The 57671-nt window shown below is 37.7% G+C and carries 51 protein-coding genes and 2 pseudogenes (1 of these 53 running past the window's edge); 26 read left to right on the top strand and 27 right to left on the bottom strand.

Features of this window, described 5'->3' with window-relative positions; all coding sequences use genetic code 11:
* From rarD to proB, 6 genes are all read left to right on the top strand, one after another.
* Nucleotides 1–427: the final stretch of an EamA family transporter RarD gene (gene rarD, locus WA249_RS07095; RefSeq protein ID WP_336167408.1), read on the top strand. It extends 521 nt beyond the left edge of the window; 427 of the gene's 948 nt are visible here — the last part of the coding sequence; the start codon falls outside the window, past its left edge; its stop codon occupies nt 425–427.
* A gap of 216 nt (nt 428–643) precedes the next feature.
* A complete protein-coding gene (locus WA249_RS07090) occupies nt 644–2101 on the top strand; it encodes a glyceraldehyde-3-phosphate dehydrogenase (RefSeq protein ID WP_336167406.1) in 1458 nt (485 codons plus the stop codon).
* A 149-nt stretch (nt 2102–2250) separates the two neighbouring features.
* A complete protein-coding gene (locus WA249_RS07085) occupies nt 2251–2976 on the top strand; it encodes an MFS transporter (RefSeq protein ID WP_336167404.1) in 726 nt (241 codons plus the stop codon).
* 11 nt (nt 2977–2987) lie between these two features.
* On the top strand, nt 2988–3662 hold the full coding sequence (locus tag WA249_RS07080; RefSeq protein WP_336167402.1) for a hypothetical protein: 675 nt from the start codon (nt 2988–2990) through the stop codon (nt 3660–3662).
* Between the two features lie 182 nt (nt 3663–3844).
* Nucleotides 3845–5065 (top strand): Obg family GTPase CgtA, encoded by a 1221-nt coding sequence (cgtA, locus tag WA249_RS07075; protein WP_336167400.1) that lies wholly within the window; start codon nt 3845–3847, stop codon nt 5063–5065.
* 15 nt (nt 5066–5080) lie between these two features.
* Complete coding sequence (gene proB / locus WA249_RS07070) at nt 5081–6214, top strand: glutamate 5-kinase (protein WP_016137396.1); 1134 nt, start codon at nt 5081–5083, stop codon at nt 6212–6214.
* 27 nt (nt 6215–6241) lie between these two features.
* On the opposite strand, the gene WA249_RS07065 is transcribed toward proB, so the two are convergent.
* Together WA249_RS07065 and WA249_RS07060 are read right to left on the bottom strand one after the other, a co-directional pair.
* Nucleotides 6242–6898 carry an HAD-IB family hydrolase gene (locus tag WA249_RS07065; RefSeq protein ID WP_336167397.1) on the bottom strand — a complete coding sequence of 219 codons (657 nt, stop codon included), beginning with the start codon at nt 6896–6898 and terminating at the stop codon, nt 6242–6244.
* Nucleotides 6865–8073 carry a DUF1615 domain-containing protein gene (locus WA249_RS07060; protein WP_336167396.1) on the bottom strand — a complete coding sequence of 403 codons (1209 nt, stop codon included), beginning with the start codon at nt 8071–8073 and terminating at the stop codon, nt 6865–6867. The genes WA249_RS07065 and WA249_RS07060 overlap by 34 nt, the downstream gene beginning before the upstream one ends.
* An 83-nt stretch (nt 8074–8156) precedes the next feature.
* Between WA249_RS07060 and dusB the strand changes: the two genes are divergently transcribed.
* Entirely contained in the window at nt 8157–9182 is a 1026-nt protein-coding gene (gene dusB / locus WA249_RS07055; protein WP_336167395.1) for a tRNA dihydrouridine synthase DusB, read from the top strand.
* Nucleotides 9183–9219: 37 nt separating this feature from the next.
* Here the strand turns inward: dusB and WA249_RS07050 are convergent, their stop codons facing one another.
* Both WA249_RS07050 and WA249_RS07045 read right to left on the bottom strand, forming a co-directional pair.
* On the bottom strand, nt 9220–10266 hold the full coding sequence (locus WA249_RS07050) for an NAD(P)H-dependent flavin oxidoreductase (RefSeq protein ID WP_336167393.1): 1047 nt from the start codon (nt 10264–10266) through the stop codon (nt 9220–9222).
* Nucleotides 10267–10383: 117 nt separating this feature from the next.
* The gene (locus WA249_RS07045) at nt 10384–11085 is read right to left on the bottom strand and encodes a VIT1/CCC1 transporter family protein (protein ID WP_336167391.1); all 702 of its coding nucleotides are present in this window, start codon (nt 11083–11085) and stop codon (nt 10384–10386) included.
* 271 nt (nt 11086–11356) lie between these two features.
* Here WA249_RS07045 and WA249_RS07040 point away from each other — a divergent pair, with 271 nt between their 5' ends.
* Both WA249_RS07040 and wecB read left to right on the top strand, forming a co-directional pair.
* The gene (locus tag WA249_RS07040; RefSeq protein ID WP_336167389.1) at nt 11357–12574 is read left to right on the top strand and encodes a tetratricopeptide repeat protein; all 1218 of its coding nucleotides are present in this window, start codon (nt 11357–11359) and stop codon (nt 12572–12574) included.
* A gap of 1 nt (nt 12575) precedes the next feature.
* A pseudogene (wecB, locus tag WA249_RS07035) lies at nt 12576–13723 on the top strand (non-hydrolyzing UDP-N-acetylglucosamine 2-epimerase).
* On the opposite strand, the gene WA249_RS07030 reads toward wecB, so the two are convergent.
* The 9 genes from WA249_RS07030 to WA249_RS06990 all read right to left on the bottom strand — a co-directional run bounded on the left by WA249_RS07030 (nt 13708) and on the right by WA249_RS06990 (nt 24401).
* Nucleotides 13708–14628, bottom strand: a complete 921-nt coding sequence (locus WA249_RS07030) for a hypothetical protein (protein ID WP_336167387.1) — start codon at nt 14626–14628, stop codon at nt 13708–13710. The pseudogene wecB and the gene WA249_RS07030 overlap by 16 nt on opposite strands.
* Entirely contained in the window at nt 14606–16450 is a 1845-nt protein-coding gene (locus WA249_RS07025; RefSeq protein WP_336167382.1) for a hypothetical protein, read from the bottom strand. The genes WA249_RS07030 and WA249_RS07025 overlap by 23 nt, the downstream gene beginning before the upstream one ends.
* Nucleotides 16451–17701, bottom strand: coding sequence for a glycosyltransferase family 2 protein (locus WA249_RS07020; protein WP_336167380.1), 1251 nt, complete (start codon nt 17699–17701; stop codon nt 16451–16453).
* Entirely contained in the window at nt 17688–18584 is an 897-nt protein-coding gene (locus WA249_RS07015; protein WP_336167378.1) for a hypothetical protein, read from the bottom strand. Before WA249_RS07015 ends, WA249_RS07020 begins: the two co-directional genes overlap by 14 nt.
* Entirely contained in the window at nt 18584–19327 is a 744-nt protein-coding gene (locus WA249_RS07010) for a hypothetical protein (protein WP_336167376.1), read from the bottom strand. Before WA249_RS07010 ends, WA249_RS07015 begins: the two co-directional genes overlap by 1 nt.
* A gap of 191 nt (nt 19328–19518) precedes the next feature.
* Nucleotides 19519–20961 carry a cryptochrome/photolyase family protein gene (locus tag WA249_RS07005; protein ID WP_336167375.1) on the bottom strand — a complete coding sequence of 481 codons (1443 nt, stop codon included), beginning with the start codon at nt 20959–20961 and terminating at the stop codon, nt 19519–19521.
* Between the two features lie 117 nt (nt 20962–21078).
* Nucleotides 21079–21561, bottom strand: coding sequence for an FKBP-type peptidyl-prolyl cis-trans isomerase (locus WA249_RS07000; protein WP_016137410.1), 483 nt, complete (start codon nt 21559–21561; stop codon nt 21079–21081).
* 135 nt (nt 21562–21696) lie between these two features.
* Nucleotides 21697–22983: an NAD(P)/FAD-dependent oxidoreductase gene (locus WA249_RS06995; RefSeq protein WP_336167372.1), complete on the bottom strand. Its 1287-nt coding sequence runs from the start codon at nt 22981–22983 to the stop codon at nt 21697–21699.
* Nucleotides 22984–23081: 98 nt separating this feature from the next.
* Nucleotides 23082–24401, bottom strand: coding sequence for a D-alanyl-D-alanine carboxypeptidase PBP6B (locus WA249_RS06990; protein WP_336167370.1), 1320 nt, complete (start codon nt 24399–24401; stop codon nt 23082–23084).
* 170 nt (nt 24402–24571) lie between these two features.
* Here WA249_RS06990 and WA249_RS06985 point away from each other — a divergent pair, with 170 nt between their 5' ends.
* Complete coding sequence (locus WA249_RS06985; RefSeq protein WP_336167368.1) at nt 24572–26275, top strand: M61 family metallopeptidase; 1704 nt, start codon at nt 24572–24574, stop codon at nt 26273–26275.
* 398 nt (nt 26276–26673) lie between these two features.
* Nucleotides 26674–28911: an NADP-dependent isocitrate dehydrogenase gene (locus tag WA249_RS06980; RefSeq protein WP_336167366.1), complete on the top strand. Its 2238-nt coding sequence runs from the start codon at nt 26674–26676 to the stop codon at nt 28909–28911.
* 117 nt (nt 28912–29028) lie between these two features.
* Here WA249_RS06980 and WA249_RS06975 read toward each other — a convergent pair whose 3' ends face one another.
* The gene (locus WA249_RS06975) at nt 29029–29817 is read right to left on the bottom strand and encodes an rRNA large subunit pseudouridine synthase E (protein WP_003650388.1); all 789 of its coding nucleotides are present in this window, start codon (nt 29815–29817) and stop codon (nt 29029–29031) included.
* Nucleotides 29818–30013: 196 nt separating this feature from the next.
* Here WA249_RS06975 and icd point away from each other — a divergent pair, with 196 nt between their 5' ends.
* Both icd and WA249_RS06965 read left to right on the top strand, forming a co-directional pair.
* Nucleotides 30014–31270, top strand: coding sequence for an NADP-dependent isocitrate dehydrogenase (icd, locus tag WA249_RS06970; RefSeq protein WP_336167362.1), 1257 nt, complete (start codon nt 30014–30016; stop codon nt 31268–31270).
* A 452-nt stretch (nt 31271–31722) separates the two neighbouring features.
* Nucleotides 31723–32304, top strand: a complete 582-nt coding sequence (locus tag WA249_RS06965) for a hypothetical protein (protein ID WP_336167360.1) — start codon at nt 31723–31725, stop codon at nt 32302–32304.
* Nucleotides 32305–32362: 58 nt separating this feature from the next.
* On the opposite strand, the gene WA249_RS06960 is transcribed toward WA249_RS06965, so the two are convergent.
* The 7 genes from WA249_RS06960 to WA249_RS06930 all read right to left on the bottom strand — a co-directional run bounded on the left by WA249_RS06960 (nt 32363) and on the right by WA249_RS06930 (nt 36384).
* Nucleotides 32363–33049: a hypothetical protein gene (locus tag WA249_RS06960; protein WP_336167358.1), complete on the bottom strand. Its 687-nt coding sequence runs from the start codon at nt 33047–33049 to the stop codon at nt 32363–32365.
* Nucleotides 33050–33179: 130 nt separating this feature from the next.
* On the bottom strand, nt 33180–33869 hold the full coding sequence (locus tag WA249_RS06955) for a hypothetical protein (protein ID WP_336167356.1): 690 nt from the start codon (nt 33867–33869) through the stop codon (nt 33180–33182).
* A gap of 141 nt (nt 33870–34010) precedes the next feature.
* On the bottom strand, nt 34011–34697 hold the full coding sequence (locus WA249_RS06950) for a hypothetical protein (RefSeq protein WP_336167354.1): 687 nt from the start codon (nt 34695–34697) through the stop codon (nt 34011–34013).
* A 15-nt stretch (nt 34698–34712) separates the two neighbouring features.
* Nucleotides 34713–35348 carry a Tox-REase-5 domain-containing protein gene (locus tag WA249_RS06945; protein WP_336167353.1) on the bottom strand — a complete coding sequence of 212 codons (636 nt, stop codon included), beginning with the start codon at nt 35346–35348 and terminating at the stop codon, nt 34713–34715.
* Nucleotide 35349: 1 nt separating this feature from the next.
* Nucleotides 35350–35697, bottom strand: a complete 348-nt coding sequence (locus WA249_RS06940; RefSeq protein WP_336167351.1) for a hypothetical protein — start codon at nt 35695–35697, stop codon at nt 35350–35352.
* The gene (locus WA249_RS06935) at nt 35690–36187 is read right to left on the bottom strand and encodes a DUF4123 domain-containing protein (RefSeq protein WP_336167349.1); all 498 of its coding nucleotides are present in this window, start codon (nt 36185–36187) and stop codon (nt 35690–35692) included. Before WA249_RS06935 ends, WA249_RS06940 begins: the two co-directional genes overlap by 8 nt.
* The gene (locus tag WA249_RS06930; RefSeq protein ID WP_336167680.1) at nt 36184–36384 is read right to left on the bottom strand and encodes a hypothetical protein; all 201 of its coding nucleotides are present in this window, start codon (nt 36382–36384) and stop codon (nt 36184–36186) included. Before WA249_RS06930 ends, WA249_RS06935 begins: the two co-directional genes overlap by 4 nt.
* Before the next feature lie 101 nt (nt 36385–36485).
* Here WA249_RS06930 and WA249_RS06925 point away from each other — a divergent pair, with 101 nt between their 5' ends.
* Both WA249_RS06925 and WA249_RS06920 read left to right on the top strand, forming a co-directional pair.
* Nucleotides 36486–37121, top strand: coding sequence for a hypothetical protein (locus WA249_RS06925; protein WP_336167346.1), 636 nt, complete (start codon nt 36486–36488; stop codon nt 37119–37121).
* 593 nt (nt 37122–37714) lie between these two features.
* Nucleotides 37715–38287, top strand: coding sequence for a TetR/AcrR family transcriptional regulator (locus WA249_RS06920; protein ID WP_336167344.1), 573 nt, complete (start codon nt 37715–37717; stop codon nt 38285–38287).
* A 45-nt stretch (nt 38288–38332) separates the two neighbouring features.
* Here WA249_RS06920 and WA249_RS06915 read toward each other — a convergent pair whose 3' ends face one another.
* Both WA249_RS06915 and WA249_RS06910 read right to left on the bottom strand, forming a co-directional pair.
* The gene (locus WA249_RS06915) at nt 38333–38458 is read right to left on the bottom strand and encodes a hypothetical protein (protein ID WP_017399280.1); all 126 of its coding nucleotides are present in this window, start codon (nt 38456–38458) and stop codon (nt 38333–38335) included.
* On the bottom strand, nt 38455–39681 hold the full coding sequence (locus WA249_RS06910; RefSeq protein WP_336167342.1) for a YbfB/YjiJ family MFS transporter: 1227 nt from the start codon (nt 39679–39681) through the stop codon (nt 38455–38457). Before WA249_RS06910 ends, WA249_RS06915 begins: the two co-directional genes overlap by 4 nt.
* Before the next feature lie 48 nt (nt 39682–39729).
* Between WA249_RS06910 and WA249_RS06905 the strand changes: the two genes are divergently transcribed.
* The 4 genes from WA249_RS06905 (at nt 39730) to WA249_RS06890 (ending at nt 46062) form a co-directional block, all read left to right on the top strand.
* Complete coding sequence (locus WA249_RS06905; RefSeq protein ID WP_336167340.1) at nt 39730–40611, top strand: LysR family transcriptional regulator; 882 nt, start codon at nt 39730–39732, stop codon at nt 40609–40611.
* Between the two features lie 208 nt (nt 40612–40819).
* A complete protein-coding gene (locus WA249_RS06900; RefSeq protein WP_336167338.1) occupies nt 40820–42211 on the top strand; it encodes an L-cystine transporter in 1392 nt (463 codons plus the stop codon).
* 147 nt (nt 42212–42358) lie between these two features.
* Nucleotides 42359–43177, top strand: a complete 819-nt coding sequence (locus WA249_RS06895) for a PhzF family phenazine biosynthesis protein (protein WP_336167337.1) — start codon at nt 42359–42361, stop codon at nt 43175–43177.
* A 122-nt stretch (nt 43178–43299) separates the two neighbouring features.
* Nucleotides 43300–46062 (top strand): M16 family metallopeptidase, encoded by a 2763-nt coding sequence (locus tag WA249_RS06890; RefSeq protein WP_336167335.1) that lies wholly within the window; start codon nt 43300–43302, stop codon nt 46060–46062.
* 61 nt (nt 46063–46123) lie between these two features.
* Here the strand turns inward: WA249_RS06890 and WA249_RS06885 are convergent, their stop codons facing one another.
* On the bottom strand, nt 46124–46507 hold the full coding sequence (locus WA249_RS06885) for a DUF3144 domain-containing protein (RefSeq protein ID WP_336167333.1): 384 nt from the start codon (nt 46505–46507) through the stop codon (nt 46124–46126).
* Between the two features lie 103 nt (nt 46508–46610).
* On the opposite strand from WA249_RS06885, the gene WA249_RS06880 reads away from it, so the two are divergent.
* Entirely contained in the window at nt 46611–47243 is a 633-nt protein-coding gene (locus WA249_RS06880) for a hypothetical protein (protein ID WP_336167331.1), read from the top strand.
* Between the two features lie 34 nt (nt 47244–47277).
* Here the strand turns inward: WA249_RS06880 and WA249_RS06875 are convergent, their stop codons facing one another.
* A complete protein-coding gene (locus WA249_RS06875; RefSeq protein WP_336167329.1) occupies nt 47278–48741 on the bottom strand; it encodes a CYTH and CHAD domain-containing protein in 1464 nt (487 codons plus the stop codon).
* A 165-nt stretch (nt 48742–48906) separates the two neighbouring features.
* Between WA249_RS06875 and WA249_RS06870 the strand changes: the two genes are divergently transcribed.
* From WA249_RS06870 to rapA, 6 genes are all read left to right on the top strand, one after another.
* Entirely contained in the window at nt 48907–49290 is a 384-nt protein-coding gene (locus WA249_RS06870) for a DUF962 domain-containing protein (protein WP_127492674.1), read from the top strand.
* Between the two features lie 116 nt (nt 49291–49406).
* Nucleotides 49407–50018, top strand: a complete 612-nt coding sequence (gene thiE, locus WA249_RS06865; RefSeq protein WP_336167326.1) for a thiamine phosphate synthase — start codon at nt 49407–49409, stop codon at nt 50016–50018.
* Between the two features lie 42 nt (nt 50019–50060).
* Nucleotides 50061–51359: a glutamate-1-semialdehyde 2,1-aminomutase gene (gene hemL, locus WA249_RS06860; protein ID WP_336167324.1), complete on the top strand. Its 1299-nt coding sequence runs from the start codon at nt 50061–50063 to the stop codon at nt 51357–51359.
* 61 nt (nt 51360–51420) lie between these two features.
* A complete protein-coding gene (locus tag WA249_RS06855; RefSeq protein WP_336167322.1) occupies nt 51421–52125 on the top strand; it encodes an acyl carrier protein in 705 nt (234 codons plus the stop codon).
* 132 nt (nt 52126–52257) lie between these two features.
* On the top strand, nt 52258–52896 hold the full coding sequence (locus WA249_RS06850) for an RluA family pseudouridine synthase (protein ID WP_336167320.1): 639 nt from the start codon (nt 52258–52260) through the stop codon (nt 52894–52896).
* Nucleotides 52897–53040: 144 nt separating this feature from the next.
* Nucleotides 53041–55878: an RNA polymerase-associated protein RapA gene (rapA, locus tag WA249_RS06845; protein ID WP_336167318.1), complete on the top strand. Its 2838-nt coding sequence runs from the start codon at nt 53041–53043 to the stop codon at nt 55876–55878.
* A 52-nt stretch (nt 55879–55930) separates the two neighbouring features.
* Here the strand turns inward: rapA and WA249_RS06840 are convergent, their stop codons facing one another.
* Nucleotides 55931–56947 carry an AI-2E family transporter gene (locus tag WA249_RS06840; RefSeq protein WP_336167316.1) on the bottom strand — a complete coding sequence of 339 codons (1017 nt, stop codon included), beginning with the start codon at nt 56945–56947 and terminating at the stop codon, nt 55931–55933.
* A gap of 168 nt (nt 56948–57115) precedes the next feature.
* Nucleotides 57116–57613: pseudogene (locus WA249_RS06835) on the bottom strand (TetR family transcriptional regulator); the annotation flags it as partial.
* Between the last annotated feature and the right edge of the window lie 58 nt (nt 57614–57671).

Raw genomic sequence — 57671 nt, 5'->3', positions numbered from 1 at the left:
CAATTTAGGGGGCTTCTGGTGGGATTTAGTCATTATTCTGCCAGTTGCGATTTATTTGACCCATACGGGTTTACTTCCGTATAGCAAATTTATAGACCAACCGAGTCTTTCTTTAGTCATTGTTGGGCTTGGAATTTTAAGCGCTATTGGTTTAGGAAGTTATATTCTGGCAAGTCGCTTTTTACCCTTAGTGGTGTTTGGGCTTTTAGGGTATTTGGAGCCTGTGCTGCTTGCTCTAGCTTCTTTAGTTTTAGGGGAGAGTATTGGCCAAGAAGAATGGTTCACCTATATTCCGATTTGGTGTGCAGTATTTGTGTTAGTTTTAGAGGGGGCAGTTCACCTTTATCAGCAACATCAAAAAGCCAAAAATTTGCAGCTAAACATCGCGAAATATCAAAAAAGATTAAAAAATGGTGAGTTGGATTAGAGGTTCAGAATCTAAAAAGTAAGAAAAAGCAAAAATTTAGCTGTTTTAAACAATAAGATAATAAAAAATAATTATAGGTATTTTATGAATTTATGATGAATTTTAGGAAAATCTAATCACTAACGTCAGCTTTTGATTCATTCTTGCCAATAATTCCATTACAATTACGGGGTTTAAAAAATCACGCCTAGATATAATTAATTAGAGGACGTATCTGTGAGCAAAGACACTATCATCGCCCTGCATGCTGAACACCAAGGCCGTTGGAAAAACCGTGAAGAAATCGCGGAACGTATGATTGCATTAATCGGACAATTATACCGTGAAAAAAATATTGTCGTATCTGTTTACGGTCGCTCTTTAATTAACCGTTCTGTTATCCAAATTTTGAAAACTCACCGCCGTACACGTGTTGTAGACGTTGAACTTTCTGTTGTAAATACATTCCCAATTTTAGAAGCTTTAGCTCAGCTTGAAAATATTGGTTCTGCAGAAGTTGATATCGGTAAACTTGCTGTTGAATATAAAGAAAAAGGCGGTGATATTAACGCTTTTGTTGCTCAAGCAGTTGAGTCAATTAAAGGTAGCGCAACTTCTGAACAACCTAAAGATGTCGTTCTTTATGGTTTCGGTCGTATTGGCCGTATCTTGGCTCGTTTAATCATTAGCCAATCAGGTTTAGGTCGTGGTTTAAGCCTTAAAGCAATTGTTGTGCGTAAATCTTCTGATGGTGATTTAGCAAAACGTGCTTCTTTACTTCGTCGTGACTCTATTCACGGTACTTTCGCTGGTACAATCTCTGTTGATGAAGAAAACGAAGCAATCATTGCGAATGGTAACTTCATTAAAGTGATTTATGCATCTAGCCCAAGTGAAGTTGACTATACTGAATACGGTATTTCAAATGCACTTGTAATCGACAATACTGGTAAATGGCGTGATGCTGAAGGTCTGAGCCAACACTTGAAATGCCCAGGCGTTGCACGTGTTGTATTGACTGCACCAAGTAAAGGCGAAATGAAAAACGTTGTATTTGGCGTAAACAACACCGACATCTTAGATGAAGACAAAATCATCTCTGCTGCAAGTTGTACAACAAATGCAATTACTCCAATTCTTAAAGTATTGGATGACAAATATAAAGTTCTTAACGGTCACGTTGAAACTGTTCACTCATTTACAAATGACCAGAACTTAATCGACAACTACCATAAAGCAGATCGCCGTGGTCGTGCTGCTACTTTGAACATGGTAATTACAGAAACTGGTGCAGCTAAAGCCGTTGCTAAAGCATTACCTGCATTGAAAGGTAAGTTAACTGGTAACTCTGTACGTGTTCCTACACCAAACGTATCTCTTGCTATCTTGAACTTAACGCTTGATAAAGAAGTTGATCGTGAAGAAGTGAACGAATACATTCGTCAAATTTCGATTAACTCTAGCCTTCAAGGTCAAATTGGTTATACCAACTCGACAGAAGTTGTATCAAGTGACTTTATCGGTTCTCGTACTGCTGGTGTATATGACGCTCAAGCAACGATTACTTCTGGTAACCGTTTAACTGCTTATGTTTGGTACGATAACGAAGTTGGTTATAGCTGTCAGGTATTACGTATCGCTGAACAAATGTGCGGCGTAAGCTACAAAAAAATTCCAGCAGAATTGAATGCTTAAGATCATTTAATGATCTATAAAAGATTTTCACAAAAAGACCCAGTTTAGACTGGGTTTTTTTACAACCGTACAAAATATATGCTGACTATTTTTTGTAAATAAATGAGAATACGAATTAAGGAAAAAAAGAAAATAGTAAGGGATAGGAATTGTCGCAGTTTAAACGTTTGTTGGTCGTTTTTATATTTATCATTATTGCCAATTTATGTGGTGTACTCATTGCAATATGGGTGTTTAAGCATTTTAATATTTATATTCCATTGAAGAATCAGGCAGTTGCGATTGACTTGCAAGAACCTCTACAAGTTAAGGTTAAAGTACAAGATGCTTTAAACGTTGATGTGAAAGGGCGGGTAAATGCCAGTATTCCAATTGATGAGAAACTGAATATTCCACTAACGCAAACGCTAACGCCGCGCGTTTATTTCGATAATATGGTACCCATTAGCACAACAATTCCAGTTAAAGAAACATTAAAAGTTGAGCAAAATCTACCAATCGATACTAAGGTTCAAGTCAGAATTTTGGGGCGTGATATTACGCTGCCGTTAAAGGGATCAATTCCATTAAAACTCGATGTTCCGATCGATATTAATGTTCCGCTTGAGCAAAAGGTTCATTTAAAATTTGATGCACCAGTGCGGACAGTATTAAAAGAAAATTTACATATTCCTTTAAAAGCAAGATTGGATACTAATATTCCAATTGAGGGTAATTTGAATGTCCCTGTTAAAACAGCACTAAATGCTTCGGTCGATGTGAAAAACACATTGCCTGTGAAGATTGCAAATGGTGAGTTAAAAATTCCTCTGTCCAGTATGCGATTAAATCGGGTAGTCGGTTCAGAAACATCGCAGACTACAGCTAACCAATAGGGTGGATGCTAATGTTTCGTTCACTCAAGAGTATGCTCATCAGTTTCATTTTAATGACGATCCTCGCCGCGGTTATGTTTTGGGTATACCTCAATATTCAAGCTAATTTAGTCGTTTCGGCTCATAATGCAGATATTACTTTACCTGACTCTTTAGAAACAAAGATTCAGGTTGGCAATACTTTGCAAGTTCAGTCTATTGGTAAGCTTGATACAACGTTAGATATAGATCGACAACTGACTCTACCGCTAAAAGGGAAATATCTGGCAGACTTAAATTTTGCCGTAGAGACACCAATTACAGTAAGTGTTGATTACTCAACAACGCTAAAAATTGATCAGGTTATGCCGCTCGAAACAACGACAGATTTGATCTATCAAAATAAATTTTTGCCAAAATTCCCGCTTAAACTGGATATTCCCATCAAGTTGGATGTTCCTTTTAATTTAAAACGTAGTTATACCATTCCAGTTAAAATTGTTTTTGATGGTCCTGTTTATTTTGAATTTGATGAGCCAGTAAAATTATCGGTTAAACACCAGTTTAAACCAAGTCTACAAGTGAATGACCCTATGGAAATGGGGAATGTCTCTTCATTTAATGCCATTATGTATAATTCAGTTCCAAAAACAAAAGCAAATCTTGATATGCAAATGACCTTGCCTCTACGTAATGTTCATCCTTAAAAATTAAATAGTCATCCTGCATTTTATTTTGATTAAAGCTCGTATTTGTCAATCTAAAATGCTTTTGATGACTTAAAGATGAAAACAGATCGTTATAAATAGGAATTGTCCCATTTTCTATTCGAGAATTTTATGAAAATATGGCAGAATAGGCGGTTTTAAAGTTTTTAGAGGATTGGCAGATGCGCTTTGTTGATGAAGCAGTCATTACCGTAGAGGCTGGCGACGGTGGCAATGGCGTAGCCAGTTTTCGCCGTGAAAAATTTGTACCATTTGGTGGCCCAGATGGTGGTGATGGCGGACGTGGTGGAAGTATCTACATTCAAGCTGATGATGATACGAGTACGCTAGTCGATTACCGTTACACACGTAAGTTCCGTGCTGAGCGCGGGAAGAATGGTGCAGGCGCTAACTGTACCGGACGTGGTGGTGAAGATGTGGTTTTAAAAGTACCCGTTGGTACAACAATTGTTGATACAGATTCAGGCGATATTATTGGCGATTTGGTTGAAGACGGCCAAAGAATTCTGGTTGCAGGTGGTGGTGATGGTGGTTTGGGGAATACTCACTTTAAATCATCAACTAACCGTGCTCCGCGTAAATGTACGACAGGCATCAAAGGTGAATTCCGTGAAATTCGCCTTGAATTAAAAGTGTTGGCAGATGTTGGTCTACTGGGCATGCCAAATGCTGGTAAATCAACCTTTATTCGTGCTGTAAGTGCTGCAAAACCAAAAGTAGCAGACTATCCATTTACAACTATGGTTCCAAACCTTGGTGTTGTAGATGCTGACCGTCATCGTTCATTTGTAATGGCCGATATTCCTGGGTTGATTGAAGGTGCAGCAGAAGGCGCTGGTTTAGGAATTCGTTTCCTTAAACATTTGGCACGTTCGCGTATTCTTTTACACATTATTGATGTGCAACCAATTGATGGTTCAGATCCGGCGCATAATGCAAAAGCAATTATGAACGAGTTAGCTAAGTTTTCTCCTACTTTAGCTAAACTACCGATTGTTTTAGTACTGAACAAACTTGATCAGATTGCTGAAGAAAGTCGTGAAGAGTGGTGTCAGCATATTCTAGGTGAACTAGAGTGGACTGGACCTGTCTTTAAGACCTCAGGCTTATTAAGCGAAGGAACGAAAGAAGTTGTTTATTACTTAATGGATCAGCTTGAACAACAACGTGAACGCGAAGTTGAAGATCCTGAATATGCAGCAGAAGTAAGAGCCTTCCGTGAACAACTAGAAATTGAAACACGTGAACAAACCATTGCGGCAAAAGAAGCATATCGTGCTATGCGTCGAGCACAACGTCTTGAAGGCATGTTGGGCGATGATGATGATTTTGACGATGATGAAGACGACACTGATGTAGAAAGCATCTACGTTCGTGACTAGAAAACCGAGGAAAACATGATAGAAGTGGTCGATGGGCAACGTCAGCTCAGTGAGTGTAAACGAATCGTTGTTAAAATCGGATCATCTTTACTCACAGCCAATGGGCAAGGTTTAGATTTGAATGCTATTTCGCATTGGGCGAAACAGATTGCAGATCTACACAATGCCGGACACGAAATTATTTTAGTGTCGTCTGGAGCTGTGGCTGAAGGTATGGTTCGTATGAAGCTTGCGAGTCGACCCACCGATCTACCCAGTCTGCAAGCCTGTGCTGCGATTGGGCAGATGGGTTTAATTCATACTTGGTCTAGTGTGCTTGAAGAACATGGCATTCGTACTGCTCAGGTTTTATTGACACATGATGATCTAGCGGACCGCCGTCGTTATTTAAACTCATGTGATGCGTTGCAAAACTTGATTGATTGGCGTGTGATTCCGGTTATTAATGAAAATGACACGGTATCTACCGACGAGATTCGCTTTGGTGATAACGACACTTTAGCTGCGATGGTTGCAGGTCAGGTGCATGCAGAATTGCTGATCATTTTAACTGATCAGCAGGGCATGTTTGACTCAGATCCGCGTCATAATCCTGATGCTAAACTACTCTCTACTGTTCGTGCCATGGACGATGTTTTATTCGAAATGGCTGGCGGTGGTGGTGTACTTGGCAGAGGTGGTATGGTGACTAAGGTTCGTGCCGCACGTTTAGCTGCTAAGTCGGGTTGTCCAACGCTCATTGCGAGTGGCGAAAGTGATAATGTCTTGTCACGTGCTATGGCTGGTGAAATGCTAGGTACGCTGTTTACTACAGATAAAGACCGTATGACTGCTCATCAACAGTGGCTCGCTGCTCATTTACAGACGGCAGGTCGTCTTGTAATTGATGATGGCGCCATTGAGGCGATTAAATTGAAACATCGCAGTTTACTCCCAGTTGGGGTTAAAACTGTTGAAGGACATTTTGATCGTGGTGATGTAGTTGAATGTGTAGATAAACAAGGTAAACGTATTGCAGTGGGTCGAGTGAATTTTAGCTCACGATCTGCTGAAATTATTAAAGGCTTGGCCTCTGATAAGGTTTATCAAGTACTTGGTGAAGCCCGTTCACTTGAAATGATTCATCGTGATCATATGGCGATTTACTAGATTATTGTAAAATTAAAAAAGCTCGCTTTATGCGAGCTTTTTTTCTGGCGTTAACCGAGGTAGAACACGGTCTTCACCCACCATATATGGATGCGTCGCGAGACTCAACATATCTAGGTCTTCTGAGCTATTACCATACGCATAAATTTGATGATAATGCTGTAGCCTATATTGCTGATGTACTCTTAATTTCTTTTGTTCACTACTACAATCTGGCGTGGAGTAGTAACCCGTCATTATGCCGTCTTTAATTTGAGTTTCGGTACAAATTAATTCGATATCTAGTAACTTGCAAAGTGGGGCAAGGTAGACATCAATTGAAGCCGAAACCAGTACCACCCGATCACCACGTAACTGATGATGCTGTAACTGTGCGAAAAGTTCAGGTGAAAGTGCAGAGACCAACTGTTGTGCGTATTCTTCACCTAATCTTTGCAGTTCAATTGCGGGGGTATCTTTGAACATGCTGCGAAATAACTTGGCGCGCATAGCATGGGCTGGGTAAAAGTTAAGATAGTAGGCTTGAATCCATGGCAGGATTTTTAAGCTTTGTTTAACAATGTGGCGTTTAGACAAAGCATAAAAGATAAACCCTGTAAAACTGTCTTTGCTACACAAGGTTCCATCAAAATCGAACAGGGCGAGACTCTTTATAGTCTTATTCGTTTCGCTCTTTGCATACATGATTCATATCGTCCGTTTACGCGGGTTGCATACCAGTTGGTATTATAGTCACGACTTAATTTAGGCCCAGAAATTATCACTTGCGGCATAATGGCATAGATAGGTTCTTTACCTGTCTTAGCTTTATAGAGTTTAGTTAATGCAATATAAGTTTGTGTACTCTCAAACTTTTTCTCTTTTTCTAATTTTAGATCATCACGAAGTTGTCTTGGTGTAATTAAAACATTATTTTTAGTGAATACATTTATTAATTCTTTTTCTGATTCACTCAGAACTGCGCGTGGATCACCAGATTTATCATAAAGTAATAAATCACCATCTAAAGTAAGCTTAGCCTCAGTAAGATCATCTAGCATACTTTGAAAAGCAGCATTACGGCTAGAATACATGCCTGAGTTATAGTCAGCAAAACGGTAAATGGCTTTATCATAGTCTGCTGGATATACCATCAAACGGTGAATACCATAATATAGACCACCATATTGCGTATAAAGATCATTTCTAAGATCTGCAATATTCATACTAGAACGTTTATGCGCTTTAGCATAATTAATATGGACTTGCATTGAGCCGAGCGTAGTGATTGGATTCATTTTTTCGCCAATATCTTGTCCAACCAGTTTAGCTGCTCCAGTTAAAGCACTGACATGATAATGTTGAGTCATAAAATCAAAAATTTGACGATAAAGTAAGTCAAGATCTTTTTCAGTTTTAACTTTACCCATCTGACTCATATAGTTGTTGTCAGGAGAAGGCTGGTTTTTTAATACTTCTTCAAAATAACCTGCAACGGTTCCACCAATTTTCTGACCAAGTTTATCTTCAAATTTTTCATTTAAACGAGTACTAACTTCTGCAACTGCTTTTTTACCTAGGCCAGGTACTACAGGATTAGCAACAAAGTTAGATTCCTGATCCACAATAGCGACAATACTGCATACATTTTGTTTGGTTTTAGGAATTTTTAATTCCTGCATAATATCATCAATATCTTTTGCCCATGACTCACGATCATGCACACGCGATGGAATTAACTTTTTAATGTGTTGGCTTTCTAAAGCAGGCTCGTCATTTTTTGACCACCAGCCTTTATCTCCACAAGCGGCTAAACTCATGCATACGGCAACCATACCGAATGATTTTAATAAAAAACGGGAAGATAATGGTTTGTTCATGGCGAGGAGAGCACCTGCATAAAAAGATGAGCCGATCAAGCGGATGAAGTATACTATGTTGATCATCAATTGTATGAATATATATGTATATTGGTCCCTATCAACTGTCAAATAATTTAATCGTTGCTCCTATGGCGGGGGTCACTGACCGTCCATTTAGAACACTCTGTAAGTATTTTGGTGCAGGCCATGCAGTCAGTGAAATGATGACTGCCGATAAGACTTTGCAGATGAGCAAGAAAAGTCTCTACCGTGCAAATTTTGATGGGGAACTTGCTCCAATCTCTGCACAAATCGCTGGTTCTGATCCTGAACAGTTAGCTGATGCTGCACGTCATCAAGTGGCAAATGGTGCACAAATTGTTGATATTAATATGGGATGTCCTGCTAAAAAAGTATGTAATAAACTCGCAGGTTCAGCCCTATTACAAGATGAAGACTTGGTTGCCCGCATATTAGATACCGTTGTTGCAGCAGTTGATGTTCCTGTTACATTGAAAACCCGATTGGGATTTTTAAATGGTCAAGAAAATATTTTAAGAGTAGCAAAAAGGGCAGAAGATGCGGGAATTGCCGCGCTAGCCTTACATGGTCGTACACGTGAAGACATGTATTTAAATACAGCTCGCTATGAATTAATCAAACATGTCAAAGAATTAATCAATATTCCGGTGATTGCAAATGGCGATATTGATAGTCCTGAAAAAGCAAAATATGTGCTCGATTATACAGGGGCAGATGCGATTATGATTGGTCGCGCCGCACAAGGCCGACCATGGATTTTTCGTGAAATTGCTCATTATTTAAAAACTGGTGAACACTTAGCTGCTCCTAATATTGAAGAAGTTAAAGATGTACTTTTAGGACATTTGTCTGAGTTGTATCAGTTTTATGGTGAATACTCTGGATGCCGTATTGCCCGTAAGCACATTGCTTGGTACACCAAAGGTTTACGCTCAAGTAATGAATTCCGCCAAAATATGTATAAAGTTGAAAGTACTGCTGAACAAGCATTAGTGGTTGAAAACTATTTTAATCAGCTATTGGCTGAAGGAAGTTTGATGAGTGATGTACAAGTTGAGCAGATTAATTTATTGCAAACTCATTAAAGAAAAAGCCAGTATATGTTTACTGGCTTTTTAAAATTTACTCATCTTCTAGCATTTCTACGACTAACTGATTAACTAAATCGGCAGCAGCTAATTCACGTATTTGTGAGACATTACTACCTGCCCAAAAAGCACCGAAGCCATAGTCTTTATTCTTACTTGCAATTGCATTGAGTTGCTTGGCTAAATCATAGGTATATGGATATTCTGGTTGAGGCGGTCGATTCGGTAAATCAACTTGTGTGTGCCAATGGTTGAGCAGGCCGCGGGCTGGACGTCCAGAAAGACTGGCACTGATTTGTGTCACAGGCTCATTAAATAAAGCTTTACGGTATTCGACAGATGCATTTGAAGATGGACATTGAACGAAAGCAGTTCCGAGTTGAACAGCTGTAGCTCCTAAGCTCAACATATGTCGTGCTTGTGCACCGTTCATAATGCCACCAGCGGCTACTACAGGTCGTTTGCAATGTTTGACAATAAGATGTACTAAATCACTCGTTTTAATCGCTGCATCAAAGGTCTTGTTAAAAATCCCTCGATGCCCGCCTGCTTCAATACCTTGAGCAATAATAATATCGATACCAGCCACTTCAATGGCTTGTGCTTCAACTAAATTGGTAGCAGAAACCATAGTGATAATTCCGGCATCTTTTAATGCCTGAACTTGATGCGGATGGGGAATGCCAAAATGAAAACTGACAGCTTTGGGTTTGGTTTCTAATACGACATTTAGAAAATCATCGTTATCAAGAAAACTTGGATAAATACAGTTTAGGTTTTGAGGAGGCTGTTCTCCGAACTTTTCAAACTGTGGACGTAAATATTCAATCCATTGTGCTGAGGTTTGAGGATTAAGTTGTTCGGGCTGATGGCAGAAAAAATTAACCTGAAACGATTTCTCTGTAAGTGTTTGGGTTTTTAAAATCTGTTCGCGCGCACTTTGCGCCGTATTTGCTCCCAGCCCTAATGACCCAAGACCACCCTGATTAGAAACTGCTGCGGCAAGTTCAGGTGTAGACACACCCGCCATAGGAGCAAGAAAAATTGGATGTTTAATTTCAAGTTGTTGTAACAGGGTCATTTTATTCACCTCATTTCTTTCTCTTCACCATAACGTGAAATTAGAACCAAGAGCAAATAATATTGGGTATTTAGTTTTTAAATATTTATTTCTTAAATAGTTAAAAGTTCTGGTTTTTTAAAGTGGAGTAACATGAAATAAAGATCCGATCCAGCTTGAAAAAGCCATCGCTAAAATTCCCCACAAGGTAATGCGTAAACTTCCTTTCAGCTTAGAAGTACCTGCGAAATGACTTGATAGTGCCCCTAAAAAAGCTAATGAAATAATGCCAAATATTAAAACTGTTTTTTCGATCCATATATCAGGACTGAGTAAAATAGCGAGCATAGGAAATAATGCCCCAAATGAAAATGAGCCAGCTGAAGCTAATGCGGCTTGAACAGGATTTGCAGCAGTATTTTCATGAATACCAATTTCATCACGCGCGTGAGCACCTAAGGCATCATGATTTGTAAGTTCAGTCGCAACTTGTCGAGCTAAATCTGGTGCTAAGCCTCTAGCTATATAAATTTCGGTGAGCTCATCCAATTCACGTTGCGGATGTTTTTTGAGTTCTTGTGCCTCAAACTTTAAGTCCGCTTTTTCAATATCTTCTTGTGATTTTACAGAAATATACTCTCCGGCAGCCATAGAAGTTGCACCAGAAATTAAACCAGCAATACAGGTAATAAGAAGCGTATGAGCAGTGGCTCCACTTGCAGCCATTCCCATGATTAGACTAGTAACAGAAATAATTCCGTCATTAGCGCCTAAAACGGCTGCCCTTAACCAACCTGAGCGGTGAATAAAATGATGTTCTGGATGTTGGGAGAAGGACATGACTTTACCTTTTTTAGTTATAAATTTTTATCTTATCCTATAAGATTATTTACAATAATACGATTAAAAAATGTGTCATTATAGGAAAAACAATCAGATAACTACTTTTTAAAACATAATATAAAAGGAGATAAATAAAATGAACGACTTAGAGAACCTAGCCTACTTAACCAAACAGTGTAATTTATGAGTTTAATTATAATATTTATTGATTAAATTTTTAATCTTACTTCTGCACAAACATTCTATCCACTTTCCTTTAGAGGTCTCAATGAATAACAAAACAATAAAATCTCTAACCCGTTCCTTCATCGTTATTGGTTCGATCTGTCCAGCTTTAGGCCTCTTAAACATGGAGACTACATTTGCCCAAGAGATTGTTAATCAAGAATATAAACCAGGTAATCCAATTTATGATAAATGGGACCAATTTTATAAAATTGAGAAGACTCAACCTGAAAATGCCGAGAAGTTATTATTAGAACTTGGCGAAATGACACCTCAAGATATTAAAGTCTGGAAAAGTTTAACCTATTTACAGATTAGGATAGGGAAACAAGAAGCAGCTTTGCGAAGTTTAAGAAAAGCAGAGGCATTAGATCCTGCCGACGATAATTTAAAACTCCAAGAAGCCTATCTGCTTAACTCTCAAAAAAATAATAAAGAAGCTTTGGTGGTTTTCAAGGGGCTTACGCAATCTAAAGATGCTGATATTGCCAATAAAGCGACACAGGCTGTAAAAAATCTGAGTGGTGGCGAGGTCAAAACTTATTTCCGTGATGTTTATTTTGCACCTTCATATGAGTCACGTTACGACGACGTTATTTTTCCTTTAAAAGTTCGGTATGGTAAAAATATCGATAATGGACGAGCTCAAGTCTACGGCTTTCTTAATTTAAACCGCGATACTAAATCTCAGGGCGGGGTACGACCTGAAATTATTGACGAGAATGCAGTAACACTAGGTGTGGGTGCTAATTATCAACCTTGGACTACAATACCTGTGCGCATGTATCTGGAAGTTGGTGGAAGCTACGATTTGATTGATCGAAACAGAGATAAATTTCGTGAAAGTGTTGTAGGTGGTGTAACGGGTTACCAAGAATGGTATTCGCAATCTAACTGCAATCATACACTTTGTTTAGATAATTACTTTACTGACCTATATGGCAATGTCGCGACCTATTCGAGAGAGGACTATAATGTTATTGGGGATTTACGTTTACGCACAGGTTTAAACCTATATAAAGGTGAGAATGGGACTGTGCAGGCTTATGTGAAATTGCATGGTTTAGCTGACAGTAAAAATGAATATTACAATAATTTATTTGAATATGGCCCAGGTCTTTCATGGCAGCCCTTTAATTATCAACCAATAAAACTACGTGTTGAACGACTATATGGCAATTACTTTAAAGATGTGCCAGTAAATACGAATGATCATTACAACAATACCCGAGTAGAACTCGTTTTTTATAAGGATTTTTAAAATGAAGAAAATTTTTATATCTATTGTATTTGGAACCCGCCCTGAATTAATTAAACTTGCCCCTGTTATTTTATTGGCAAAACAAGATTCACGTTTTCAAGTTGAAGTCATTTTTACTGGGCAACATGATGAATTGGTGAGAGATGCAATAGATTTCTTTGGGGTTGAAATTGACCACCGTCTTAAAATTATGAATGCCGGACAAAGTTTAAATCAGTTATTAATACATGGTTTAAGTCAAATCGAACAGGTATATACAGATGGTCAAAAAAGAGATGCAATTGTTATTCAGGGTGATACAACGACTGTTTTAGCAGCAGGTTTAGTCGCGTTCTCAATGAAAGTTCCTGTTGCGCATGTCGAAGCGGGTTTACGTTCCTATGATTTAGATCATCCTTTTCCAGAAGAAGGGAACCGTCAGTTAGTTTCTCGTATTACCAAATGGCATTTTGCTCCGACTGAACAATCAAAAAGAAATCTACTTAATGAGCAAATTGCGCCAGAACTCATTACAGTTACAGGTAATACCGTTGTTGATGCCGTATATTTAGGGCGTAAATTAATTTCTGAAAAATCGGGTTTGAAAAATCAGCTTGAACCTTATGGAATTCAATTAAAGCAAGATGACAAAGTTGTGCTTATTACGGCTCATCGCCGTGAAAACTTTGGAGATGGAATTCAAAATATTTGTAATGCGGTTGAGCATTTAGCCAACAACCATCCTGATTTACATTTTATTTGGCCAGTCCATTTAAATCCAGCAGTACATGATGTAGTGCATAATAAGTTTAAAGACCATCCGCAAATCCATCTTGTTAAACCGTTAGATTACCCAAGTTTATTAGCTGTTATAGATCGTTCTACTTTTATTTTGACAGACTCGGGTCGGGTGGTCTACAAGAAGAGAGCCCCTCATTTAATAAGCCCGTTTTAATTTTGCGAGACACCACAGAGCGACCAGAAGTTGTTGAAGTGGGAGCAGGCGTTTTAGTGGGTACAAACCAACAAAAAATTATTGAAGAAGCTGAGAAACTTTTAACGGATCCGCAGCACTATGAAAAAATGGCACATGTCGAAAATCCATTTGGTGACGGGCAAGCTGCTCGGCGTATTCTTGATCAAATTGCGCATTCTTATGAATTAGCATAGTGATAAGTTAAAGATCTATTCTCACTTATGGCGGTATTGTTGCTGCCATAAGTGAAGCGATACCACAAGCTCACAATATTGACGCACCACCGACTCATATAGTGAGGCCCATCAAAAATATAGACGGTTTTTCCTTCATATGCTTTCAGTTGAGAAATAATTTCCCAAGGATATGCTGCTCTAAACTGGCCATTCTTTTTAACTCTGAAGGCTTCTAGTACTATAATTACTTTATCTTTTCCAAGCTGTTGTTCAAGTTGATCTAAAATATGTTTGGCTTGCTGGGGAGACCGTACACCTACACCAACTCCGTCTTGGAAGAAAACGCCATTATGTTCTGGTAACCAGCTTTTCACCCATAAATCATAATGTTCGGGTTCGCGTTCGCCACTATAAATACTCACCCAAACTGGTACTGGAAATTTACTTAAAACCTGACCTAAGGCACTTACTCTTAACCAGGTCGGATCTGCTTCCACTGGGAAATAATAACCTTTAGGTACAGTTTTTTGCTCTTTTATAATTTCGGCAGATTTTTCCCCTAACTCAATTACATTTGCTCGAGCTTTAGGTTCATTATATTCACCTGCTAAGCCCAAGATTAAATTTTTAGCCCATGGCTTTTTTTTAATTTTTTCTAAATTAATTGCTTTTTCCCATTGTGGAAAATTTGATTCTTTCCACCACGATTTAGACTCAACAACCGACCACTGAGGAACAAATGTGTTGACACCTAAGTGGTGCCAGTTTCCCTCTGGTGGGGTAGTGTTATTGTCAGGTTGCCAGAAAATGCCTTCAATAATGGGCGGTTGTCCATTATTTTTGAACAACCCCGCATAAGCTATAACACTACATATTATTAAAATAATAAAAGCAGCTATTTTAATTGGTATCTGTTTTTTCATTATTTCGTCTTAACCAGTACCACAAAAAGATAATTATTATCATAATTGCAGAGATAATCACAACTAATAAGAAGAAAGAAGATTGTTGGACTAAAGGTGCTTTTTGATTTCCGACAATGAGCTTTTGTAAAACATAAATATCGCCATTTTCTGAAACTAGCATTTTAGTCACATTGTTTGGAATTTTATGCTGAATAGTTCCCCATAAATGCATAAATGTTTGTGCACCATTTTCAGAGTCGGTAATGATATCAAAGCGGTTATTGTTATAACTGACAATAAAACCATTTGCTGCCGCAGGTGCATAAATAATATCTTGATGCATTAAGATTTGTTGCTGATAAATCTCTTTATTGACTCTCACATTAATCGCTTGAGGAGAGTTTGGTGAAAAACGTACTAGGTTTAGCGGCATTGGTGCCTGAGTAAGCAGCATATTTTTAGCGACTTGCCCTAAAATAATGGCAATATTTAGTGCCCCAGATTGATCATCAATTGCAATGGTTGGTTTAGTAGCTAGCGTCATTGAAATTGCAGCTACACCATTTTTAAGTTTATGAGGCAGTTTTACCGTTGATTTAGCGGTATCTACCCACAGTGAGCCATGAGCATTCGGTAAGCATTGAGAATTGGCAATAATTGAGTTTTCTAGTTTTAAGCTAAAGTTTGTTGTATTTGAAATTTCCTTGGCAAAGATGTTGAACTGCCGGTTTACGGGATCAGAAGCAAGATCCGCCGTTTTCATACTACCGGCAAGGCCGCCATCAAGCCAAGCAGTGATACTAGATCCTTGTAATAAACCACTTTGAATACGAAGTGCGATTTGTCCCTGTAGGATATCAGTAGGTTGCCATACTGCCGGAAAATCAAGGAATAGGTTCTTTTCAGCGTGATTGAGTCTAAAGTCATCAATACCCAAATCTGCAAGCGTATCAATTTTTCTAAATTGAGCCCATGCTGGTGCAGAAATTGTAGTTGGGAAAATAGCACTGCCTGTGTCAAGCTGCTGTACATATGCTGGATTAATTAGTCCATTAATTGCGGCTGTGAGCTCTTGAGGTGTGTGGTAAGTAATAGATAGCGTCGGTACACCTTGTGCTGGTTTTGCAATTTGTACCAATGCTCCACCTTTGAGTGGCGTAGCTGAGTGAATCACTTCAATAATAAAGTTTGTTTCAGGGTTTAGGTTTGTTTGGCCTGAGTCTACCCATTCAATTGGTGTTACGGAACTCCAAGAACTCGCTAGTCGAGCTAGCAGGGATGCTTCGGTAATTTCTTTACGGTTATATTTTAAAATTCCAACAAATGGAGTAGGACGTCTAGCTTGCGGATTAAATAAGGCATCAGGCAAGTCTTTTAAACGGTATATATCTCGAATAGGGGTAAAGTCGAGTTGGGAGTTACTCAAATAGGTTAAATGATCAATATCTTCAGTACAGAATGTTTCTTTTGTCTGGTTGAGAGTCGTCGGCTTAGAATATTGCTGAATAACAAAGTCTAAACGGTGAAAACCACTAGGGCTGGCAGGAATATTAAATTTAAATTGGCCATCACCATTAAGCGTCGTGTTATAGATGAGCTTATCGTCATATTTTACGAGTAATGTTGTGTTATTTTCAGTTGAGTAGTCACTAGAAAACTGGATATTTTGCCATTGGGCACCTTTTCCAATATAGAAAAAATGAGGCTCGACGGTATATTTAGTCGAGGTACTAATATCATCTAGTTTCCATGTATATGCATGAGCAGACATGGCTAGTAAAAAACTGGTGCTGGCAAGGAGCACTTGAGCTGTTTGGTAAAGATCGAAAGTCTTTTTCATTTATTTTTTCTCCTTGCTACGTTCCGTTTTGTACCATTGAAGCGAATTGCCCTGTATTTTATTTTTCAGCATGTCATATGCGGCTTTAAATACAATAAATAGAAATATTTGTGAGTAACTTACATAAGATAAAACAGAGTAAAAATAGAGTTCTGGTTTGACCTTTTCTAAAGAAAGAGTAAACCACATTTGTGCAACGTACAGGCAAAATGAGAGGCCCCACAGTAATGTGAAGGGACCGGGAACTGAAATGCCAGCTATACCCAGTAACCCGAGCGTCAAAGTAATATGACTCCAGATTAAAGCAGGTACGAAAAGTATGTAGCACATAATGTTGTTTAGAATTTCAATTCCAATTGGAAAAGGCGTTCTTAAAGCTACAGGTAAATATTTACGAGTCACATAAAAATTACCTTGAGTCCATCGTGAGCGCTGTTTAACAAATACACTCAAAGAGGGGGGATCTTGCTGCCAACCAATTGCATAGGGTACCCATTTAATTCGTTTTTGGCCGATAAAAATCCGGAAGCTCATTTCAGTGTCATCGACCAATGACTTTTCATCAAAACCACCCAAGGTTTCTAATGCATCACGCCAAATGACATAGTTGGTACCCATCAACGTTGATAGTTCAAACTGTTGCCAACGACCACCTTGGAAAATCCATTGGAAAAAGATGAACTCAATGGCAATAAAGCGAGTCAAAATACTATCTTGCCAATTACGGGTTCTTACTTTGCCATTTACGGCCACTAATTTTTTATCTGCAAGTAGCGTTTGAGCTAACAAGCGTACGCAATCTGGTTCAGGTGTACTGTCTGCATCATAAACAACAATGAGTTCACCTTTGGCATGGGGTAAACCATTATTCAGTGTTCTAGATTTACCTTTGCCTCCCATTCCTTTAGGAACGTTGACAATTTTTATGCAAGGATAAATCTGCGCTAGATTTTCGGCAATTTCTAGGGTGTTATCTTTAGAACCGTCATTAATGAGCAAAACTTCATAAGCTTCGGCTGGATAATCCTGTTGAGCAATCGCATGTAAAGTATCTTCAATGACTACACCTTCGTTATAGGCAGGAATCAAAACACTCAAAAAGGGCCACCTATCGGGCACAGGCAAGTTCTGCAATTCTTTTTCTGCTGTTTTTGAGTATTTCCAAGCCTGATAACTGAGCCATGCCCAAAATGCTTGAGGAATCCAGATTCCTAAAAAACCAAATAGGAAGAGAATATCAATGGGAGCCATTTGATTTAACCCTCCTAATAATAGACGAGATCAGCAATAACAATAAAATCACCCCGATGACCAAGGAGATCCATGAAACATAGCTGCCGAAAGTACCAAGAAGGTCAGGATAGGTACTTGTTAAAATAAGATCGAGTGGCACAACGATTGTGCTTAAACCAATAAAAATATACCCAAGAAAACTAGTGCTTACATGATCGGGAGTACTGATGTAATTAATATTATTAAATTTCCATGAAATACCGAGTTTAGGATATCGAATATTTGTGGTGGGTAGATCAGCAGGAGGGTTAACAATAATTTCATAACCCGAAACATGACCATTAAAATTTTTAGCTGAATAAAATAAGTGCTGCTTTTGTTTAATCTCTCTAGAGGGCAGCGGAAGTTCCTGTGGATTAAACTGAACAATATAGCTGCCAGCAGTTTGAGAAATTAAATTTTCATCCCAACCTGTTGAAACAAAAGCAGCCATAGGCCGTAAACCAATTGCAGTTGAAAATGTAGCTTTGGCTGCAAAATATTGAGGTTGTTCCGATTTAAAAAGTACTATCGGAATTGCACCTTGGTTGACTGCTTCTTTTAATAAGAAATAGTGAGGAAAGCCAAATACTTCATCTGGTAATATGATGCCAGGCTTAATTCCTTTACGAATAAGCTCTTGAAAACTATCTGAACTGATTTGGTCAATTGTAAAGACAGGCCACCATGTGTCCTGTGATGGGAAAAACATGGAAAGGTCATTAATACTCTGAACTTCTGTTTTCGTTTGTTCAGATTTAATTTCACAGTGATAATATTGACGATAGAACTGTTGTAAAGTGCCATCTGGATATTGACTAGAGGCAATAATAATTCCACAAATATTAAGAAGATTAGACATTAAATAATCTCCTCTTCAGGTGGAATCTGAATAACTTTATATTCTACCTCAAGCCGTAAAGTCATAATTTCTTTTAGCTTTTTAATAAATTCAGGTTCTTCTTCTGTTTTTTGTTTACGAATCACAATGCTGTATATCGTTTCTAGGTCATCATCGGCAAATTGGAAAATAATTTCTTGTGGGTGATGTTGGCTCAAAATTTTGATCATGTCATTTTGAGTGGTTTTCCATACATCATCGCCTAACATTTCTTTAATTAAGCTTCGGTTGAGAACCCTAATTTCAAAGACTTCATAGTCTTGTATGTGGTGATGATCAAGAAGTTTAAAGAAGCTACTTTGGAAATACTTGAGTGCGCTAATCGGGAAAATATCACGTCGATAATTTCGATCATAACTTTGTATATCACGGTATTTTTGGACGTTAATTTCAATATTGTGGCGTACAGCACTAAGAAAAAGAGGAATCAAGGGAATAATAAAAAGTAAAAGGAGCTGACGTTCAATATGTGTTTGTGATCCTAGATCGAGTAGAAAATATACTGCAACACCTACGAAAGCGATTAAGCCAACAATTAAAGATGCGCCAACTTCTAAAAAAGCCCCAGAAATTAACAGAATAAGAATGAAAATCCAGCTTCCTCGGAAGCTTACAGGCAGCCATTCATATGCCACCATCCCCATAAATAGATGAGCTGCGATAATCCATAAGACGAGTGTTCTTCCTGGGTTCTTTTGTTGCATGCGAGCTCTCGCTACCTTTTTGTAATGTTAATTTTTATACTTTTATAATGAACTGTGATGATTTTTGAATTTATTGTTGTGTTTGTCCTTTTATAAATCCCTTTGGTATTATTTTTAGAGTAAAGTCACACTATAGTCAAATATTGTTATTATTTTTAATTAAAAATAAACAGATAAGACGCAACTCTTATCTAAATACTCTTGAATGTTTCAATTGCTTTAATCCGAGTTTCCTTTAAATCAACTATCGGTTTTGGATAATTCAATTGAAGATTAGTTTTAGCTGAGTAGGGTTCATGAATCATTTTATTGTCTAGATGAGCTAATTCATCCACCCATTGACGAATGTAGTCTCCGTTTGGATCAAATTTCTTAGATTGAGCAATAGGGTTAAAAATTCGGAAATAGGGTACAGCATCAGTTCCTGTCGATGCACACCATTGCCATCCACCGTTATTTGCTGCTAAATCACCATCGATTAAGTGCTCCATGAACCATTGTTCACCAACTCGCCAATCGATGAGTAAGTTTTTACACAAAAACATAGCGGTAATCATGCGGACTCGATTATGCATCCATCCTGTTTTTTGTAGCTGACGCATGCCCGCATCAATAATCGGTATACCTGTTTGGCCAGTTTGCCATGCGATTAGGTGCTCTGGATTATGATTCCACTTAATTTTCTGAGTATCTTTTTTAAACGGAATGTGTTTAGAAACATGTGGAAAATCAAATAAAATATGCTGATAAAACTCTCGCCAAAGCAGTTCATCTAACCAAGTCTGCTGACCTTCGTTTGCCAGATGAAAGTTCCCATGTTGAGCTCGGAAAAGGGCTTGTAAACATTGACGAATAGACAAAATTCCAAGATTTAAGTAGGGAGAAAGTTGGCTGGTTCCTTTTACATTTGGAAAGTCACGTTCTAATTTATAATGAGATAAATGATCTTCAATAAATAAATCGAGCTGCTCCAGAGCAAAATCTTCTCCGGTAGGCCATAAATCTTGTTGGTCTTTAGAAATAGATGAGTCAAAAAAAGCTTTGATATCATCTAGACTTAAACTTTTTATATTTGAAAAAGACTCTGGATTGGCTTTCTGCTTTTTAGGAATTGGATAGCACTGAGGCAAACCGCTTATATCTAGTTTCGAATAACATGCTTTTTTGAATGCACCGAAAACCTGATAGGGCTGCTGTGACTGGTTGCGAATGGAGCGTAAAGGAAAAATCGTACGGTCATGAAATAAAAAAAGTTCTTTACTCTGCTGGTTTAAAGTCTGTTGTACAGTTTTATCTCTTTTCAACTCATTCACGCCTACTTCTATATTTGAGTAAACATTTTCGATATGAAGTTGATGTGTGAGTTCGCAAATATAATCTGCAATATCTTTCCAGTAAGGAATCACTTGAATAATAAGTGGAATATTAAGCTGTTCTAATTCTTTTTTAAGTTGTTGAAGCTGACGTAAATAGAAATTAATTTTTATAGGTGCATCGTGATGTATTTTCCATTGCTCAGGCGACAAAATAACTAACCCAATTGAAGGTCCTTGTTGGCAAGCATGCCATAATGCAGCATGATCCCGAACTCTCAAATCCTGACGAAACCAAATAAGCTGATTTACGTTTGACATGAAAGATACCCTTATAAAGTTGAGTGAGTTAGAGGTTTATTATCAAGATATTATATAAAAATAAATACATAAAAAAAGCAAAGCCGAAGCTTTGCTCTTATCATCTTTAAAGATGAATTAGTGGTGGTGACCACCTGCACCGTGTACGTGACCGTGATCTAATTCTTCTTCAGAAGCTTCACGGATTTCTACGATTTCAACTTCAAAAGTTAAATCTTGACCAGCAAGTGGGAAGTTAGCATCAACAACAATGTTGTCGCCTTCAACAGCTTTAACAGTTACGATCTGAACGCCGTCATCTGTTTGAGCTTGGAATTGCATACCAGGTTGAATGTTTTCAACACCTTGGAACATTTGAGCTGGAACTTCTTGTACTAGGTCTGGGTTGTATTCGCCATAACCTTCAGCTGCTGGTACATTAACAGTGAATTTTTCACCAACAGTTTTACCTGCTAATGCATTTTCTAGACCAGGAATGATATTGCCTGCACCGTGCAAATAGGCAAGTGGTTCACCTTGAGATTGATCAAGTGTTTCACCCTCAGCGTTTGTTAATTTGTAGTGGAATGAAACCACGTGGTTATTTGCAATAGCAGTCATGTTTTTGATCCATTCAATCAATTAAAGCGTACATCATAAAGTGAAAAATAAATTTTGTAGACTACAAAATCTTAATCTTTGTCACTTTTTCTGATGCGTTTTTATATAAATAGGGATGAACTTAAAAAATTCAACTTAATACAGCTTAATTTTTGGACGTACACGTCTTGTAAGTAAATCTTTCATTGTGAGTAGTCCAGCTTGAGTGTATCCATGAATCGTTGCTTGATGTAAACGATACAAAGATACGTACATGGTTTTTGCAATATAGCCTTGTACACTCACATCACCAAGTAATTCTCCAACGGCTTTATTACGACTTAAAGACACGAGCGAACCTTTGTCGTTAAACGTGAACATAGGTTGTGAACGATTGTTTAATCGAGCAGCTATAGCATCGACTAAAAAGCTCGCTTGTTGGCTTGCAACTTGAGCACGTGGGCCAAGTGGCGGGTGTCTTGCATCAAGTTGGCAATGAGCACAGTCACCAAAGGCAAATACATTTGGATCGGAATAGGTTTGCAAAGTTGCATAGACCATTAAACGGTTAATGTTATCGCGTTTAAAATCAGTAAAATTTTCTAGTACTTTAGGTGCTTTTACACCCGCGGCCCATACCGTAATATCGCTTTTTAATTGGCTACCATTACTAAAATAGATGCAATGTTCATCAATTTTTTCAACGCGATGTTGAGTTAAAATTTCAACGCCCATTTTTCTGAGTTGCTCGGCACTGTGTTCGGCAGTTTTATCAGTTAGAGCAGGTAGAATACGCTCAGAGGCTTCAATAAGCGTAATTTTAACTTGATTGGGATGAATCTTTTTTAAGCCATATTTATAAAAGTTTTTGGTAGTTTCAATAAGCTCCGCAGCAAGTTCTACACCAGTTGCACCTGCACCAACGATTCCAATATTTAAAGTCCGCTGATTTGGCTGATTTTGAGCTTCAATATAAAGATGTAATAAATCTTGCTGGAAAACATCGGCTTGCTTTCTGCTGTCGAGGAAATGACAGTTTTCACGTACACCCGTGGTATTAAAGTCATTTGATACTGAACCAAGCGCTAAAATAAGCGTGTCATAACTTAGTTCTTGCGGATGAGTCTGTTGATCCTTAGAAACTTGAGGAGGAATTAACTCAATTAACTTTTTATCTTTATGAACTCCAACTAATGTTCCGAGCACAAATTCGTAATGATGTTTTTCTGCATGGGCAAAATAGTTAGTTTGTTCTTCGTGGGGATTTAAAGAACCAGCAGCAATTTCATGAAGTAGGGGTTTCCAGATATGCGTTAGGTTTTGATCGATTAATGTAATCTTAGCTTTACCACTTTTCCCAAAAGTTTCACCGAGTTGTGTGGCAAGCTCTAAACCACCAGCGCCACCACCGACAATTACAATATGATGTAAATTTTGGGCCATTTTTATCACCTAATTATTTTTCTATAAAAAAAGATGGCTGAATTATGCCATCTTTTTTTTATAAAATTTATTGTGCATCTGTGCACAATTTGATGTTTTTAGTGCGAATCTACAGGGTAGAGTTTTGCGGCACTATGTTCACTCGATGAAAAAATAGAGAAGAGGCTAGAAAACCACATTGCGATTTTTTGGAAAATGTTGGCTTCTTCAATATGTACCTTATCTTCAATTTGAAGACTACGGATAAGCTGGTTGTTTTGATAAATAGATACTGTTGCCAAACTCATGACTTTCATTAATGGGGCAGTTAACTGTTTTTCATTGAGTTCAATGTTTACACGTGTTTGAGTCTTTTCGAGTGGAGCAATAACCTTTGGTTGCAGGTTACTATCTAGTACTTGAACGCGCTGAGTGACATTATCAAAATTATTTAAGTCAATTGGTGCTGGGTCAGCATACAAAGAAGTCGTTACAATCGTAGGTTGCTTTGTTGCTACCTTAAACATCTTTAATGTCGACTTTACAACAGGCAGCTCGGCAATTAATTTTTGCTCAGGAATAATCACTTCATCACGCGTATAAGTATAAGCAAGATTCATTAATTTATCTGCAATCTCAGCACGTTTTACTGCACTCGGTGTGCCTAAAACAATGACCAATAAACGTCTTTGAGCTAAGTCAGATGAAAATGATGGGCGTGAAGCTGTTAATGCCAAATTATAACCCGCTGCTTTAGTGTAACCCGTTTTTAGACCGTCAACAGATGGGTCATATTTCAAAGCGAGGTTAGTCGCATGGTGAAAACGTTGGTTATAGCTAAAGCTTGGCATTTTTGAATAATGCAAATATTCAGGCGTTTCTTTAATTACAGCCTGACCTAATAAGCTTAAATCATGAGCCGTAGTGTAATGATCAGGCATCGTAATTCCGGGAGGATTACTAAAATGAGTATCTTTCATACCCAAAGCTTGCGCTTCCTGATTCATACGTTGCACAAAGTGAGGAACATCACCAGAAATTTTTTCAGCTAAAGTCACGGCTGCATCATTCGCAGACATAACAATTAAACCTGCCAATAACTGATCAACTGAAATTTGTTCACCAGCTTTAAGATACATTTGTGATTCATCCCACTGCACGACACTTACCACCGGTGTTGCAGTAATGATTTCTTCTTTTTTCAGCTTTCCAGCTTTAATCTCTTTTAAAGCAATATAGGCAACCATCATTTTGGTTAAAGATGCTGGTGCGCGTTGCACATGGCTATTGTGCTCGGCAATGATTTGACCCGATTGAGTATCTACAATAGTCCATGCAGCGGCTTCAACACTTTCAGGTGCAATATTGAGTAACGCAGCATTGGTTAGGGTAGTGCAGAAAATACTGAAGAGGGTAAAAAGAGATAGAAAAAATTTCACGGATGACCTTAACTTTTACTGGCAAATACGGGACACAGATGCACAGCATGCTATGCCTTTTTTTAGTGGAAGGCTAGTAGGAATTGTTGCCAAAAAATACATCTACGCAAGTCGATACAAAAAAGTGATAATCTAATGTGAAACCGTTCTAATTTTAAATTGAAGAATTTATGTTGCATTATCAAATCGAATTCGATGATTACAAACAGCACCTTGTTCACGTAACAATTCGTTTTTTAGCCAATCCGAATCAGGAACTTTGGTTGCCAACGTGGATTCCGGGTAGTTATCTAATTCGAGAGTTCTCAAAACATATTGAATCCGTTAAAGCTTACGATGAAGCTGGACGTATGTTGGATATTAAAAAAACGAGCAAGAATCGTTGGCGTTTATTTAATACAGATCACGAATTAATGACAATTGAATATGATGTGTATGCATATGATTTGTCTGTACGTGGTGCATATGTCGATCAGACCCGCCTATATATTAATCCGGCGTGTGTGTGTTTGGCTTTAGAAGGCCAAGAACAGTCTGCGTGTGAAATCGAAGTTTTCTTACCAGATGAATTAAAGCATTTTCAGTTAGCAACGGGCTTGGCTTCAAAAAGTCTAGTTAAAGGTCGCTTTACTTTAAAAGCCGATCATTATGATCAACTGATTGATAGTCCATTTGAACTGGCTGATCAAACGCGCTTTGGTTTTGAAACACATGGCATTGAACATGAGTTTGTAATTTCTGGCCCTCATAATGCCAATGTTGATCGCTTAAAAGCTGACATTGAAAAGATTTGTGCAGCTGAAATAAATATGTTTGGTTCTGCACCATTTAAGAACTATACCTTCATGACGATGGCAACAGGGAGTACGTATGGTGGATTAGAGCATTGTAATAGTACAAGTCTGATTACACCGCGTGACGATTTTCCAAAATCGAATGAACCAACTGAACCTTCTAAAGATTATCAACGCTTTTTAGGCTTATGTAGTCATGAATATTTTCATTCATGGTTAGTAAAGTTTATCCGTCCAGAAAACTTTGCAAATTATAATTTGCACCAAGAAGGCTACACCTCTTTACTTTGGATATTTGAAGGCTTTACTTCATATTATGACGACCTGATTTTATTGCGTAGTGGCGTAATTTCTCAGAAGTCTTATCTTGATTTACTCAAAACACAAATTGATCGCTATTTACAAAACCCAGGCCGTTTTGTTCAAACAGTGGCTGAATCAAGTTTTGATGCTTGGATTAAATTTTATCGTCAAGATGAAAACTCAAATAACGCGGGTACTAGTTACTACAATAAGGGTGCTTTAGTTGCGTTGTGCCTTGATTTAGGTTTACGTCTACGTGGTTCTAGTCTTGATGCTTTAATGCGTCGATTATATGAAAATACTCAAAATGGTATGCAAGTAAACGAAAGAACCATTTTTGATTTATGTAAAGAACTGACGGGTGATAGTTGGATTGAACAAATTAATCATCTGATTAATACGACTGATGAATTACCGCTTGATCAATTGCTTCCTGAGTTTGGCTTAAGCTATCGAGTTAAAACCGACAAATCTTTGCCATTAGGCTTAAAACTTGCCGATAAGCCCGAAGGTGTACTTGTGCAAAGTGCCCGCCGTGAGAGCGCTGGAGCTAAAGCAGGTATTTCTGCCAATGATGTGATTATTGCAATTGATGGTTTAAAAGCATCCACTAAGCTTATCGAGAAGTATGCAAAACAGGGGGGCACTTATACTGTCTTTGCTTTCCGTCGTGATGAGTTAATATCTTTTGAAGTTGATTTTGCTACATCTGATTTAACTGAAGTTGAACTCATCGTTGAAGATCAAGCTAAAACTGAAAAATGGTTAAAAGCTTAGATTAAAGCTAAATAGTTTATAAAAAACCGATGTTTTGCACATCGGTTTTTACTTTTAAGTACTTCCAGATGGCGAAATCTGTTTTGCCTTTGAGTTTATTTTGAATGAAAAGTATAATAATTGTCAGAACACTGAAAGATATCTCATGTAATTTAATGATGTTTAATGCCTGAAAAGTGATCTGAATGTGCGTATTACAATGACTTAGATATCAGAAAATTATCTATATATTTGAATTATGTATTATTTCGCTACGAAATGTCGTTATCACTGGATATTTCGTTGACTGGAAGGCAATGAGAGCCGATACTCTCAGGGTTTTATTTAAGCATATCGGTTCGTAGGCACTGGGCCAAAAGCTCGGTCCTCAACACTCAATCAAACGGAAGGGGCTATATATGGCTGGTGAAAAGTCAACTATTATTTACACACTGACTGACGAGGCGCCACTATTGGCGACCTATTCGCTACTGCCGATCATTGAGACCTTTACTAAGCCAGCTGGCATCGAGATTATTAAAAGTGACATCTCTGTAGCTGCACGTGTGCTCGCAGAATTCGCTGAATACCTAAGTGAAGAGCAAAAGGTATCCGACAACCTTGCAGAGCTTGGTCGTCTTACACAAGATCCAGATACTAACATTATCAAACTCCCGAATATCAGTGCGTCTGTTGCGCAATTAACTGCATGTATCAAAGAGCTTCAATCAAAAGGTTATGCAATTCCTGATTATCCGGAAAATCCTGCAACTGAAGAAGAAAAATCAATCAAAGCTCGTTATGGTAAGTGCCTTGGTTCAGCAGTAAACCCTGTCCTTCGTGAAGGTAACTCTGACCGTCGTGCTCCAGCAGCAGTTAAAAATTACGCAAAAAAACACCCTCATTCAATGAGCGAGTGGAAACAGTGGTCACAAACTCATGTTTCACATATGGAAGAAGGTGACTTCTACCATGGTGAAAAATCAATGACTCTTGACCGTGCACGTAATGTGAAAATGGAACTTATCACGACCAGTGGTAAGAGCATTGTTCTTAAGCCAAAAGTTGCGCTTCAAGACGGCGAAATCATTGATTCAATGTTCATGAGCAAGAAAGCACTTTGTGATTTCTATGAAAAAGAACTTGATGATTGTAAAGAAGCGGGAATTTTATTCTCTCTACACGTAAAAGCGACAATGATGAAAGTTTCACATCCGATCGTTTTCGGTCACTGTGTGAAAATTTACTACAAAGAAGCTTTCGAAAAACACGGTAAGTTATTTGACGAATTAGGTATTAACGTCAATAACGGTATGGCTGGGTTATACGAGAAAATCGAAACTCTTCCAACGTCATTACGTGAAGAAATCATTGAAGACTTACATGCTTGTCAAGAACACCGTCCTGCGCTTGCAATGGTTGACTCGGCAAAAGGCATCACTAACTTCCATTCACCAAACGACATCATCGTTGACGCTTCTATGCCAGCTATGATCCGTGCTGGTGGTAAAATGTGGGGTGCTGATGGTAAGCAATATGATGCTAAAGCTGTTATGCCAGAATCAACATTTGCTCGTATTTACCAAGAAATGATCAACTTCTGTAAGTGGCATGGTAACTTCGATCCGAAGACTATGGGTACTGTACCGAACGTTGGTTTGATGGCTCAAAAAGCTGAAGAATACGGTTCTCACGACAAGACTTTTGAAATTTCAGAAGCTGGTATTGCAAACATTACCGATCTTGACACTGGTGAAGTGTTATTGACTCAAAATGTTGAACAAGGCGATATCTGGCGTATGTGTCAGGTTAAAGATGCTCCGATTCGTGACTGGGTAAAACTTGCAGTAACTCGTGCACGTAACTCAGGCATGCCTGCGATCTTCTGGCTTGACCCGTACCGTCCACACGAAAATGAATTGATCAAGAAAGTACAAACGTATTTAAAAGATCATGACACGACTGGCCTTGATATCCAGATTATGTCTCAAGTTCGTGCAATGCGTTACACACTTGAGCGTGTAGTACGTGGTCTAGACACTATTTCTGTGACTGGTAACATCTTACGTGATTACTTAACTGACTTGTTCCCAATTATGGAACTTGGTACTTCTGCGAAAATGTTATCTATCGTTCCGCTTATGGCGGGTGGTGGTATGTACGAGACTGGTGCAGGTGGTTCAGCGCCAAAACACGTACAACAGCTTGTTGAAGAAAACCACTTACGTTGGGATTCGCTTGGTGAGTTCCTTGCTCTAGCAGCTTCTTTAGAAGAAATGGGCATTAAAGAAAATAATGCTCGTGCTAAGTTACTTGCGAAGACTCTTGATGAAGCGACTGACAAGTTACTTGATAATGGTAAGTCTCCATCACGCCGTACAGGTGAGATTGACAACCGTGGTAGCCATTTCTACTTGTCACTTTACTGGGCAGAAGCACTTGCTGCACAGAACGAAGATGCTGAGTTAAAAGCTAAATTTGCTTCACTTGCAAAAACTTTAGCTCAAGAAGAACCGAAAATTGTTGCTGAACTTGCTCAAGTACAAGGTAAACCAGCTGACATCGGTGGTTACTATGCAATTGATAAAGCAAAAGTAGATGCTGTAATGCGTCCAAGTGCTACATTTAATGCAGCTCTTGCAACTGTTGGTGCTTAATTACTAACTCGTTAGTGAATAGCTCAAAAGCCGGTGTATAAACATCGGCTTTTTTATTTTTATAAAAATAAATGGCTTTAAAAAAGCCCACCGAAGTGAGCTTTGAAAATTTAAATCTTATCGATCATTGCGGCCACGACCACGTGGTGCTTTAGCATTTGGACGAGTTGTACCATTCGTTTTACGACGTGGTTTTTCACCTTCATCCATCTGCCAGATACGTTTTGTACCCGACTTCTTCGTAGAACCATCTTTGTTTTTACGAACCATTGGTTTACCACCAGTGCCACCTGGTTTTTTCACGTATGAACGTGAACGATAAGGCTCTTCAGCAGGTACATCTTTAAAGTCAGGGTAAAGCAAAGGCTCAATTTCTTTAACATCACCAGGTTTTAAACCGAGTTGAACTAAATCAATTGAACCAATTTTAGTACGAATTAAACGTAAAGTTGGAAAACCTACCGCAGAAGTCATACGACGAACTTGACGGTTACGACCTTCGCAAATTGAAATTTCAATCCAAGATGTTGGAATATTTGCACGAAAACGTACAGGTGGGTTACGTTCCCATAACCATTCTGGTTCACTTACTTTAATGGCGGTAGCAGGAAGCGTCATACCATCATTCAGTTCTACACCTTTACGAAGCTGCTCAAGCGCTTCTTCAGTTACATCACCATCAACTTGAACTAAATACGTTTTGTATTTTTTATTCGCAGGATTGGTAATGAACTGATTCAGACCACCATGATCGGTTAAAAAAACTAAACCCTCAGAGTCCATGTCAAGACGGCCTGCCAAACGCAAAGTCGGGTCATCAACAAAGTCAGAGACGGTCATATGCGCTTCGTCTTTACGAAACTGGGAGAGAACGTCATAAGGCTTGTTGAGAATGACAATTTTCATAAAAAATGGCTTCTTCTTTCAAATAACTAGAGAAAACATTGAGGTTTATTTAAGTGAGAAATTTTATTATTTCTCATATAAATCCCAAAAATGATTAAATTCAATTAAGCTATTATGCGTTAAGAAGAGTTGAAAGTATTGTGTATCGATAATTATTTTTAGTTAATTAAGTATTATAAAAGGGAGAATTCACACAATGGGTTATCAGAAGATTGTGGTTCCTGCAGATGGCGACAAAATCAAAGTAAATGCGGACCTGTCACTGAACGTACCAAATCATCCAATTATTCCTTTTATTGAGGGTGATGGTATTGGTGTAGATATTACTCCAACCATGAAAGCAGTCGTAGATGCTGCTATTTTAAAAGCTTACGGTGGCAAACGCTCGATCGAATGGATGGAAGTGTATTGTGGCGAAAAAGCCAATAAAATTTATGGCAACTACATGCCGGAAGAAACTTTCGAAGCACTTCGTGAATTCGTTGTATCAATCAAAGGTCCGTTAACGACTCCAGTGGGTGGAGGTATTCGTTCACTCAACGTTGCCTTACGCCAAGAATTAGATTTATATGTTTGCGTACGTCCAGTGCGTTGGTTTAAAGGTGTTCCTTCACCTGTTCAGCACCCAGAATTAACGGATATGGTGATTTTCCGTGAGAACTCGGAAGATATCTATGCAGGCATTGAATGGAAAGCCGATTCTGAAGAAGCTAAAAAAGTGATTAAGTTTCTTCAAGAAGAAATGGGTGTCACAAAAATCCGTTTCCCAGAAGGCTGTGGTATTGGAATTAAACCTGTATCGAAAGAAGGTTCACAGCGTTTAGTCCGTAAAGCCATTCAGTTTGCAATTGAAAATGACAAGCCTTCGGTAACCCTTGTTCACAAGGGCAATATTATGAAATACACCGAAGGGGCATTCAAGGAGTGGGGCTATGAATTGGCGCTCGATCGTTTTGGCGGTGAACTGATTGATGGCGGTCCATGGGTTAAAATTAAAAACCCAAGAACTGGTAAAGACATCATTATTAAAGATGTAATTGCAGATGCGTTTTTACAACAGATCCTAATGCGTCCAGCTGATTACTCTGTTATTGCAACCCTTAATTTAAATGGGGACTATATTTCCGATGCGCTGGCAGCAGAAGTAGGCGGTATTGGTATTGCACCGGGTGCAAATATTGGTGGTGCAATTGCAGTTTATGAAGCAACTCATGGCACTGCACCTAAATATGCTGGTCAAGATAAAGTAAACCCGGGTTCTATTATTTTGTCTGCGGAAATGATGCTACGTGATATGGGCTGGACAGAAGCTGCTGACCTGATCATTAAAGGAATTGCTGGAGCGATTGCAGCTAAAACCGTAACTTACGATTTTGAACGCCTAATGCCGGGTGCAACCTTGTTACGTTGTTCTGAATTTGGTAATGCGATTATCAAACACATGGAAGATTAAATAAATTTTGCATAAGAAAGCCCTCGGTTGAGGGCTTTTTATTATTTAGAAGTATTTTTTATAGATTGTTATTGAATATAGATCAGAAAATAACACTCTACATAGTCATAATATGACATTTTTTATCAGCTAGGCATTCTTGGTAAGACTTAAAATAGTAGTTGCTATGAGGTTTATGCCATTAATTCATTTAAATGATCTTTAACAAATTTCTTTGCAAATGCCCAATGAGGACGATAGAGAAAGACTATTTATTTCTCATTATTTTTAGAATTTATTTTGTCATATTCTGTCTTGATAGAATTTTTCCACATCATTACGCTTAATACAGAACCTTCTGTATATATTGCTAACTCTCCCAATTGCCTGAGTCAGTTAATTCTAAGTAAATACAGAGTTCTACTAAAACAAGAGACACATACACTTTTAATAATTAACAAAGGAAAAATTTAATGAAGTTTTTAACAGGTATTCTCCTAAGTACATTATGCTTAACGTTTAGTGCGGCTGCTTCAGCAAATGAAGCTCATAATGCGATAGATCAATGTGCTAAAGAGATAGGTTTCAAACCTTCTTCAAATCAAAGTGGTACAAAAGATAAAGAAGGTTATACGACTAAATTTTTTGAATATGATACTTCCTCTCATCATACAATTTCACAAGAGCAAGTTATGCATAACATTATGGCTCCAGCTTTTGGAGTAAATGGTTGTGCCCAAAGTAAAATAGATAAGAAATTATTTAGTTCTTATGATTTTTCCCCAAATACCATTACTGACAAAAATAATAAAATCAAATTTGAATTCGAGACTATGGAACAGATTGGTGGTAGAAAACAACAAGAAAACCAAAAAGCTCGTGAAGAACTTTGTGCAGATCTGAAAGGCAAGTTCGATCGTGGCGTTGATAGATATGCATACTGCATGGGAACAAAAACATTCCAACATAAACAGCAGGGCTGCCAAAATCAATATGGTGAGGCATGTGGATCGCAATACGATAAGAGCATTAATGGTTATTCCTTAAAAGACTAACTAAACTTTAGTAAATTTATAGTTTTACTAAAAAAGGCCCTTAAAGGGGCCTTTTTAATTACTCATTAAAAAATCCGTCTGGTAAACCCGCTTCAGGAATAACTCCCAACTCAATGAGGGCAATCGAGTTCTCTTGAACTAATTTCTTTAATTCGTCTGTTTCATCTGCCCAATTTTCATCAAATACTAATATAGTGCCTTGATTCAAATTATTCTCAACTTCAATTTTTTGGTAAAGATGAGGTAAATAGTTATCTTCAATTTTTACAGATACATAACAAATAGAAGTGATTTCACGTCGATGAGGGAATACGCTTATATCACTAAAAAAATCAGTATTAAGGTATACATAATCATATTTAGGATATTTAAGTAAAACTGTAAAAAGCTGGATCATTTGTTCAGTTTTTAAAACTTTACTAAATGAAAAAATTAAGCCCAATCTATCAAAGCGGAAGCTAGTAAACTGTTTGTCTTCTTGTAAACCATTCCATAATAAAAAGCTTGAATCTAAGTTAGTTTTTCTAAGTTTAAATAAGTAATTTTTCGCCTTTTCAGAAGGGAATGGATAGTCTAATGGTGGTTTTGAACTTGTAGCATTGTTAACATACCAATTTTTAAAAATCGGGTCTATATCTGAAAGCTCATTGATAATCTGCTCAACCTTTTCTAATTGATCTATAATTTCATGATCAGATGTACCTAAAATTTTTGATATACGAGTACTTAAAAAAAATTGAGTCATTTAAAAATCCTATTTTTATAAAGGCATAAAATTGTTGTGATAAGTGATATTGGTTTATCTAACGATTATTTTTTGCTTTTATTTTCGATGAAACAGGGGGGGCACGTTTTGTACCCCATATATCTATTGTTTATTCAAAAAAAGAATCAGGTATCAGGGCTTCGGGTATTGCACCAACCTCTATTAAAGCAATAGAATTTTCCTGAACTATTTTCTTTAATTCTTCGGTTTCATCGGCCCAGTTTTCATCAAACACCAGAATAGTACCTTTGTTATATTGGTTATCTACATCCACCTTTTTATAAAGATGAGGCAAATAGTCCACGGCAACATTTAAAGAGACATAGCAAATTGAGGTCGTAGGTAAACGATGTTCAAACACATTAATATCTCTAAAAAATTCATAATTTACATATAAATAGTCAATTTTAAGATATTTTAAAAGTACTTCAAAAATTTGAACAATTTGATCGGCAGTTAAGATCTTTTCAAATTCCATTATGAAGCCTATGTTCCTCAAATTTATACTGGCAAAATCAATATTTTCTTCTATGCCATTCCATAATGAAAAGCTTTCAAATTTGTCAGCACTTTTCTTATCAAAGAGATATTTATAACCTTTATCTGAAGGGATCGTATAAACCAAAGGCGCTTTGGGTGCTGTCTCATCATAATTATTGATATACCAATGAGCAAAAATAGGATCAATAACAGAAATTTCTTTAACTATTTTGTCTAGTATTTTTAATTGGGTTTCAATATCTGAAGTAGACGTACCTAACACTTTAGGTAGACGTGTACTAAGAACAAACTCGCTCATTTAACTATCCTACTTTATAAAGACATAAAAATTGTTGTGATGAATGAAACTTGCTCATCTCATGGTAGGGAATTCTTTGTTGTTATTTTTCTATAAAAACAGGGGTACGCTTTGTACCCCAGCTATCACTATATTTATGGATTACTCATTAAAAAAGCCATCTGGTAATCCTGCTTCAGGAATAACGCCTAGCTCAATGAGCGCAATGGAGTTCTCTTGAACGATTTTCTTTAATTCGTCAGTTTCATCTGACCAATTTTCAGCAAAAACAAGAATAGTGCCTTTGTTATATTCATTTTCAATTTCGATCTTTTTAAAAAGATGCGGTAGGTAATCAGCTGCAACCTCAACAGGAACATAACAAATAGAAGTCGTTTCAGCTCTATGAGGATAAATATTTATCTCATTAAAGAAATCAGTATTAATATAAACATATTCACACTTCGGATATTTCAAAATAGCTTTAAACAGTTGAATCATTTGATCTAAGTTTAAAGCCTTTTTAAAGTCCATTACCAATCCTGTTCGGTCGAACATAAATCCAGCAAAGTTTTCAGACTCTAAGGATCCATTCCACAAGAGAAAACTAGAATTTATATCTTTTTTTCTAAGGTTTAAAAGGTAGTTATGGGCTTTTTCAGAAGGGAAAGGGTAATCATAAGGGGGCTTAGAACCAACAGGATTATTTATGTACCAATTCTCAAAAATAGGATCGATTACAGAAAGCTCAGTAATTATTTGTTCAACTTTTTCTATCTGTTCGTCAATTTCATGGTCAGAATTACCAAGGACTTTAGAAATACGTGTGCTAAGAAAAAATTCTCTCATTTTAAAATCCTATTATCATAAAGGCATAAAAATTGTATTAACGATGTTTCGCGTGAATCGATCAAAATGTATTTTTGTTTCCTGTTCATAAAAATACCAAGAAAGCTTTGCAGTTTTGAAACTATCTTTAACAGTTTTTTGGCTTATTGCTTCATTTCGCATTTTATCAAAAATATTTTTTTTCAAAAAATCAGGTTTGCCTTGCAAGAACTGCGCATACCGTCCTTTTGCTTCGACCAGAATACATTCCATCGGCCATAAACCATCAAACGAAACACCAGCAACATTCCATTCTTGAATTATGGTCGTTGCCTTTTTATTTCCTGCTTTAATGAATGGTGGTGAAGCTTTAAAGGTTAAAGGAAAGCTCGATAAATTGGCGATTTTAAGCTGATATTGGGTGTTAATTTCATTACCCATTGGACGCTCTAATTGATGTTTATTGCCTCTTTGATAAGGCTCGCATTTATTACAGCGTTGTTGCTGGGTGATGTCTTTGGCGACTTCTTTGGCTAACACAATGGTCGCCATGCCTTTGGCTGTTTCGGTCGCAATGACTCTGCCACCTTGTACGCCAATCACTTCACCCGCAGCAGGGGCTGCAACTCTTGCGCCAGCGGTGGCGAGTCCACGTAACACGATTCCCCACATGTTAGTTATCCTTCTTCAATTCGTAATATTCCAATGTCGATAACAGGTCTTTGCCACGCGCATTTGAGCCTCTAACAAAGTCTTGAATGCCATGATCATTAAGAACACCTTTTCTCATAATCGTGTTCCACACAATGAGCTGTGAAATCACTTCGTTGTCTGTCAAAACTAGTGAGACCAACAAATCAAAGCTTGCATAAATGTCTGCTTTTAGCTGGTCATAATTGACCTGATAGGCACTAAAAGAGGTTTTATGTTCCAACAGGTAGCTATAAATTTTTTCGCATAGCTCTTGTCTGTCTTGGACTTTTTCTAAACTTTCTATTTGCTTTGGGTCTAACTTAATCATAGTTTTTTAGCTCATAGCTTTTTTGGTTAAGCGCAAAATAAATAGACTCAAAACCCTCTAACAGTTGTTGTTTTTGCTCTGGGCTAAAAATAAGGGTCAGGCGGTTTAAAACACGTGGGTCGTAGTATCGAAGTATGCCGATGCCGCCGTCCTCAAGCTCTATATAGAGTTTTTCAAGCAATTTGTTTTTCAGTCTTTGAGTATCAAGCTGACTTTTAATCAAGATCATAGAATCTTTCGACTTCATAAGCTGAATGTGGTTTTCAATGTGTTCTGGGTTTAGCAGATTTAACTCAAACAAAATTGGGCCATAGGTGTAGGCTTCTTCTTCATAAGTGCCTTTAAATAAATAGATGCAATTGCCATAAGTTTGTTCAATGCTTGATAACTGGTCGTGGTCGATTTGAGCGCCATCGACAAGCAAAAATAATTGGCTATCTTTATGATGATTGGCAATAAAACTCGCTAAATTCTGGTTATTAAAACTCATCTTCTTACAATCCCTACGCCTTGTTTTGCCGCTTTCATCAGGCATTCAACACAGATGGGTTGGGGGAGTGCATGGTTGAGCATTTTTACTTGCTCGCCAGACTTAAAAAGATGCTGACCCGCTTTAACTTCAAACTTTGAAGGCGTAATAATGGTAATACCATTTTTATTGATAATAATCTGGGAACCACCAGCCATAATTTACCTATTATTTTATTAAAAAGATTTAAAATTAACTTATAATCAAAATAATTATATTATTTAATTATATTTTATTCTACAAAATTATGACTTTTATTGTGGCAATACAACTTAACGATAGCATTATCGTTGCATCTGATAATAAAACAGCTACTATTTTAGAAGATGATACTTTAACTTTTTCAAAAGAAAATATTTCTAAAATTCATTCATGGGAAAATGGCATTGTTACAGGTACAGGTGAATATTATGTAATTAGTAATGCAGTTAGATTATTTAATAATTTTAAAAAATTACCCCATCATTATTTTGCAGATTGTTTAGATATTTCTAGGAAATTAAGAGAGTTTGAAATAGGTACAGAGTATTATCAAGTAGCTCATACTAAACTGATGTATTCGACATATACCGAGAATGGCGCTCAACTTTATAGGGTTGAATCGTTCGATCAAAATGAGAAATACCAAGTAACTGCGGCCGATAAAATGGATATAACCGTTTGGATGTTTGATCCAAAGATCGAAATTATAAGTATGAATTTAAAGGAGTTATATGGTGGTTTAAAAGATAGGTCATTTTTTAAAAATAATGATGAATGGGTTAATTATTATATTGAACATTTAGCCCCTATCTTTAAAAAGAAAAGTCAGCAAGATTTCCTTGTGAGCCAGAGTTTTGACGTGTTTTTTCAAACCAAAGATCAATATATATACGGCGAATTTCCAAATATTTAGATTATTAAGTATTTATTTACTGTCTAATTTTTTTACATTTAATATGTATAGTTTATTGACAGCCGTTTAACCAAATATTATTCTTGCAATCCTGACACACATTGTCAGGCAGTCTTGACGGTCTGCTAATATAGTCCCGCATCAGAGCTTTCTTCATCTGAGGAATTGTTTTGTGTGGTGTGCCACCCGTTCCCTCCCGTAGCGGTAGGACGGGAGAGGGACACCTTCGGGTGTGCTAGTTTGACTATATGCTAGTCCGTCAACCTTCTTCCGTTCTGCCACCATAATTTATATCTTGGCAGAATCCAATTGTGAGTATTGGAGGTTGTCATGTTCTTAAAAATTCGTTTATTGGTCGCCTTGACCAAAATACCTATTCCTCTTCAGGTTTATTATTTTCTTTAAATTTTTAATCTTTTAAAGGTTTTAATTTTTAGGTTATTGCGTTTAAAAATTACATTTAGTATTTATATTCGAGATATGTTTGATAATATAATCTTGAAGGTGTTTTTTATGCCTTTATTTTATAAGCTGTATATATTTTAAAAATTATATCTTGAACTTTAAAATAACAATGATTGGAATAATAATTTATGCTTGATTTAAAAGTAGGTGGGAAAGCAAGAAAGTTGCTTGAAACTTCTAGTTTGTTGTTTGGTGAGCATGGTTTTACTAACGTTGGTGTTGATACGATTGTTAGAGAATCAAAAGTAGCTAAAATGACTTTGTATCAATATTTTGAATCTAAAGAAAAACTGGTTGAAATATGTTTGGTTGTACATAAAAACCAGTTAATGGAGAAAATAGAGTTTATTTTAGAACAGGCGGGAAACTTAAGCTTAATTGATAAGCTTAAGAAAATTTTCTATTTACATGTAGATGTGAGAAGCTCATATCATTTAATTTTTAAAGCCATTATAGAGATTAAATTAGCCTATCCAATTGCTTATGAAGTCGTGAAAAAATATAGAACATGGTTTGTAAATACGATTTATCAGCTCATGTCTACATATAAAAAAACCGTGACTTATCAAGAAGCACATCTATTTTTATTTATTATAGATGGTGCCATGACTCAGTTGTTAAGCCCTAATTATATTGATGATAGAGAGAGTCTGTTTGATTATTATCTTCTGACAGTTTTTGCAGATCATATTAAGGCTTGAGTATTAATTAAATGAGAAAACCCCTGACATATCGGGGGGCTTTTTTTATTGCATAAATTCAGGATGTTTCGGAGTTTTAATAAAGCCAATTTTCTTTTGATAACTCTGGTCTAGGGCTTGGATAACAAGAACGAAAGCAACTAGAAATAAAGGAAAGAGCAGAGTTTTCACGATTTGGTTTCTCCGAGAGTTGAGGTGAAAGAAGGGCGTACAGGAAATAAAAGGCAAACCGCAAAAAGAAGAACGATTCCACCCAAAAGAAAGAGATGGGCATAAGACCAATGCAAATGATGCAAAGTACTAATGACCACCCCACCTAAAAGCTGAGTGCTAGCAAACCCAATGGTGGCAAGACTCCAAAGCTTTTGGTAACGTTGTTCATAAATCTGTAGCAGACTATAAGAACTAATAAATACGGTTGCGGGAGTCAGTAAGCCTGTCAAAAGTGAAGACAAGGCGAGTAAAGAAGTGGTCTGTGAAAGGAAAGGTAAAACAACGGCTAGGCAGTAAATGCCATAGAGCCATTTAATGGCCTGTATATATCCCACTATTCGGCTTAAGCAATAAGCGACAAATGCACCAATGCAGCTTCCCACTCCGTAGAGAACCCAAAATAAATTCCTTTGCTGTAAGGGGAAATGCAGAGTTCCAGATAAATAATCCATCCAAAACAAAGAATGTGGAATATAGGCAAAGGCACTACACATATAGGCAATAATAATGACAAGGCCTAAACGTGATTTTTGTGAGGCTGGTAGAGTAGTAGATGGTGGCTTAATCATCTGGGCAGTATTGCTACTTAATAAGCGATAAAGAGTTAAGCTTCCTAATAGAGAAATACCTGCAAAAATATCCCAAACATAATGCACGGGCATATTTTTAAGTAGGGGAATAATAATGGTGGCAGATAACACACCCATACCAATTCCGCTAAATCCTAAAAAGTTAACTTTTAATCTTTGCGTGGTGGGAATGTATTTCATGGCAAAGCTAGGCGCTAGAATCATAAGTAAGCCGCCTGCAATACCTGAAATGGTGCGCCAGAAAATGAACCACACCAAAGGCATATCCATGAATGAACAGCATAGTAGGCTGAGGCTGCCAGCTATAGTTGAAAGTACGATCATGGATGGAATGTACTTTTCTTTAATACTCAATAGCGCTAATAAGGCACCTATGAGATATCCCAATAAATTTGCGCTGCCTAAATAACTGGCAAAATCATGGGTCCAGTGGTACTGCTCGATCATGATGGGCATAAGCGCAGTATAGGAAAATCTAAAAACACCAATTCCCAAACAAGTTGCCAAAAAGACAATTAAGCTCATTCGATAAAACGTAGACATGAGAAGATGCTCAATTTTTTTATTATTAAAAGCGAGTTTATCAATCATTAAAAATGATTTAATATGATAGTAATTATCTTATTTTGAGATAGTGAAATGTTGCTTAAGTCTCTAGAGTTTTTTTTAGCGGTTGCAGAGAGTGGAAGTTTTTCATTGGCTGCACAAAAAATGTATACGGTTCAATCGAATATCACGAGCCATATAAAAAAACTTGAAGAAGAGTTAGGGGTTATTTTATTCAATCGTAATAATCCTGTGACTTTAACGAATGCCGGACAACAGCTACATAGTTACGCTGTTCAAATGACTGCACTGCATAACAAAGCTAAAAAGATCTTTCAAGAAGGTGATATTGACCCGAATGAAACCATTCGCTTGGGCAGCATGGAAACGACCGCAGCAATACGTTTGCCACAGTTGCTCAATCAATCTATGCAGCAATATCCTACTTTGCCTATTGAGCTTCAGACTCATCCGACCCGTTATTTATTAAATGCGGTGCATCAGGGGGAATTGGACTGTGCTTTTGTGGCATCTAAACATTTAATTCCTGAGTTATATAGTTTTCCTGTATGGCATGAAGAGCTGGTTTTGGTTTGCCCTAAGCAACAACAGAGTTTTCCAGACAAGGCAACCCTTGCAAAGACCAGATTTATTGCATTTCGACAAGGTTGTTCATATCGACATGCCATAGAGCTTTTCTTGAATGACTTTAGTATTCCACCTTCGCAAATTATGGAAATGGGAAGCCTTGACGGTATCGTGAGCTGTGTAGAGTTGGGTGTTGGTTTTGCTTTATTACCGAAATCATATCTCACAAAAGTTGCAGATAAAGTTTCAGTCAATTGTTTTGACTTAAATACGGAGTCTGCTTTTTTTACTACATATTTAGTTGCTCAGTTACCAGAAACATGGGGAACCAATTTAAAGCAATTTATTCATTTTATTGAGCAACAATTTGAATTAAAGGTTGCTTAAGTAGAGGCTATTTTTTATGCATAAATATCTCACTTAATTTATAAATTAAAAGTGATATATATGTATTTAAAAGTCATTTTATATTCTCACGCAAGTTTGTAATCATCTTGATGCTATAAAATTGTTGAAAAGGGTAGTTTATATAGACCGGCTATGGTCAAATATGCCCCCTTAAAAGATGACACAAGCAATAATTTGGAGTTTGGGAATGAATATACCCTTAATCATCAATATTGTGGTTTTTGTCGGGTTAATATTTTTACTCGCCCAAACACGTAAAACAGACTGGAGCTTATCGAAAAAAGTTCTGGCTGGCTTAGTTCTAGGTGTGGTGTTTGGTTTAGGACTACATTTGATTTATGGCGGTGGCCATCCGATTCTTGCTGAATCTATTAGCTGGTTTAATATCGTTGGAAACGGCTATGTAAAACTTTTACAAATGGTCGTTATGCCTTTGGTATTTGTGTCTATTTTGGGAGCGGTTGCAAAATTACACCAAGCCTCATCTTTAGGCAAAATCAGTTTTTATACGATCGGTACTTTACTATTTACAACGCTGATTGCTGCACTCGTAGGTGTATTTGTTACTAACCTATTTGGCTTAACGGCGAAGGGTTTAGTGCAAGGCGCTGCTGAAACTGCACGCTTAACTGCCATTAATACAGATTATGTCGGCAAAGTTACTGATTTAAGTGTACCGCAATTTATTCTTTCCTTTATTCCAAGTAATCCATTTGCTGAATTAACGGGTGCAAACCCAACTTCAATTATTAGTGTAGTTATTTTTGCTGTTTTTTTAGGGATAGCAGCGCTTAATCTAATGAAAGATGATGCAGAGAAAGGCCAGCGTATTCTGACTGCAATTCAGACGTTACAGTCTTGGGTAATGAAGCTTGTTCGTTTAGTGATGACGCTTACACCTTATGGTGTTTTTGCCCTCATGACCAAAGTTGTGGCAAGTTCGAACGTCGCAGATATCTTAAATCTAGGCGGTTTCTTGGTGGCATCTTATTTAGGTTTAGCCATCATGTTTGTCGTGCATGCCATTATTTTGACCCTTACAGGTGTTTCTCCAGTTAAGTTCTTCAAAAAAGTTGCTCCTGTTCTGACTTTCGCATTTACCAGCCGCTCAAGTGCTGCCAGCATTCCACTGAGCATTGAAGCGCAAACTCGTCGTTTAGGTATTCCTGAATCTATTGCAAGTTTCTCTGCTTCTTTTGGTGCGACCATTGGTCAAAATGGTTGTGCGGGTTTATATCCAGCAATGCTAGCGGTAATGGTTGCGCCTACCATGGGAATTAACACGCTAGATCCAATGTGGATTGCATCGTTAGTTGGTATTGTGACTTTAAGTTCAATTGGTGTGGCTGGAGTAGGTGGTGGTGCGACTTTTGCTGCGCTGATTGTTCTTCCTGCGATGGGCTTACCTGTAACTTTGGTTGCGCTTCTTATTTCAATTGAACCACTCATTGATATGGGACGTACTGCGTTAAACGTAAATGGTTCAATGACTGCGGGTGTTGTTACCAGTCAATTAATGGGCCAGACAGATAAAGACATATTAAACAGTGAAGATGAAATTGAACTAACACATCATTAATAAACTGTAAGAGACGACTCAATCTAACTAGGTTGGGTCGTTTTTTTATGTGTGAATAATGGCTGTAATGCTAATTTTTTAAAATCTGTGTCTGTTTATATTTAAAAAAATTGAAGACAATGAATTAATTTAAAAGAGTTGAATATCATGAAAATGTATCAAGTCGATGCTTTTACAAAAGAGTTATTTCGTGGAAATCCTGCCGCTGTGGTTGTTGAAAAAGAATGGCTAGATGCAGATTTAATGCAGAAGATAGCATTTGAAAATAACTTGTCTGAAACTGCTTTTGTAAAAATTATAGACTCTGAAAACTATGAAATTCGTTGGTTTACTCCAACAGTTGAAGTCGATTTTTGTGGGCATGCCACCCTTGCCAGTGCTTTTGTAATATTTAAAGATTTTACCGAAAAAAAGACCATTAATTTTCATGTACGAAACTTAGGTCTTTTTATAGTTCATCAAGATGAAGATGGCAAAATTAGAATGGATTTTCCAATTCGTAAAGCTCATCAAGTTGAAGATTATCCAGCTGTTTTACGTGAAGCTTTAAGCAAACCTTTTAAAGCTGTTTATCAAAATATTCAGGGCTATATTGTTGAATATGAGTCAGTTCAAGATGTATTAGATGAACAGCCAGACATGAATTTGCTCAAAACTTTAGGTAAGTTACGTACTGCTGTTACAGCAAATGATATGGATGTTGCAATAACATCAAAAACAGACCAGCAATACGATTGCGTCTCTCGCTATTTTGCACCTGTCGCGGGCATTGATGAAGACCCTGTTACAGGTTCAATTCATACCGCAATAGCACCGTTATGGGCAGAAAAGCTTAGGAAAAATAATATTTTGGCTTATCAAGCTTCTGGCCGTGGAGGCATTTTATATTGCAATATTTTGTCGACGGAACGTATTGAAATTTCAGGATATGGGAAACTTTATATGCAAGCTGAAATTTTTCTTTAAAATATAAGGCCGTTTAAATAAACGGCTTTTTTTTCAAAACTTTACTATTAATGTCAGCTTAAATTTCCTACTATAGTCCCACAACTATTGATTTTTTATTATTCAAATTAATTGGTATTTCTATGTTTATGCAGTTTAAACAACTGACTCTCTCCCTATGTATTCTTAGTTTAAGTGCTGCGTCTTGGGCACAAACCACACTAGTAAAAAGCAAGCAAAATATTGAGGAATATAAATTAGATAATGGTTTTCGGGTTGTACTTGCACCGAATGACAAAGAAAATAAAATCTTTATTAACACCATTTATTTAACAGGTTCATTAAATGACCCGCAAGGCAAAAGCGGTTTAGCTCATTTGCTTGAACATTTGGCTTTTAAGGGGACCAAGAATGTTAAAGGGGAAGAATTCCAGCGTCGTTTAGATCAATATACATTGATGACGAACGCCAGCACAGATTATTACTCGACCAAATATACCAATATCGTTCGTCCGGAAAAGACTGCGCTCAATGAAGTGTTATATCTTGAATCGGAACGTATGGATAAATTAGTTCTACAAGAAAAATTTGTTCCTTCTGAAATTGAAATCGTAAAACGCGAACGTGAAGTCCGTATGGATCAGCCGTTTGCTGTCCTGATGGATCAAATGTGGAAATCGGCTTATGGCAATCAATATTTAGGTCGTTTACCGATTGGTGATTTGCCTGAGCTTAAATCGATTAAAATGGCTGAGCTAGACCGTTTTTATCGTAGTTGGTATGCACCGAATAATGCAGTCATGGTGATTTCGGGTAAGTTCGATAAAACTGATGTATTAAAAACAGTTGATCAATACTTTAGCCCAATTGCGGCGCGTGAGGTTCCTAAAGCTGTACAGATTCCTGTGCTCGACTCTGCAAAAATAAAAGATCGTCAGTTTGTGGTGAAAAAGGGGAGTGATCTCGCTAAATTCCATATTTACATGAATGGTAAAAATACCAAAATTCAGCCGACACTCGCGTTAGCTCCTTTGTTATATACCATGCAACCAAGTGGTCACCTATACCAGAACATGGTTGAAACAGGCATTACCACAAATGTTGATGCGAGTACTTGGTTAGACCAAGATTTTAATGTGGTGTTTCTGGGTGCCATTTATGCACCAAGTAATGACCCTAAAAAAGTTGAAAACTCTTTGCTAGCGGGTATTGAAAAGGGTAAGCCTTTCACTGAAGTTGAATTAAATCGTGTTAAGAGTTTAATGAAAACCCAAGGCGATTTAATCACTAAAGATGCGGTAGCACTTGGTTCACGTTTGAGTGATTACACGGTCGCTGGTGGGCAATGGGATCAATATTTTAAAGACTTAGATTCAGTAGAAAACGTTAAGTTAGACCAAGTGAATCAAACTTTAAAACAATTCCTTGTGGCTGAGCATCGTATTGACGGTGATATTTTGCCAACACCTGAAGATCAGAAAAAAGCGCAACAGCAAAATTCAAAACAGGCACCTAGAACGCTAGATCAGGTAGAAGCAAAGGCAGAGCCTTTAAAAGATCCGCAAGTATATCAACAAGAAGTAACAGGGTTTTTAAAAACCTCTAAGCAATATGCTGAAAGCAATGAGAAAAAGATTATCCGTGGAAAACTGAAAAATGGAATGAAGTACGCTTTATTCCCAGTTGAAACAAGCGATGATCGTACTTATGCCACCATTACGATGGACTTCGGGACGGAAAAATCTTTATTTAATAAAGGTACGGTCGTCGATTTAACCTCATATTTATTACTACGTGGTTCCGAGAAGTACAGTTTGCAAGATATTGCTGATAAATCGATTGATGCGGGTGGCGCGGCTTATGCAAGTGCTGACGGCAATGGTATGACCATTAACATTCAGTCTAAATCAGAAAAATTTGATGAGTTTTTCGAGTTTGTTCTTGATGTGATGAAAAATCCGAAATTTGAACAATCTCAATTTGATTTAATTAAATCGCAGAGTTTATCAAGTCTTGATCGCCCTTATACTGAACCAGATGTAGTAGCTGGCTTAACACTTGCACGTTTGCTTGAAGAATATCAACCGGGAGATTTGCGTTATCACTTTGAACCTGAACTGGCAAAACAGCAGTTGAAAAATGCTACTCAAGAGCAAGTGAAAGAATTGTACGAGCATTTCTTTGCAATGAACCATGCTGAAATTGCCATTACGGGCAAGTTTGATGCGAAAAAAATGCAGAAATTACTTAATCAAGAGTTTGGTAGCTGGAACAGTAAACAACCTTATCAAAAAATCTTGATTAATCATGTTGATTTTCCAGCTCAAAAAGTTCATGTTTTATCTGAACAGCGAGAATTTGGTAGCTACCAAAGTGTGCTCGCTCTACCAGTCGGAAAAAATCATCCTGATGCATCTGCTTTAATTTTACTTAACTATATTTTAGGTGATTCTCAAATTTCTTCACGTTTGGCTCAAGAGCTTCGTGAGAAAAATGCATTAGTGTATGGTTTTGGAAGTGGGTTACAGCTTGATCGTGATACTAACGTTGGGGCCTTAAGCATTAGTGCAAATTATACTTCGGGTCGTTCAGCGCAAGTTTCTGCATCAATACATAAAGTGTTGAATGACTTGTTGAAAAATGGCGTGACTGAGCAAGAGCTTGAAGCTGCTAAAGCAGATATCATGAAGAAACGTGTTACTTCATTAGAAGATGAACGTAATATTCATGGGATGTTAAATCTTCAGCTTGAGTCGGATAAAACATTACTTGACCGTATTAAGCATGACCAAGATTTAACAAAGCTGACTGTTGCAGACGTAAATAAAGTTATTAAAAAGTATATTAAACCTGAACATTTAGTCGAAGTTATGGCTGATCAATATGGTCAGGCAGCAAAAAAATAAAGTCTTCTTTTAAATAAAAAGCCACTAAATTGTGGCTTTTTATTTGGGCATTTAAAACATCTTAATGATCATGTTTATGCGCGTGAAAATCTTCATTTTTACGGAAACGTAAATAATTTTCGAACTGTTCACAGTACTCATCAAAGTTATCTTCAAGCATCATTTGAAATTGTTGCACAAGATAAGACATGACTTGATCTTTAGCAGCGCGCATTTCTTCGCCATCTTTAAAATTATTTGCTGCTACCCATGTATTAAAACGGGCACTCGCAAACAACATTGCTGCGCTCACTTGACCACGCAGCTCGGCTGGATCAGGCTTTTCACCTTTTGGCGGGCGACAAAAATCATTGGCTTGTTTAATGAATTCATCCGCACGCTCAAAGAAAACAGCATTTAAAGCTTCTTCTTCAGTAACATCTGTTGCATTGATCTTTTGAGACATGACTTATTCCCGCAAAAATAGAGCTGCTTATTATAGGCAAACCCTTGCGGAAACAAAACCTTTGACTTAGTCTGTAAATAGCCTAAGTAAAGGGGAATCTAATATGCAAGATGCAATTGCTATTCAAACTTTAAAAACAGATATTGCTTTATTACGCCAGCATGTTTTCCCACCTCAATATTTAGAGCATGTCGAAGGGCTGCCGATCTATTATGGCTTGCAAGAAGAAGTCGAAAATTATTACCAACAATGGCAGGGCCTAATTGAAAGGGCACAAGAACTTTTTCAGCCATTTATGGAAGATGAATTACCAGATGCCATTCATTTACCAAGTCATTTAAATTTACCGCTATTCTTTTTTCATGTAGATCGAATTCGGATTAATAAAACACGCGCAAAAGAATCGAAAACTTTCCGTGGTGTTGCAAGTCTTATTGAAAAATGCGGGCAATTCGAAACTGATCAGATTTTTACGATGCAAGAATGGTTGCAGAGCGATGATACCGCGGCTCTAGTTGCTCATCGTGAGTTCATCGATTTACGTACGTATGTATTCCAACATGGTCAAAGCGAATATACCCGTTCGCGTTTTTATACTAATGGTATTGTGCTAGGTGTTGAGCCACATTTTAAATTGGTCGATGCCCGTGATAAGCCAAGAAAGCAACGTAGTGATAGCTATAACGACCCGTTAGCAGATAACGGCGTGTGGAAAGTATTTGGTAAATACAGATAAAAGTCGCTGCACGTTTACAGCGACTTTTTATAAATTACCAGAACGTTTCAGCCTGACTAAAAGTTTGTAAAGCTTTGGCAGACCGTTTTTGTAAGTGAGGTTGTTTGGCTTTTACCCAGCCTAATGCAAACCAGAAAGATGAGTCATTTTCGACGGCTTTATTGAAAATACCTTCCGCAATAAATAAGTCGTTATATTGACCTAAGGTATTTTGTACAGGTTGTAGCTGTTTTAAATATTGCTGTACTTTTTTGTCAGGATAAAGGCTTGAAATAAACTCAACACAATAACGTAACTGCTTAGCTATTTTTCGTATTTTGTGCTGTTCAGTAACTTCAAGCTCAGTGAAATGTTCAGCATTGCTAATCACTTTATGATGTAGCTTATCTAAACTCTTTTTAATGTGTTTTTTTAAGCTACCTTTTTTGGACTTTGAATTTTCTTCTGAATAAGCGAATGCTAATAAATCGAGTAATAGCTTAATCGTGTCCGCAGAGGTAAAGGTTATTGAGAGTTCTTTTGAGGGTTGGACTGAAACGGGTAGTAAAAGCTCAGGTGAACCGTGTTGTTGAATGACAGGTAACACCTCGGTACGGATAGCATCTTCATCACGAGTGTCTCCAAGCTTACGGAAAAGCTCGGCAATTTGTTCTTCCCAAACAGGATTTAGCTCGCTTGACCAGCCAGAGAAATGTTTTAGTGCACTGCGTAAACGACGTAAACTTACGCGTGCCTGATGAATATGCTCAGGTTCGGCAACTTCATCAGCAATTGCAGCCATATTTGGTAAGAATTGTCCTAAACAGTTTTCGACAATCTTTTTGAGTGCTTGTTCAGCAGTAATATCTTTATTTAATGTCAGAGCTTTGGCATGAACAGCAGGTGAGACCGCTTGTCCTAGTGCTAATAAATTACCATGCTCGGCTTTACTTCTTACATCGAGCCAGAGCGCATAACGATTAATCCATTGCTGTGCAAATTGAATAAGCGTTTTCACCGCACCTTGTTTAAGCTCAAATTCGACTTCGCAAATTATGCTTTGAGCAGTTGCAGTTTTTACTACACCGTCATCAAGGCAAACTTCAATCGCTGTATTGTCTGCTTCAAAGACATGATAAGTACGCTGTACATCAGTCTCAAATTGCAAACTTAATTTTTTAGCTTCTTTACCTAGGGCTGTATTAAGTAAATTAGTCACTACTTTATTATCTTGATATAACTCAAGGTTTAAGTCAGGTTCTTGGTCACACACACCTAAATGAATTTCTTCTTCAACGCGGTGTAGATGGCTTTGACCAGCGGCTTTAAAGGTTTGTACCCATTGATCATTTTCTTTACGCAAACGTAGCGCCATGCCATTTTTTGCGAGTAATCGATCAGGGGTATCGTAATACTTTGCTTGTAAGTGAATATATTTCGCTTTATGTTTTTTTAAGTATTGCTGAACAGTTTTTTTCTTCGATTCAGGTAACTGAAACTTTAGTTCGACTTCGACCATAATATATCTCCCTGAATCAGGTATTTAAACTATCTTGAATAAGTATAATAGCTTAGTCCTAAAAGTAATGGTTTTGATAGAGAAAGTTACAATCAAACATATGACGCCAAGCTTTTATTTGGGTGTACAATCAGGTGACGTTTTGATCAAATAAAAATCAGGAAGATGATCGTGAATGCACCAGTAAACTTTAGCCATGAAGCTCAGCCAGAGTTTGAATTGCCGATTAAAAACTATCAGGAATTTTATCGTTTTTATTTAACTGAACACCGTAACATCATGAGCAGACGCTTACATGTGGTGGGTAGCAGTATTGGTATATACTTTTTTTCAAAAGCAATTCGTAAGAAACAAGCCAAATATGTGCTCTATGGTTTGGTAGCGGGTTACGCAAATGCATGGGTTGGACATTTTGTGTTTGAAAAAAATAAGCCTGCCAGTTTTAAGCAACCTTTCTATAGCTTTATTTCTGATTGGCGAATGTTGTCTGATGTTGCACGTGGTCGATTAAGTTTGATTGATCGTAAACACGATAAGATTCCGAGTTAATTTTTTATTTCTATTCTTAATAGACCGATTGGTACTAGTAAGCCTATATCAATCGGTACTTATGATGTCTTATAAATCCGTTATACTAGCGAAGTTTTTTAAAGCGAGAATAGAGTATGCGCGGTTTATACCTCATTACCAATGATGACCCAATCCAATTATTATTAGAAAAATTAGACGCCGCGCTCGCAACTCGTCAGGTCGCAATTTTACAGTACCGTCGTAAGAAAGTAGAAAAAGCCGACCAGCCTGCTGAAGTTGAACAGATCAAACTATTGTGTGAAAAATATCAAGTTCCTTTTGTGATTAATGATGACCTAAAACTGGCTGCTCAGTTTGGTTTAGGTGTGCATTTAGGGCAAAGTGACGGTGAAATTACCGATGCAAAATCGCAATTACCAGAAGATGTCATTATCGGTCGTACTTGCCTGAACTCATTAGAGCTTGCACAAAAAGCAATTGCAGATGGCGCGACTTATATCGCATTTGGTGCGGTCTATGCGACTTCTACAAAACCTGAAGCAGGTAATGTGGGAATCGAAGTGATTAAACAGGCAGCAGGCCAATATGATTTACCCATTTGTGCCATTGGCGGTTTAACGGTTGAAAACTCAAAACCTGTGATTGAGGCTGGGGCTGACCTGTGTGCAGTCATTAGTGATATATTAGGCCGATCAACTGCTGAAATTCCTGCCCGTGTACAGGCGTGGGCACAATTATTTTCTTAAGCTTTCAAAATTATTTTTTAGATATTTAAGACGAGCATTTCCATGAGTTTATCTCCAAAGCAAGAACAGTTATTTAAACAAGCCAGCAAACACATTCCAGGTGGTGTGAACTCTCCGGTACGTGCCTTTAATGGCGTTGGAGGAACACCTGTTTTCATCGAGAAAGCAAAAGGTGCTTATTTATGGGATGTAGATGGTAAGCGTTATGTTGACTATGTTGGTTCTTGGGGACCAATGATTTTGGGTCATGCTCACCCAGAAATTATTAAAGCAGTACAAACGGCCGCAGAAGATGGTTTAAGTTTTGGTGCGCCAACCGTACACGAAACAACATTGGCAGATATTATCTGTGAAATTATGCCATCAATTGAAATGGTACGTATGACGAACTCTGGTACAGAAGCGACCATGACAGCTATTCGTTTAGCGCGTGGTTACACTGGCCGTGACAAAATTGTGAAGTTTGAAGGTTGCTACCATGGCCACTCAGACTCACTTTTAGTAAAAGCAGGTTCGGGCTTACTCACTTTAGGTGAGGGTGAGCCGACTTCAAAAGGTGTTCCTGTTGATTTCGCTAAACATACATTAACGCTGCCTTACAACGATATTGCTGCATTAAAAGAATGTTTTGTGAAATTCGGTCATGAAATTGCGGGCGTCATTATTGAACCTGTCGCGGGTAACATGAATATGGTGAAACCAATTGACGGTTTCTTACAAGCCATTCGTGATGTATGTGATGAATATAAATCTGTATTTATTATTGATGAAGTGATGACGGGTTTCCGTGTTGCTTTAGGTGGCGCTCAATCGGTTTATAACGTTAAGCCCGACTTAACGACTTTAGGTAAAATTATTGGCGCAGGCTTACCCGTTGGTGCATTTGGTGGTAAACGTGAAATCATGGAATGTATCGCGCCTTTAGGCGGCGTATACCAAGCAGGTACATTGTCTGGAAACCCACTTGCTATGCGTGCGGGTATCGAGATGTTCAAACATTTACGTCAACCAGACTTTTACAGCAATTTATCTGCTCAACTTGAAAAGTTACTTGCAGGCTTACAAGCTGCAGCTAACGAAGCAGGTATTCCATTTAAAACTCAGCAAGCTGGTGCAATGTTCGGTCTTTATTTTACAGACCAAGAAGACATTACAAGTTTTGACTCTATGTTGGCATGTGATATTGAAGCTTTCAAAAAGTTCTTCCACGGTATGTTAAAGCGTGGGGTAAACTTGGCACCTTCAGCATTTGAAGCAGGCTTTATTTCATCTGCTCATTCTGATGAAGATATCGCGTTTACGATTCAAGCTGCCAAAGAAACCTTTGCTGAAATGAAGTAAGCAAAAAGCCCGTGTTAAACGGGCTTTTTAATTTGGACCATTTTTATATTTGTAGAGAACAATGTTTTATCCTTTACCTCGAAAAATCCAATTAGCAGCAAATACTTCAAATTGGCCGATTGAGTCTACGCAAAGTATTTTGCTCATGGTTGGGCTAAATGAACTTGAAAATGCACCGGACTGGGCGCACCAGCCATTAGCCGATCATTTAGAATCACTAAGTAAAAGAGCACAGGCACTCGAAATTCCAGTTATTTTTATTGATGCATCTCAGCTTCAACAAACCATGTTGCAGTTGGGGCAGCGACTGTCATCAAATGCTAAAGCCCAAGTTGTGATGGCAGGTGATTTGTCACCTCTGTTTAAACAAGTCATGCAGCTTGTTTTATCTATTACCGATTATGTAGCTATTGTAAATGATGCGATCTTGGCGGCTAATTTAGAGCAGCACATCCAATGGGTTGAAAAGATCAGTTTTGACCATATAAAACACTTAAATACACAGACCTTAATGCGCTTATGGTCTTTAAGTGTGCCGTCTGAATATATGTTGTCAGATAAAGGAATTTTATTGGCAATTGCTGAACAGGTAGGGCGACATCCTATGGAGATTCACCCTGAAATTGATTTAAGAAACTATGGATTAGATCAGTCTGCCGTAAATTATCTGGTTGACCTATGGCGTGCGAACGGTGCGAGCTTGAGCGCTGAAGAGCTGATGCAAACACCGACATTGCAGCATATTATGCAGTTATTGAAGGCTTGACCGACTATAGAGCCGAAGTGCTCCATAATATTTGCAAATTATGCTGTTAATTTACCCGAACGGCATTGTAATTCGGACGTAAGCTTTTTATTATTGCCCGCTTGTTTTTCATCTTACCTTGGGAATAGAACTTTGAGTGATTTTCTAAGTGAACATCTGATCTATCGTGATGATGATTTTATGGTGATTCATAAACCTTCGGACATCTTGAGTGTTCCTGGTAAAGGTGATTTACATGATAGCGTTTTGACAAGGTTGGTTGCGATTGAACCTAAAACTTTGCTCATTCACCGTCTAGATCGAGATACTTCAGGTATTTTGGTATTTGGTTTATCCAAGCGTGGTCAAAGTACGATTGCTCGTCAATTTCAAGATCGTCAAACTTCAAAAATATATGAAGCACTTGTCGCAAGTCATTTAGAGGGTGAGGGGACTGTAGATATTCCTGTTATCTATGATCCAAGCCGACCACCTTTACATATTGTAGACGCTTCTCACAACAAACCTGCTTTAACACATTGGCAGGCAGTAGAACACTTTCAGATTCAGGGGCAACCTGTAACTCGTGTGAAATTAACACCAATTACGGGTCGATCCCATCAACTCCGTGTACACATGCAATATCTTGGGCATCCAATTGTAGGTGACACGCTGTATGCAACACCGGAGCAGCAACTTGTTCCGCGTTTGTGTTTGCATGCCAAACAGTTAAGTTTTAATCATCCTGTCACAGCAGAAACATTAACTTTTGACTGTCCTGTACCGTTTTAATGTAAAAATTTTAATGCGTGATTTTTTGTAGCAAAGTCATTTAATTGATTTTTGCTTCAAAATTTTGCTTTAAAGACTACATAAAAAGATGCAAAAATAAGCTAATTTGCATCGTACAATATGTAGTGCGAACTTGAGAGAAAGGTGGAAAAATTGCAGCAGTATGCTATTGGTCAACGTTGGCTATCAGACACAGAAACTGAGCTCGGTTTAGGTGTGCTTATTGATGTAGATGAAAGATCTGTCAGCATTTTATTCCCCAAAAGTGATGAAACACGTGTATATGCACGTAATAACGCTCCGCTATCTCGTATCATCTTTAACACAAATGATGAAGTTCAAGATCAGGAAGGCAAGAAGTGGATTGTTGAGTCTGTTGAAGACCGACATGGCGTTTTGCGTTACAACGTTGTTCGTACCTCAGAAAATGGTGAACAAGATCGTAAAGCGCTGAATGAAACACGTATCGGTGCGCAAATTCAGTTGTCGAAACCTTTAGATCGTTTGCTTGCAAGTCAGGTTGACTATAAAGAGTGGTATGACCTGCGTATTGAAGCGATGCTTATGCAAGCACAAATGCAGAATAGCCCTTTACGTGGCATGGTTGGAGCACGTGTTGGTTTAATTCCACATCAGCTTTATATCGCACATGAAGTTGGTAAACGTTTTGCACCTCGTGTTTTACTTGCCGATGAAGTGGGCTTGGGTAAAACAATTGAAGCTGGCTTAATTATCCATCAACAGCTTAAAACTGGTCGCTCAGAACGAATTCTTATTTTAGTCCCTGATTCTCTACAGTATCAGTGGATGATTGAAATGCGCCGTCGTTTTAACTTGCAATTCTCTCTGTTTGATTTAACACGTACTGCATCTATTAAAGAACATGATCCAGAACTCAACCCGTTCTTGACTGAGCAATGCATTATTGCCAGCGTTGATTTGATGGTTGACCATGATGACTTACGTGAGCAAGCAATAGAAGCTGGCTTCGATTTGCTCGTGGTCGATGAAGCACATCATTTGATGTGGAGCGAAGAAGAAGGCGGTAATGACCGTTACGATTTAATTGAAGAGCTCGCTGAAAATACAGCTGGGGTATTGTTGCTTACTGCAACACCTGAACAGCTTGGTGTAGAAAGTCATTTCGCACGTTTACGTTTACTTGATCCGCAGCGTTTTAGTAGTTTAGAGCGCTTCTTAGATGAAGAAACTCAGTACCAGCAGACTGCAAAAATTGCTGAAGTACTCATGTCTGATCAGCCTTTAGCTCCTGAGCATTTATCTGCTTTAGAGGGCTTGTTAGGACATAGTATTGAAGACCAGCCTGACCAACGCTTTAGAGCAATTCATGAATTATTAGACCGTCATGGTACGGGGCGTATTTTATTCCGTAATACGCGTGAAGCAATTCAAGGCTTCCCAGGGCGTGATTGTCAGCCAGCACCATTACCAGCACCAGAAGATTGGTCAAAAGATGGAAAACTGCGTGAGCAGATGTGGCCTGAAGAAGCATATCTTGATGGTTCATGGATGCAAAATGATCCACGTGTGCTATGGGTAATGGAAATTCTGCGCAGAGATCTTAAGCATAAAAAAGTGCTTTTAATTGCGCGTAGTGGACCCGTTGTTGAAGCTTTAGAAAATGTATTGCGTTTGCATGCAGGCATTCGTACTGCAATGTTCCATGAAGGCATGAGCTTACTTGAACGTGACCAAGCGGCTGCCTATTTTGCTGAAGAAAGCTATGGTGCACAAATTCTACTGTGTTCGGAAATTGGTTCTGAAGGTCGTAATTTCCAATTCGCCAGTGATCTAATTTTATTTGATCTACCAGCTAACCCAGATGTTTTAGAGCAACGTATCGGACGTCTAGACCGTATCGGTCAAGAAAACCGTATTCAGATTCATGTGCCATATCTTGTGGGAACAGCTCAAGAGCGTATGTTCCGTTGGTACAATGAAGCACTTAATATTTTCAGCAATATTTCACCAACAGCGCAAACGCTGCAAGAAAACTTTATTGTTGAGTTGAAAGATTGCTTACTTGCAGACCAAGGTCAAACATTTGAAGATTTGCTTGAAGAAGTAAATGTTCAACGTCAAGCTTTAGAAGCTGAACTTCAAGCGGGCCGAGATCGTTTACTTGAATATAACTCATGTCGTCCTATCGTGGCGCAAGAGATTGTTCAGGCTTTAGAAGATTATGATGACAATACAACGTTACCAATGTTTGTGAAGCGTTTCATGTCATCAACTAATATCGACTTTGATGAGCAAAGTAACGGTACTGTGATTATTCGTCCAACAGACCAAATGCAAGTGCAAGGTTTGGCGCTAGACGAAGAAGGCATGACAGCTACTTTCTATCGTGATCAGGCTCAGCTTCGTGAAGATGCTCAATATTTAACTTTAGAGCATCCATTCATTGAAAGTGTAATGGAAATGATCCGTACGCAATCATTTGGTAGCACCAATGTTGCTGTACTCAAATCTAATGCATTAAAGCAGGGTTCAGTATTAATTGAAGTGTGGTTTAAAGTTGATGTAGTTGCGCCTAAGGCATTGAATCTACCATCGAGCTTACCTAAGCAGTTAATTCGTGTGCTATTAAGCGAAACTGGTCAAGATTTGTCTGAAAAAATTGATCCAGCAATTTTGAAACCATATTTACATCACTTAGATGGCAATAGCTGTCGTCAGGTGGTTAAAGCTCGCCGTGATATTATTGAAGAACGTTATAAACAAGCGTTGGATATCGCGAAAGTTGATTTGCCACAGCTTCAGCAGCAAGCAAAAGAACATTACGGTAGTAAATGGCAATATGAAATTGACCGTTTAACCTATCTAAAACAGTTCAACCCAAGTATTCGCCAAGATGAAATTGACCGTTTACAAAAGCTGCAAAAAGAAGGTTTGAGCTTGCTTGATGGTTTAACAGTTACACCAGAAGCGATTCAAGTTTTAGTTGTGGTTAAGCCATAATTAACTCGAAATAAAAAAAGCGCCTAGAGGGCGCTTTTTTTATAGATCGATTTTAAATTAGACCAGCATCTTTTAGTTCTAGTTTTAAATATGCATAGAAAATTGGAGCTGCGATTAAACCGCCTAAGCCAAAAATTGACTCAAATACCAGCATTGCTAATAAAATCTCCCATGCATTTGCATTGATTTTATGCCCAATAATTTTAGCATTAATAAAATATTCGAGTTTATGAACCAGAACGAGATAAAGTAATGCTGCACCTGCGAGCCCGAGAGAAACAGTAAGAGCAGCAATAAACGTTAATGTATTGGAAATAAGATTACCTAAAATTGGAATCAGTCCAAACATGAAGGTCAATATAGTGAGAGTTTTGGCAAAAGGAAGATGGACTCCCCAAAGCGGTAATAAAATAAAGGCAAATAAAATAAAGAGCAGCGTATTAATTGCTGAAATTTTTATTTGTGCAAAAACAACATTTTTAAATGAAATTGATAACTTCTGGATACGTTGAATAAGAAGAGATTTGAAAACAGGCTGCGGAGTACGGCGGTGAAAGCCATGTATAGCGACCAAAATACCAATAATGAGGCCCATAATCATCGTTACAAAGTTATGTAAGATATCTGAACTGGCATTTTTTAATGTAGTCACGTTATCTTTCATAAATGCGAAAATTTCATCTTTTAATTCTGTCACGCTATCGGGAATATAACCCGGAAGATATTTGCCAATTTCAGCTTGTAAGTGTAGTAGGGTTTGATCGACTTTACTGTTGATATTGTGGACGCCTACACCTTTTAAATCGTGAACTACAAAACTAATTAAACTTGTAAAGAAAAAGGCAATGAGTGAAATCGTAATGATACTTAATGCAATACTAATAAAAATGCGGGCTCTTTGGCCATCAATATAACGTTCAACAACTGAACTTAAGCTAATAATAATTTCATAAATAAGAAAGCCTGCAAAAAAACTTGCTAATAAATGTAATGGGATAACCGAAAGCAAAAAGATGCCCATAATAATGTAGCTTGCAATCAGACTTTGACGATTATTCAAATTTTGCATGTTGATCCCTGAGATCGTTGGGAATTATAGAAGAAAGAGTAAATGGAATAATTATTTATACTCTCGCCAGCTATTTGCTTCAATCGGTGAATTATATTTTTATTGAGAAATAGAGGAGGTTAGATGTAAAAATGGCCTGTTAATCAACAAGCCATCTATTAAATAATTTTAACGAATTTCTGCTTTATCCAAATGCCGAGCACCCTCTAAAATCATTCGAATCATAATCATCGTTTGCTCAGCAACTTCCGCACGTTGATGAATTGGAAGATCAATCACTTTGGCGCCCATGTGAAACACAAGTTGTGTAATTGCTTTTGCAACCAGTTCAGGGTGATATAGGTGATTGTTGTTTAAGTGCTCTAGACGAATTAAATCTTCTTGCAACTCTTGCTGGAAAAAGTTTAATTGACGATCAACCGCAGCTTTATAAGAGGTAGAACCTGTAAAGCCTTCACGTAGTAATAAACTTAAATTACCTTCATCGGCATCGAGCTGCTGAAGAAAAATATCGACAGAACTGCGAATAATACTTTCTTGTAAGGAAGCACGTAGGCGAGCCTGACGGATAATTTTACGTAAAACAATACCTGCACGATCAATTAAAGAAATTGCTAACTCATCAATATCTTTAAAATGTCGATAGAAACTATTTGGCGCAATAGAGGTGGTCCCACATGTTTGAACAACTAAAAGCTTATTTATAAGTGATACTCTGCTCTAG

The sequence above is a fragment of the Acinetobacter sp. 161(2023) genome (genome assembly GCF_037027805.1).
GTDB lineage: Bacteria > Pseudomonadota > Gammaproteobacteria > Pseudomonadales > Moraxellaceae > Acinetobacter.
This window is presented reverse-complemented; position numbering and strand designations above follow the sequence as displayed.

What these genes read in the sequence shown, in the direction of transcription:
- WA249_RS07080 (WP_336167402.1), top strand. Translation starts at nt 2,988, where the DNA reads ATGTTTCGTTCACTCAAGAGTATGCTCATCAGTTTCATTTTAATGACG.
- cgtA (WP_336167400.1), top strand. Translation starts at nt 3,845, where the DNA reads ATGCGCTTTGTTGATGAAGCAGTCATTACCGTAGAGGCTGGCGACGGT.
- proB (WP_016137396.1), top strand. Translation starts at nt 5,081, where the DNA reads ATGATAGAAGTGGTCGATGGGCAACGTCAGCTCAGTGAGTGTAAACGA.
- WA249_RS07065 (WP_336167397.1), bottom strand. Translation starts at nt 6,898, where the DNA reads ATGTATGCAAAGAGCGAAACGAATAAGACTATAAAGAGTCTCGCCCTG.
- WA249_RS07060 (WP_336167396.1), bottom strand. Translation starts at nt 8,073, where the DNA reads ATGAACAAACCATTATCTTCCCGTTTTTTATTAAAATCATTCGGTATG.
- dusB (WP_336167395.1), top strand. Translation starts at nt 8,157, where the DNA reads ATGTATATTGGTCCCTATCAACTGTCAAATAATTTAATCGTTGCTCCT.
- WA249_RS07050 (WP_336167393.1), bottom strand. Translation starts at nt 10,266, where the DNA reads ATGACCCTGTTACAACAACTTGAAATTAAACATCCAATTTTTCTTGCT.
- WA249_RS07045 (WP_336167391.1), bottom strand. Translation starts at nt 11,085, where the DNA reads ATGTCCTTCTCCCAACATCCAGAACATCATTTTATTCACCGCTCAGGT.
- WA249_RS07040 (WP_336167389.1), top strand. Translation starts at nt 11,357, where the DNA reads ATGAATAACAAAACAATAAAATCTCTAACCCGTTCCTTCATCGTTATT.
- WA249_RS07030 (WP_336167387.1), bottom strand. Translation starts at nt 14,628, where the DNA reads ATGAAAAAACAGATACCAATTAAAATAGCTGCTTTTATTATTTTAATA.
- WA249_RS07025 (WP_336167382.1), bottom strand. Translation starts at nt 16,450, where the DNA reads ATGAAAAAGACTTTCGATCTTTACCAAACAGCTCAAGTGCTCCTTGCC.
- WA249_RS07020 (WP_336167380.1), bottom strand. Translation starts at nt 17,701, where the DNA reads ATGGCTCCCATTGATATTCTCTTCCTATTTGGTTTTTTAGGAATCTGG.
- WA249_RS07015 (WP_336167378.1), bottom strand. Translation starts at nt 18,584, where the DNA reads ATGTCTAATCTTCTTAATATTTGTGGAATTATTATTGCCTCTAGTCAA.
- WA249_RS07010 (WP_336167376.1), bottom strand. Translation starts at nt 19,327, where the DNA reads ATGCAACAAAAGAACCCAGGAAGAACACTCGTCTTATGGATTATCGCA.
- WA249_RS07005 (WP_336167375.1), bottom strand. Translation starts at nt 20,961, where the DNA reads ATGTCAAACGTAAATCAGCTTATTTGGTTTCGTCAGGATTTGAGAGTT.
- WA249_RS07000 (WP_016137410.1), bottom strand. Translation starts at nt 21,561, where the DNA reads ATGACTGCTATTGCAAATAACCACGTGGTTTCATTCCACTACAAATTA.
- WA249_RS06995 (WP_336167372.1), bottom strand. Translation starts at nt 22,983, where the DNA reads ATGGCCCAAAATTTACATCATATTGTAATTGTCGGTGGTGGCGCTGGT.
- WA249_RS06985 (WP_336167368.1), top strand. Translation starts at nt 24,572, where the DNA reads ATGTTGCATTATCAAATCGAATTCGATGATTACAAACAGCACCTTGTT.
- WA249_RS06980 (WP_336167366.1), top strand. Translation starts at nt 26,674, where the DNA reads ATGGCTGGTGAAAAGTCAACTATTATTTACACACTGACTGACGAGGCG.
- WA249_RS06975 (WP_003650388.1), bottom strand. Translation starts at nt 29,817, where the DNA reads ATGAAAATTGTCATTCTCAACAAGCCTTATGACGTTCTCTCCCAGTTT.
- icd (WP_336167362.1), top strand. Translation starts at nt 30,014, where the DNA reads ATGGGTTATCAGAAGATTGTGGTTCCTGCAGATGGCGACAAAATCAAA.
- WA249_RS06965 (WP_336167360.1), top strand. Translation starts at nt 31,723, where the DNA reads ATGAAGTTTTTAACAGGTATTCTCCTAAGTACATTATGCTTAACGTTT.
- WA249_RS06960 (WP_336167358.1), bottom strand. Translation starts at nt 33,049, where the DNA reads ATGACTCAATTTTTTTTAAGTACTCGTATATCAAAAATTTTAGGTACA.
- WA249_RS06955 (WP_336167356.1), bottom strand. Translation starts at nt 33,869, where the DNA reads ATGAGCGAGTTTGTTCTTAGTACACGTCTACCTAAAGTGTTAGGTACG.
- WA249_RS06950 (WP_336167354.1), bottom strand. Translation starts at nt 34,697, where the DNA reads ATGAGAGAATTTTTTCTTAGCACACGTATTTCTAAAGTCCTTGGTAAT.
- WA249_RS06945 (WP_336167353.1), bottom strand. Translation starts at nt 35,348, where the DNA reads ATGTGGGGAATCGTGTTACGTGGACTCGCCACCGCTGGCGCAAGAGTT.
- WA249_RS06940 (WP_336167351.1), bottom strand. Translation starts at nt 35,697, where the DNA reads ATGATTAAGTTAGACCCAAAGCAAATAGAAAGTTTAGAAAAAGTCCAA.
- WA249_RS06935 (WP_336167349.1), bottom strand. Translation starts at nt 36,187, where the DNA reads ATGAGTTTTAATAACCAGAATTTAGCGAGTTTTATTGCCAATCATCAT.
- WA249_RS06930 (WP_336167680.1), bottom strand. Translation starts at nt 36,384, where the DNA reads ATGGCTGGTGGTTCCCAGATTATTATCAATAAAAATGGTATTACCATT.
- WA249_RS06920 (WP_336167344.1), top strand. Translation starts at nt 37,715, where the DNA reads ATGCTTGATTTAAAAGTAGGTGGGAAAGCAAGAAAGTTGCTTGAAACT.
- WA249_RS06910 (WP_336167342.1), bottom strand. Translation starts at nt 39,681, where the DNA reads ATGATTGATAAACTCGCTTTTAATAATAAAAAAATTGAGCATCTTCTC.
- WA249_RS06905 (WP_336167340.1), top strand. Translation starts at nt 39,730, where the DNA reads ATGTTGCTTAAGTCTCTAGAGTTTTTTTTAGCGGTTGCAGAGAGTGGA.
- WA249_RS06900 (WP_336167338.1), top strand. Translation starts at nt 40,820, where the DNA reads ATGAATATACCCTTAATCATCAATATTGTGGTTTTTGTCGGGTTAATA.
- WA249_RS06895 (WP_336167337.1), top strand. Translation starts at nt 42,359, where the DNA reads ATGAAAATGTATCAAGTCGATGCTTTTACAAAAGAGTTATTTCGTGGA.
- WA249_RS06890 (WP_336167335.1), top strand. Translation starts at nt 43,300, where the DNA reads ATGTTTATGCAGTTTAAACAACTGACTCTCTCCCTATGTATTCTTAGT.
- WA249_RS06885 (WP_336167333.1), bottom strand. Translation starts at nt 46,507, where the DNA reads ATGTCTCAAAAGATCAATGCAACAGATGTTACTGAAGAAGAAGCTTTA.
- WA249_RS06880 (WP_336167331.1), top strand. Translation starts at nt 46,611, where the DNA reads ATGCAAGATGCAATTGCTATTCAAACTTTAAAAACAGATATTGCTTTA.
- WA249_RS06875 (WP_336167329.1), bottom strand. Translation starts at nt 48,741, where the DNA reads ATGGTCGAAGTCGAACTAAAGTTTCAGTTACCTGAATCGAAGAAAAAA.
- WA249_RS06870 (WP_127492674.1), top strand. Translation starts at nt 48,907, where the DNA reads ATGATCGTGAATGCACCAGTAAACTTTAGCCATGAAGCTCAGCCAGAG.
- thiE (WP_336167326.1), top strand. Translation starts at nt 49,407, where the DNA reads ATGCGCGGTTTATACCTCATTACCAATGATGACCCAATCCAATTATTA.
- hemL (WP_336167324.1), top strand. Translation starts at nt 50,061, where the DNA reads ATGAGTTTATCTCCAAAGCAAGAACAGTTATTTAAACAAGCCAGCAAA.
- WA249_RS06855 (WP_336167322.1), top strand. Translation starts at nt 51,421, where the DNA reads ATGTTTTATCCTTTACCTCGAAAAATCCAATTAGCAGCAAATACTTCA.
- WA249_RS06840 (WP_336167316.1), bottom strand. Translation starts at nt 56,947, where the DNA reads ATGCAAAATTTGAATAATCGTCAAAGTCTGATTGCAAGCTACATTATT.